At 71.6% G+C, this 55,618-nt stretch carries 53 protein-coding genes and 4 tRNA genes (2 of these 57 cut by a window edge); 29 read left to right on the top strand and 28 right to left on the bottom strand.

Annotated elements, in window-relative coordinates:
- The 5 genes from clpX to ABCS02_RS23705 form a co-directional block, all read right to left on the bottom strand.
- Positions 1-264 carry the 5' portion of an ATP-dependent Clp protease ATP-binding subunit ClpX gene (clpX, locus tag ABCS02_RS23725; RefSeq protein WP_345838167.1) on the bottom strand. Its footprint begins 1,005 nt before the window's first position, so 264 of the gene's 1,269 nt are visible here — the first part of the coding sequence; the start codon lies at positions 262-264; its stop codon lies beyond the left edge, outside the window.
- A gap of 151 nt (positions 265-415) precedes the next feature.
- Complete coding sequence (locus tag ABCS02_RS23720; protein WP_345838166.1) at positions 416-1,081, bottom strand: ATP-dependent Clp protease proteolytic subunit; 666 nt, start codon at positions 1,079-1,081, stop codon at positions 416-418.
- A complete protein-coding gene (locus tag ABCS02_RS23715) occupies positions 1,081-1,686 on the bottom strand; it encodes an ATP-dependent Clp protease proteolytic subunit (protein WP_345838165.1) in 606 nt (201 codons plus the stop codon). The genes ABCS02_RS23720 and ABCS02_RS23715 overlap by 1 nt, the downstream gene beginning before the upstream one ends.
- 150 nt (positions 1,687-1,836) lie before the next feature.
- Positions 1,837-3,264 carry a trigger factor gene (gene tig, locus ABCS02_RS23710; RefSeq protein ID WP_345838164.1) on the bottom strand — a complete coding sequence of 476 codons (1,428 nt, stop codon included), beginning with the start codon at positions 3,262-3,264 and terminating at the stop codon, positions 1,837-1,839.
- Between the two features lie 67 nt (positions 3,265-3,331).
- Positions 3,332-3,405 (bottom strand) — tRNA-Pro (locus ABCS02_RS23705).
- A gap of 125 nt (positions 3,406-3,530) precedes the next feature.
- On the opposite strand from ABCS02_RS23705, the gene ABCS02_RS23700 reads away from it, so the two are divergent.
- Positions 3,531-3,604 (top strand) — tRNA-Gly (locus tag ABCS02_RS23700).
- A 12-nt stretch (positions 3,605-3,616) separates the two neighbouring features.
- Here ABCS02_RS23700 and ABCS02_RS23695 read toward each other — a convergent pair.
- Both ABCS02_RS23695 and ABCS02_RS23690 read right to left on the bottom strand, forming a co-directional pair.
- Positions 3,617-4,285, bottom strand: coding sequence for a hypothetical protein (locus tag ABCS02_RS23695; protein WP_345838163.1), 669 nt, complete (start codon positions 4,283-4,285; stop codon positions 3,617-3,619).
- 236 nt (positions 4,286-4,521) lie between these two features.
- Positions 4,522-6,129, bottom strand: a complete 1,608-nt coding sequence (locus ABCS02_RS23690; protein ID WP_345838162.1) for a polysaccharide deacetylase family protein — start codon at positions 6,127-6,129, stop codon at positions 4,522-4,524.
- 4 nt (positions 6,130-6,133) lie between these two features.
- On the opposite strand from ABCS02_RS23690, the gene ABCS02_RS23685 reads away from it, so the two are divergent.
- On the top strand, positions 6,134-6,448 hold the full coding sequence (locus tag ABCS02_RS23685; protein ID WP_345838161.1) for a hypothetical protein: 315 nt from the start codon (positions 6,134-6,136) through the stop codon (positions 6,446-6,448).
- Between the two features lie 260 nt (positions 6,449-6,708).
- Here the strand turns inward: ABCS02_RS23685 and glmS are convergent, their stop codons facing one another.
- Genes glmS through ABCS02_RS23670 form a run of 3 tightly spaced genes read right to left on the bottom strand, consistent with a single transcriptional unit; the run spans position 6,709 to position 10,840 of the window.
- The gene (gene glmS, locus ABCS02_RS23680; protein WP_345838160.1) at positions 6,709-8,481 is read right to left on the bottom strand and encodes a glutamine--fructose-6-phosphate transaminase (isomerizing); all 1,773 of its coding nucleotides are present in this window, start codon (positions 8,479-8,481) and stop codon (positions 6,709-6,711) included.
- On the bottom strand, positions 8,481-9,491 hold the full coding sequence (locus ABCS02_RS23675) for a GDP-mannose 4,6-dehydratase (RefSeq protein WP_345838159.1): 1,011 nt from the start codon (positions 9,489-9,491) through the stop codon (positions 8,481-8,483). The genes glmS and ABCS02_RS23675 overlap by 1 nt, the downstream gene beginning before the upstream one ends.
- Before the next feature lie 11 nt (positions 9,492-9,502).
- Entirely contained in the window at positions 9,503-10,840 is a 1,338-nt protein-coding gene (locus ABCS02_RS23670; RefSeq protein WP_345838158.1) for a nucleotide sugar dehydrogenase, read from the bottom strand.
- A gap of 242 nt (positions 10,841-11,082) precedes the next feature.
- Between ABCS02_RS23670 and ABCS02_RS23665 the strand changes: the two genes are divergently transcribed.
- On the top strand, positions 11,083-12,474 hold the full coding sequence (locus ABCS02_RS23665; protein WP_345838157.1) for a glycosyltransferase: 1,392 nt from the start codon (positions 11,083-11,085) through the stop codon (positions 12,472-12,474).
- Here ABCS02_RS23665 and ABCS02_RS23660 read toward each other — a convergent pair.
- Together ABCS02_RS23660 and ABCS02_RS23655 are read right to left on the bottom strand one after the other, a co-directional pair.
- A complete protein-coding gene (locus ABCS02_RS23660; RefSeq protein WP_345838156.1) occupies positions 12,385-15,000 on the bottom strand; it encodes a LuxR C-terminal-related transcriptional regulator in 2,616 nt (871 codons plus the stop codon). The two genes, ABCS02_RS23665 and ABCS02_RS23660, sit on opposite strands and share 90 nt — an antisense overlap.
- 229 nt (positions 15,001-15,229) lie before the next feature.
- Positions 15,230-15,769 (bottom strand): gamma carbonic anhydrase family protein, encoded by a 540-nt coding sequence (locus ABCS02_RS23655; RefSeq protein ID WP_345838155.1) that lies wholly within the window; start codon positions 15,767-15,769, stop codon positions 15,230-15,232.
- Positions 15,770-15,875: 106 nt separating this feature from the next.
- On the opposite strand from ABCS02_RS23655, the gene ABCS02_RS23650 reads away from it, so the two are divergent.
- Entirely contained in the window at positions 15,876-16,361 is a 486-nt protein-coding gene (locus tag ABCS02_RS23650; protein WP_345838154.1) for a DNA starvation/stationary phase protection protein, read from the top strand.
- Positions 16,362-16,430: 69 nt separating this feature from the next.
- Here ABCS02_RS23650 and ABCS02_RS23645 read toward each other — a convergent pair whose 3' ends face one another.
- The 3 genes from ABCS02_RS23645 to ABCS02_RS23635 all read right to left on the bottom strand — a co-directional run bounded on the left by ABCS02_RS23645 (position 16,431) and on the right by ABCS02_RS23635 (position 20,452).
- Positions 16,431-17,099, bottom strand: coding sequence for a response regulator transcription factor (locus ABCS02_RS23645; RefSeq protein WP_345838153.1), 669 nt, complete (start codon positions 17,097-17,099; stop codon positions 16,431-16,433).
- Positions 17,096-18,469: a sensor domain-containing protein gene (locus tag ABCS02_RS23640; RefSeq protein WP_345838152.1), complete on the bottom strand. Its 1,374-nt coding sequence runs from the start codon at positions 18,467-18,469 to the stop codon at positions 17,096-17,098. Before ABCS02_RS23640 ends, ABCS02_RS23645 begins: the two co-directional genes overlap by 4 nt.
- Before the next feature lie 492 nt (positions 18,470-18,961).
- Complete coding sequence (locus ABCS02_RS23635) at positions 18,962-20,452, bottom strand: amidohydrolase family protein (RefSeq protein WP_345838151.1); 1,491 nt, start codon at positions 20,450-20,452, stop codon at positions 18,962-18,964.
- Positions 20,453-20,606: 154 nt separating this feature from the next.
- Here ABCS02_RS23635 and ABCS02_RS23630 point away from each other — a divergent pair, with 154 nt between their 5' ends.
- The gene (locus ABCS02_RS23630) at positions 20,607-22,163 is read left to right on the top strand and encodes a DUF2252 domain-containing protein (protein WP_345838150.1); all 1,557 of its coding nucleotides are present in this window, start codon (positions 20,607-20,609) and stop codon (positions 22,161-22,163) included.
- A gap of 7 nt (positions 22,164-22,170) precedes the next feature.
- Here ABCS02_RS23630 and ABCS02_RS23625 read toward each other — a convergent pair whose 3' ends face one another.
- Both ABCS02_RS23625 and ABCS02_RS23620 read right to left on the bottom strand, forming a co-directional pair.
- The gene (locus ABCS02_RS23625; RefSeq protein WP_345838149.1) at positions 22,171-23,172 is read right to left on the bottom strand and encodes a DNA-formamidopyrimidine glycosylase family protein; all 1,002 of its coding nucleotides are present in this window, start codon (positions 23,170-23,172) and stop codon (positions 22,171-22,173) included.
- The gene (locus ABCS02_RS23620) at positions 23,172-23,714 is read right to left on the bottom strand and encodes a ribose-5-phosphate isomerase (RefSeq protein ID WP_345838148.1); all 543 of its coding nucleotides are present in this window, start codon (positions 23,712-23,714) and stop codon (positions 23,172-23,174) included. Before ABCS02_RS23620 ends, ABCS02_RS23625 begins: the two co-directional genes overlap by 1 nt.
- A gap of 56 nt (positions 23,715-23,770) precedes the next feature.
- On the opposite strand from ABCS02_RS23620, the gene ABCS02_RS23615 reads away from it, so the two are divergent.
- The 12 genes from ABCS02_RS23615 to ABCS02_RS23560 all read left to right on the top strand — a co-directional run bounded on the left by ABCS02_RS23615 (position 23,771) and on the right by ABCS02_RS23560 (position 37,705).
- Positions 23,771-24,139, top strand: a complete 369-nt coding sequence (locus ABCS02_RS23615) for a metalloregulator ArsR/SmtB family transcription factor (protein ID WP_345838147.1) — start codon at positions 23,771-23,773, stop codon at positions 24,137-24,139.
- Positions 24,136-25,809 (top strand): SulP family inorganic anion transporter, encoded by a 1,674-nt coding sequence (locus ABCS02_RS23610; protein ID WP_345838146.1) that lies wholly within the window; start codon positions 24,136-24,138, stop codon positions 25,807-25,809. Before ABCS02_RS23615 ends, ABCS02_RS23610 begins: the two co-directional genes overlap by 4 nt.
- 152 nt (positions 25,810-25,961) lie before the next feature.
- Positions 25,962-28,505 (top strand): aminopeptidase N, encoded by a 2,544-nt coding sequence (gene pepN / locus ABCS02_RS23605; protein ID WP_345838145.1) that lies wholly within the window; start codon positions 25,962-25,964, stop codon positions 28,503-28,505.
- Positions 28,506-28,583: 78 nt separating this feature from the next.
- Positions 28,584-29,495, top strand: a complete 912-nt coding sequence (locus ABCS02_RS23600; RefSeq protein ID WP_345838144.1) for an ATP-binding cassette domain-containing protein — start codon at positions 28,584-28,586, stop codon at positions 29,493-29,495.
- Positions 29,492-30,289 carry an ABC transporter permease subunit gene (locus ABCS02_RS23595; RefSeq protein ID WP_345838143.1) on the top strand — a complete coding sequence of 266 codons (798 nt, stop codon included), beginning with the start codon at positions 29,492-29,494 and terminating at the stop codon, positions 30,287-30,289. The genes ABCS02_RS23600 and ABCS02_RS23595 overlap by 4 nt, the downstream gene beginning before the upstream one ends.
- Positions 30,290-30,299: 10 nt before the next feature.
- Entirely contained in the window at positions 30,300-31,559 is a 1,260-nt protein-coding gene (locus ABCS02_RS23590; protein WP_345838142.1) for a histidine kinase, read from the top strand.
- Positions 31,556-32,224: a response regulator transcription factor gene (locus ABCS02_RS23585; RefSeq protein WP_345838141.1), complete on the top strand. Its 669-nt coding sequence runs from the start codon at positions 31,556-31,558 to the stop codon at positions 32,222-32,224. Before ABCS02_RS23590 ends, ABCS02_RS23585 begins: the two co-directional genes overlap by 4 nt.
- A 47-nt stretch (positions 32,225-32,271) precedes the next feature.
- Positions 32,272-33,333, top strand: a complete 1,062-nt coding sequence (locus ABCS02_RS23580; RefSeq protein WP_345838140.1) for a mechanosensitive ion channel domain-containing protein — start codon at positions 32,272-32,274, stop codon at positions 33,331-33,333.
- Positions 33,330-33,740, top strand: coding sequence for a globin (locus tag ABCS02_RS23575; RefSeq protein ID WP_345838139.1), 411 nt, complete (start codon positions 33,330-33,332; stop codon positions 33,738-33,740). Before ABCS02_RS23580 ends, ABCS02_RS23575 begins: the two co-directional genes overlap by 4 nt.
- Positions 33,741-33,856: 116 nt before the next feature.
- Entirely contained in the window at positions 33,857-35,053 is a 1,197-nt protein-coding gene (locus ABCS02_RS23570) for an LLM class flavin-dependent oxidoreductase (RefSeq protein WP_345838138.1), read from the top strand.
- Positions 35,054-35,072: 19 nt separating this feature from the next.
- On the top strand, positions 35,073-35,999 hold the full coding sequence (locus tag ABCS02_RS23565; RefSeq protein WP_345838137.1) for an alpha/beta hydrolase: 927 nt from the start codon (positions 35,073-35,075) through the stop codon (positions 35,997-35,999).
- A 44-nt stretch (positions 36,000-36,043) separates the two neighbouring features.
- Positions 36,044-37,705, top strand: a complete 1,662-nt coding sequence (locus ABCS02_RS23560) for an FAD-binding dehydrogenase (RefSeq protein ID WP_345838136.1) — start codon at positions 36,044-36,046, stop codon at positions 37,703-37,705.
- Between the two features lie 14 nt (positions 37,706-37,719).
- Here ABCS02_RS23560 and ABCS02_RS23555 read toward each other — a convergent pair whose 3' ends face one another.
- On the bottom strand, positions 37,720-38,385 hold the full coding sequence (locus ABCS02_RS23555) for a hypothetical protein (protein WP_345838135.1): 666 nt from the start codon (positions 38,383-38,385) through the stop codon (positions 37,720-37,722).
- Positions 38,386-38,433: 48 nt separating this feature from the next.
- Here ABCS02_RS23555 and ABCS02_RS23550 point away from each other — a divergent pair, with 48 nt between their 5' ends.
- The gene (locus tag ABCS02_RS23550) at positions 38,434-39,330 is read left to right on the top strand and encodes an acyl-CoA thioesterase II (protein ID WP_345838134.1); all 897 of its coding nucleotides are present in this window, start codon (positions 38,434-38,436) and stop codon (positions 39,328-39,330) included.
- A gap of 10 nt (positions 39,331-39,340) precedes the next feature.
- Here the strand turns inward: ABCS02_RS23550 and ABCS02_RS23545 are convergent, their stop codons facing one another.
- Genes ABCS02_RS23545 through ssb form a run of 4 tightly spaced genes read right to left on the bottom strand, consistent with a single transcriptional unit; the run spans position 39,341 to position 42,555 of the window.
- The gene (locus ABCS02_RS23545; protein ID WP_345838133.1) at positions 39,341-39,817 is read right to left on the bottom strand and encodes a thioesterase family protein; all 477 of its coding nucleotides are present in this window, start codon (positions 39,815-39,817) and stop codon (positions 39,341-39,343) included.
- Positions 39,810-41,489, bottom strand: coding sequence for an energy-dependent translational throttle protein EttA (gene ettA, locus ABCS02_RS23540; protein ID WP_345838132.1), 1,680 nt, complete (start codon positions 41,487-41,489; stop codon positions 39,810-39,812). Before ettA ends, ABCS02_RS23545 begins: the two co-directional genes overlap by 8 nt.
- Positions 41,490-41,514: 25 nt before the next feature.
- Positions 41,515-42,015: a hypothetical protein gene (locus ABCS02_RS23535; RefSeq protein ID WP_345838131.1), complete on the bottom strand. Its 501-nt coding sequence runs from the start codon at positions 42,013-42,015 to the stop codon at positions 41,515-41,517.
- A gap of 18 nt (positions 42,016-42,033) precedes the next feature.
- Positions 42,034-42,555, bottom strand: a complete 522-nt coding sequence (gene ssb, locus ABCS02_RS23530; protein ID WP_345838130.1) for a single-stranded DNA-binding protein — start codon at positions 42,553-42,555, stop codon at positions 42,034-42,036.
- Positions 42,556-42,792: 237 nt separating this feature from the next.
- Between ssb and ABCS02_RS23525 the strand changes: the two genes are divergently transcribed.
- The 10 genes from ABCS02_RS23525 (at position 42,793) to ABCS02_RS23480 (ending at position 48,403) form a co-directional block, all read left to right on the top strand.
- On the top strand, positions 42,793-43,761 hold the full coding sequence (locus tag ABCS02_RS23525) for an ABC transporter ATP-binding protein (protein WP_345838129.1): 969 nt from the start codon (positions 42,793-42,795) through the stop codon (positions 43,759-43,761).
- Positions 43,758-44,570: an ABC transporter permease gene (locus ABCS02_RS23520; protein WP_345838128.1), complete on the top strand. Its 813-nt coding sequence runs from the start codon at positions 43,758-43,760 to the stop codon at positions 44,568-44,570. Before ABCS02_RS23525 ends, ABCS02_RS23520 begins: the two co-directional genes overlap by 4 nt.
- Before the next feature lie 29 nt (positions 44,571-44,599).
- Positions 44,600-45,778 carry a sensor histidine kinase gene (locus tag ABCS02_RS23515; RefSeq protein WP_345838127.1) on the top strand — a complete coding sequence of 393 codons (1,179 nt, stop codon included), beginning with the start codon at positions 44,600-44,602 and terminating at the stop codon, positions 45,776-45,778.
- Positions 45,775-46,389, top strand: coding sequence for a response regulator transcription factor (locus ABCS02_RS23510; RefSeq protein ID WP_345838126.1), 615 nt, complete (start codon positions 45,775-45,777; stop codon positions 46,387-46,389). The genes ABCS02_RS23515 and ABCS02_RS23510 overlap by 4 nt, the downstream gene beginning before the upstream one ends.
- 14 nt (positions 46,390-46,403) lie before the next feature.
- Positions 46,404-46,476 (top strand) — tRNA-Arg (locus ABCS02_RS23505).
- Positions 46,477-46,517: 41 nt separating this feature from the next.
- Positions 46,518-47,144: an oligoribonuclease gene (orn, locus tag ABCS02_RS23500; protein ID WP_345838125.1), complete on the top strand. Its 627-nt coding sequence runs from the start codon at positions 46,518-46,520 to the stop codon at positions 47,142-47,144.
- Between the two features lie 37 nt (positions 47,145-47,181).
- A tRNA-His gene (locus ABCS02_RS23495) sits at positions 47,182-47,257 on the top strand.
- 17 nt (positions 47,258-47,274) lie between these two features.
- The gene (locus ABCS02_RS23490; protein ID WP_345838124.1) at positions 47,275-47,622 is read left to right on the top strand and encodes a metallopeptidase family protein; all 348 of its coding nucleotides are present in this window, start codon (positions 47,275-47,277) and stop codon (positions 47,620-47,622) included.
- Positions 47,613-47,918, top strand: a complete 306-nt coding sequence (gene clpS / locus ABCS02_RS23485) for an ATP-dependent Clp protease adapter ClpS (RefSeq protein WP_345838123.1) — start codon at positions 47,613-47,615, stop codon at positions 47,916-47,918. Before ABCS02_RS23490 ends, clpS begins: the two co-directional genes overlap by 10 nt.
- A complete protein-coding gene (locus ABCS02_RS23480; RefSeq protein ID WP_345838122.1) occupies positions 47,915-48,403 on the top strand; it encodes a DUF2017 family protein in 489 nt (162 codons plus the stop codon). The genes clpS and ABCS02_RS23480 overlap by 4 nt, the downstream gene beginning before the upstream one ends.
- Before the next feature lie 6 nt (positions 48,404-48,409).
- Here ABCS02_RS23480 and ABCS02_RS23475 read toward each other — a convergent pair whose 3' ends face one another.
- The 6 genes from ABCS02_RS23475 to gatC form a co-directional block, all read right to left on the bottom strand.
- Positions 48,410-49,015: a hypothetical protein gene (locus ABCS02_RS23475; protein WP_345838121.1), complete on the bottom strand. Its 606-nt coding sequence runs from the start codon at positions 49,013-49,015 to the stop codon at positions 48,410-48,412.
- Positions 48,978-49,298 carry a hypothetical protein gene (locus ABCS02_RS23470; RefSeq protein WP_345838120.1) on the bottom strand — a complete coding sequence of 107 codons (321 nt, stop codon included), beginning with the start codon at positions 49,296-49,298 and terminating at the stop codon, positions 48,978-48,980. The genes ABCS02_RS23475 and ABCS02_RS23470 overlap by 38 nt, the downstream gene beginning before the upstream one ends.
- Positions 49,299-49,360: 62 nt before the next feature.
- Positions 49,361-50,617: a DNA polymerase IV gene (gene dinB, locus ABCS02_RS23465; RefSeq protein WP_345838119.1), complete on the bottom strand. Its 1,257-nt coding sequence runs from the start codon at positions 50,615-50,617 to the stop codon at positions 49,361-49,363.
- A gap of 120 nt (positions 50,618-50,737) precedes the next feature.
- A complete protein-coding gene (gene gatB / locus ABCS02_RS23460) occupies positions 50,738-52,252 on the bottom strand; it encodes an Asp-tRNA(Asn)/Glu-tRNA(Gln) amidotransferase subunit GatB (protein WP_345838118.1) in 1,515 nt (504 codons plus the stop codon).
- Complete coding sequence (gene gatA, locus ABCS02_RS23455) at positions 52,252-53,766, bottom strand: Asp-tRNA(Asn)/Glu-tRNA(Gln) amidotransferase subunit GatA (RefSeq protein WP_345838117.1); 1,515 nt, start codon at positions 53,764-53,766, stop codon at positions 52,252-52,254. Before gatA ends, gatB begins: the two co-directional genes overlap by 1 nt.
- Positions 53,763-54,062, bottom strand: a complete 300-nt coding sequence (gatC, locus tag ABCS02_RS23450; RefSeq protein ID WP_345838116.1) for an Asp-tRNA(Asn)/Glu-tRNA(Gln) amidotransferase subunit GatC — start codon at positions 54,060-54,062, stop codon at positions 53,763-53,765. The genes gatA and gatC overlap by 4 nt, the downstream gene beginning before the upstream one ends.
- 34 nt (positions 54,063-54,096) lie before the next feature.
- On the opposite strand from gatC, the gene ABCS02_RS23445 reads away from it, so the two are divergent.
- Positions 54,097-55,618: the 5' portion of a long-chain-fatty-acid--CoA ligase gene (locus tag ABCS02_RS23445; protein ID WP_345838115.1), read on the top strand. The gene runs 167 nt beyond the window's last position; only the first 1,522 of its 1,689 coding nucleotides appear in the window; it begins with the start codon at positions 54,097-54,099; its stop codon lies beyond the right edge, outside the window.

Raw genomic sequence — 55,618 nt, 5'->3', positions numbered from 1 at the left:
GGACAGGGCGCGCTTCGCGTCCTCCTGGCCGACGACGTACTCCTCGAGGAACGCGAAGATCTCGCGCGGCTTCGGCAGATCGAAGTCGGAGACGACGCCGGAGCCCTGCTCCGCCATCCGCTCCTCGATGATCTCGTTGCAAAGCTCGACGCACTCGTCGCAGATGTAGACGCCCGGACCGGCGATCAGCTGCTGCACCTGCTTCTGGCTCTTCCCGCAGAAGGAGCACTTGAACAGGTCGGCGCTCTCACCGATGCGTGCCATGTCACGTCTCCTCTTCGCGGGCGCTCACCCTGTCGTCTTCGATCTTCCCGAGCCTATCCGCTGCCACCGACATCGGCCGGGATTTCGGTCCAATTACGCACGGATGCCCCGCCGCGCAGGGCGACGGGGCATCCGATGGCGCGGGCCCGGGTTACTTCGCGATCGCCGCGGGCGTCCGCTTGCGGGTCGTGAGCACCTGGTCGACGAGGCCGTACTCGACCGCCTCCTCCGCGGAGAGGATCTTGTCGCGGTCGATGTCCTTGTTGACCTGCTCGACGGAGCGGTTCGAGTGCTTCGCCAGCGTCTCCTCGAGCCAGGTGCGCATCCGGAGGATCTCCTGCGCCTGGATCTCGATGTCGGACGCCTGGCCGTGGCCCGAGCCGCCGATGGCGGGCTGGTGGATGAGGATGCGGGCGTTCGGCAGCGCGAGGCGCTTGCCGGGCGTGCCCGCCGCGAGCAGGACCGACGCGGCCGAGGCCGCCTGGCCGAGCACGACCGTCTGGATCTGCGGCGAGACGTACTGCATCGTGTCGTAGATCGCCGTCATGGCCGTGAACGAGCCGCCGGGCGAGTTGATGTACATGATGATGTCGCGGTCGGGATCCTGGCTCTCCAGCACGAGGAGCTGGGCCATGACGTCGTCGGCCGACGCGTCGTCGACCTGCACGCCCAGGAAGATGACCCGGTCCTCGAAGAGCTTGTTGTAGGGGTCCTGACGCTTGTAGCCGTAGGCCGTGCGCTCCTCGAACTGCGGGAGGATGTAGCGGCTGCCGGGCAGCTGCAGGCCCTGCGGCGCGCCGAAGCTCGGGGTGTTCATCAGTTCTTCTCTCCGTTCTCGTCCGCACCGGTGCCGCCGCCGCCGGAGACATCCGCCGCGTGCTCGCGGATGTGGTCGACGAAGCCGTATTCGAGTGCCTCCTGCGCCGTGAACCAACGGTCGCGGTCACCGTCGGCGTTGACCTGCTCGACGGTCTTGCCGGTCTGGTCGGCGGTGATCTGGGCGAGGCGGTTCTTCATGTCGATGATGAGCTGCGCCTGCGTCTGGATGTCGCTCGACGTGCCGCCGAACCCGCCGTGCGGCTGGTGCAGCAGGACGCGGGCGTTCGGCGTGATGTACCGCTTGCCCTTCGTGCCGCTCGTGAGGAGCAGCTGGCCCATGGACGCCGCCATGCCGATGCCGACGGTGACGATGTCGTTCGGGACGAACTGCATCGTGTCGTAGATCGCCATGCCGGCGGTGATCGAGCCGCCGGGCGAGTTGATGTAGAGGTAGATGTCCCTCTCCGGGTCCTCGGCCGCGAGGAGGAGGATCTTGGCGCAGATCTCGTTGGCGTTGTCGTCGCGCACCTCCGACCCCAGCCAGATGATGCGGTCGCGCAGCAGCCTGTCGAAGACGTTCGGCGCGATAAGCGGTTCAGCCATGTGTGCTCCCGTTTTTCCGTTACGTGCCACCGAATCTACCGGCGCGCCATCGACGCCCCGCCCGTGTTCGCCGTCGGCAGATCGAGGGCCGCGGGCGGGAACGACGAAGGGGTGGATGCCGTGGCATCCACCCCTTCGTCACGGGTCGGGTCAGGACTCGTCGGCAGCCTTCTTCGGCGCGCGCTTGCGGGCCGGCTTCTTCGCGGGGGCGGCCTCCGCGGGCGCCTCTTCGGTCTCGGCCGCGGCATCCGCGATCTCCTGCGCCTCCTCGACGACGTCCTCCTCGGCGGCGACCTCGTCCGCGATGGCGACGAAGCCCGCGAGGTCGACCGGGGAGCCCGCGGAGTCGACGACGTTCACCCGACCGAGCGCGATCGCGAGGGCCTTGTTACGGGCGACCTCGCCGACGATGGCGGGCAGCTGGTTGTTGCTCTGCAGCGCCTCGATGAACTCCTGCGGCGCCATGCCGTACTGCGCGGAGCTCTGGATGAGGTACTGCGTGAGCTCCTCCTGCGAGACCTGGACGTTCGTCGCCTCGGCGAGCTTGTCGAGCAGCATCTGCGTGCGGAACTGGCGGGTCGAGGACTCCGTCACCTCGGCGCGGTGCTCGTCGTCCTCGAGACGACCCTCACCCTCGAGGTGATTGTGCACCTCGTCCTCGATGAGCTTCGGCGGCACGGGGATCTCCACCTGCTCGAGGAGCTGCTCGACGAGCTTGTCGCGCGCCGCCGCACCCTGCGTGAAGGTCGACTGCTGGCCGATGCGCTCCTTGAGGCTCTCGCGGAGCTCGGCGAGCGTGTCGAACTCGCTCGCGATCTGCGCGAAGTCGTCGTCGGCCTCGGGCAGCTCGCGCTCCTTGACCGCGGTGACGGTGACCGAGACCTCGGCCTCCTCACCGGCGTGCTCGCCGCCGATGAGCGACGAGCGGAACGTGGTGTCCTCGCCGGCGGTCAGCGAGTCGATCGCCTCGTCGATGCCCTCGAGCAGCTCGCCCGAGCCGATCTCGTACGAGACGCCCTCGGCGCGGTCGATCTCGGTGCCGTCGATCGCGGCGACGAGGTCGAGCTCGACGAAGTCGCCGGTCGTGGCCGGACGGTCGACCGTGATGAGCGTGCCGAAGCGGCCGCGGAGCCGGTCCAGCTCCTCGTCGACCTTCGCCTCGTCGATCTCGACGGCGTCGACGGTGATCGTGGTGCCCTCGTAAGCGGGCAGCGCGAAGTCGGGGCGGACGTCGACCTCGATCTCGACCTCGAGATCGCCCGAGAAGTCCTTGTTGCTCGGCCACGTAATGACCTCGGCGCTGGGCCGGCCGATCACGCGGATGTCGTTCTCGGTCACGGCATCCCGGTAGAACTGGTCGAGGCCCTCGTTGACGGCGTGCTCGATGACGGCGCCGCGTCCGACGCGCTGGTCGATGATCGGCGCCGGCACCTTGCCCTTGCGGAAGCCGGGCACCTGCACGTCCTGCGCGATGTGCTCGTACGCGTGGGAGATGCTGGGCTTCAGCTCCTCCGGAGTGACCGTGATGTGCAGCTTCACCCGCGTCGGGCTGAGCGTCTCGACGGTGCTCGTGACCATGCCTGTTCGTTCTCCTCTGATTCCCGCGGTCATCGCGGTGGCGGAAGGCTCGGGGCCTTTCATGACGTCGGGGCGACAGGATTTGAACCTGCGGCCTCCCGCTCCCAAAGCGGGCGCTCTACCAAGCTGAGCTACGCCCCGAGCGGGCGCGCACGCACGCGTGCGCGCAGACGGCCCAGAGAAGTCTAGCCGACCCGACCCCGCGCTCCCGACGGAGCCGGGCGAGGCGATGCCCTATGCTCGAACGGTGCCGCAGGGCACCTTCTGGGGCGGTAGCTCAATGGTAGAGCCTTAGTCTTCCAAACTAATTACGCGGGTTCGATTCCCGTCCGCCCCTCCAACAGCCGCGCGGTCAGCGGACGCCGGAGGTCGTCACGAGGCGGAGCCAGGGGCCGGCGGGGACGTCGGATGCCTCGATGAAGCGCCAGTCGACGGTCGCGTTGTCGCCGTTGATGTCGGGGAAGCCGAGGCAGCCGGTCAGGGCCGGCGACACGTCCATGCCGGCGCCGTTGAAGTCACGGTTCGCGGGGCGGGCGTCGTTCGAGCCGAACACGTAGTTGGCGTCGTCGTAGACGCCCGGTCCGGCATCCTCGATCTGGCCGTAGCAGTGCTGGTTCCCGCGGACCAGCTCCACCCAGCGGTTCTTCATGTAGCTGAAGTTCGAGTCGCCGTGGTGCGCCGCGTACGGTTGCTGGTTCGCCCACGGGATGACCGAATCGCGGATGGCGAACGCGTGGGAGTTGTTGATGTCGTCGAACGGCAGGTCGAGGTAGAACGGGTTCTGTTGGGGCGTCATGGATGTCGGGAAGTAGCCGTTCGCGGCGCTGCGCGCCTCCGTTTCGCACTTCCCTCCGGAGCTGACGCCGTCGCAGCCGCCGTAGCTCGCGAGCCAGCCGGAGTCGTACGTCGAGTACACCTGGCTGCCGTCCGAGGCGTTCGGGTTGAAGATCTCCCCCACCCAGAACGTCGTGGAGACGATGTTCCGGTGCCACGGATAGGAGCTCGCACCCGATCCGCCCACGGGCGGCGCTCCCCCGGCGGCCGGAGGTGCGGGTGCGGCCGCGGAGGGGGGCGGCGTCGTGGGCGTCGGGGTCGGCGTCACGGAGCGTGTCGGTGAGGGGACGCGCAGCGTGGGCGCCGAACGGGTCGGGGTCATGGGAGTCGGAGCCGGGGACGCGGTGCACGCCGACAGGGCGAGCAGGAGCGCCCCCGCCCAGGCCCCCAGAGCGGGGCCTGAACGGGGGCGCCGATTCCTCGTCACTGTGCAGGGGTGGCGGGGTTCGTGGCCGTCGGAGTCGGCGTCGAATCTTGCTTCGGCGGCGTGGACGGCGGGGTGGCGGCCGGTGCCGGCGGGTCAGCCGGCGGAGTGGCGGGCGGGGTGGGTCCCGCGCTGGGCGGGGTGGGAACCGGCGCCGGGGGTTGGCTCGGCGTGGGGGCTGCCGGCGGCGGCGTGGTCGCCGGTGGCGTGCCGCCGGTACCCGTCGAGCCGGACGATCCGGTCGAGCCCGTCCCGGCCGTCGGCGTCGGAGTCGGCGTGGGAGTCGGCGTCGGGGTGGGCGTCGGCGTCGGCGTCGGCGTGGCCGCCAGCGGTGCGGCGGCCGCGGGCGGGGCGGGCGGCGGCGTCACGTCGATCGCCCCGGGGGCGAGCGGCGGTGCGCCGGTGACGTCGTACATCCCATAATCATCCGTCGTCAGGACCCCGTTGCTGAAGATGTTCAACCCGAAGCTGATCCCTGTGTAGCCGGCCGGGACCGCAGGTGTCGTCCAAGCCGCCTGCGTCCAGGTGGACGTCGCCGGGAACCAGGGGCTCGAGGTCCAGTAGACCCATCCGCCCTGTGTCGTACGGAGATAGACGGCGAACTGCGTCACGGTCGTCGAGGTGTACCAGGCTCTGAGCGAGTAGACCCCTCCCGTGGCCACGCTCGGCGCGCAGGCCCCGAGATCGAACGTCTGCAGGATCTTCGCGTCCCCGCTGACGTAGCCGGTCATCGTGATCTGGCTCGCGTACAGGCCGCTGTGTCCGGGCGAGACGAGGGCGAACGCCGGGGTGTTCGTCCCGTACGAGGCCGGGCTCCAGCACGCGGGCAAGGTATTGCCTACCTGCTGCTCCAGACCCGGGTTGTTCACGCCGTTGCTGCCACCCGGTGCCGGCGGCGGCACCGCGGGCCCCGCGACTGCGGGCTTCACGGGCCCGCCGATCACGTCACCTACCGTCTTGACGGTCGTGTTGTGGCTCGCAGCCCACGAGTTCATCCAATCCATGAACTGACTCAGCATCGACTGACTGATCGAGAGCGACCCACACGATGTCGTGCAAATGTCGTGGAAGGTGAACTGTAGCCAGCCGCCTACACTCTCCGCGGCGATCACCCGGTTCTCGAGATCCTGCAGCGTCCAGGTGCTGTCGAACTCGTCGAGCGCCTTCGTGTAGTACGGATCCGCCGGCGGGATGGACTCGGAGAGCCCGCAGCCGGCGCATCCGACCTGGGACGCGATGTCACCGAGGCCGCGTGCGCTGTCGTAGCCGCACGCCTGGGCCGTCTGCTCGGCCATGGCGTTCACCGCCGCGAACGGATACGCGAAGCTACGAACCGGGAAGCCCCACGCGAGGAGCTGCGAGCGGTCGTCGCAGATCTGCCGCGATACCTCGTCCTGCGGAAGGAGCGTCAGGTCCGGGTGAGTGACGGTGTGTCCGGCGATCTCGTGGCCCTCACCCGCGAGCGTGTGCAGGTCGGCAAGCGTGAGGAAGCCGGCGAGACCGATGTGACCCGAATTGACGAAGAACGTCCCCTGGTAGCCGTGGGCCGCGAGGATCGAGCCGGCCGCGGTCTGCATGTCGGTGCCGTCATCGAACGTAAAGCTCACGATCGTGGCGGGTCCCGTCGGGGTGGGCGTCGGGGTGGGAGTCGGCGTCGGAGTCGGCGTCGGCGTCGGCGTCGGCGTGGGAGTCGGCGTCGGAGTCGGCGTGGGAGTCGGCGTCGGCGTGGGAGTCGGCGTTGGCGTCGGCGTGGGAGTCGGCGTCGGAGTCGGCGTCGGCGTGGGAGTCGGCGTCGGCGTCGGCGTGGGAGTCGGCGTCGGCGTCGGTTTCGGCGTCGGCGTCGGCGTCGGCGTCGGCGTGGGAGTCGGAGTCGGCGTCGGAGTCGGCGTCGGTGTGGGTGTCGGCGTCGGAGTCGGGTGCCCGTGATTGCCACGGCCCGGGAAGCGGAACGGATTCTGCGACCCGGGCGCCACACGGCTGTTCGGGTTCGTGACGGTGGGCGGCGCCGTCGGGCTCGCGGAGGAGCTCGGCTGCGACGTCGACACCGGCGCGGAGACAGGATCCGTCGATGTCGGCACGTTGGCCGACACGACCGGGATCGCAATGGCGATCGCGGCTGCGAGGGCAGTCAGCGCGGCGACCAGGCCACCGCGCTTGTACGGGTTCATTCTTCAGTCCTCCGGGTCTTATTCGACGGTGACGGCCTTCGCAAGATTGCGAGGCTTCTCGACGTCGCGACCGAGCGCCAAGGCGAGGTCACGGGCAAACATCTGCAGCGGGACGACCGCGGCGAGCGGCCCCCACTCCTGCGCGGTGCCGGCCAGCGCGGGGATGTCGCTCCCCGCGCCTCCGACGCGGATCACGTCACCGCCACGGGCGGCGACCTCGGCGAGGTTCCCGGCGAGCCGCGGCGCGCCGTCGTCGATCGCGATGATCGGGACCCCCGGTTCGACGAGCGCGAGGGGGCCATGCTTCAGCTCCCCCGCCGGATAGGCCTCGGCCCACCGGTACGTCAGCTCCTTGAGCTTCAGCGCACCCTCGTCCGCGTAGGGGACCGCGGGGCCCCGACCGAGGAAGAGGAACCCCCCCGCGGCGCGCGTGCGGGCGACGAGCCCCGCCATGAGCGGTGCCGACACGCGCGCGGCGTGTTCGAGCTCGTCCGGGATGGCCGACAGTGCGTCGATCAGCTCGCCCGCGCGGGCGTCGGTCAGCCGACCGGTCGCGACGAGGGCCGAGACGGCGACGCAGAGGCCGGTGACGACCTGCGCCGTGAACGTCTTCGTCGCGGCAACGCCGACCTCGGGGCCCGCCTGGCACGGCACGATCGATCGCGACAGCCAGGCCAGGCTCGAGTGCGGGTTGTTCGTGATCGCGACGACGGATGCCGCGTCCCCGATCGCCTCGATCGCACGGAGCACGTCCGCGGTCTCGCCCGACTGGCTGAACGCGAGCACGAGCGTCCGCGGGCCGAGGACGGCTCCGGTCGCCTCGCTCGCGACGAGCGACTCGGTCGGAATCCGTCCGATCCGCGAGAACGCCTGGGCCACGATCCGTCCCGCATTGAGGGACGTGCCGCATCCGACGATCGCGATGCGATCGACGTCGCCGGTTCCGAGCTGGCGCCACAGACGGCCGTCCGCGGCGCCCGGGAGGAGCTCGCGCAGGATGCCCCGCGCGACGGCGGGCTGCTCCGCGATCTCCTTCGCCATGAAGTCGGCGAATCCGTGCGCCTCGACGTCGCGCCGCGCCTCCGCGATGCGGACCGGCACGTGCTCGGCATCCGGCGCGCCGTGCCAGGCGAGCTGGTCCCCGAGGACGACGATCTCGCCCTCGCGGAGCGGGTGCGCCTCCTCGACCCAGTCGGCGATCGCGGTCGCGTCGCTCGCGGCGAAGCTGCCGAGCCGCGAATGCGCGACCAGCAGCGGCGAGCCGTGCGCGGTGGCGGCCATCGCGCCGGTCTCGGCGTCGAGGACGACGAGCGCCCAGCTCCCCTCCAGGCGGGCGACGGCCACCTCGACAGCGCTGGCGAGGTCGCCGCCGTCCACGAGCTGCTCCTCGATGAGGTGGCAGACCACCTCGGAGTCGACGTCGGACGCGAACCGATGGCCGCGGGCGACGAGCTCGGTCCGCAGCAGATCGGCGTTCTCGATGATCCCGTTGTGCGCGAGCGCGATCCGTCCAGTGCAGTCGCGGTGCGGGTGGGCGTTGCCCTCGGTGACACCGCCGTGCGTCGCCCAGCGGGTGTGGCCGATACCGACGTGCGCGCCGGAGGGCCCGGCGGCGAGCCGGTCGGCGAGATCCTCGATGCGGTGGACACTCCGGGTGGTGACGAGGATTCCCTCGTGCGTGCGGAGCGTGATACCGACGGAGTCGTAGCCGCGGTACTCGAGGAGACGGAGGGCCTGAAGCAGGAACGGGCCTGCGGCACGGTGCGTGCGACAGGCGACGATGCCGCACATCAGCGACCCCCCGCCATCGCGCGGGCGGGACCCGTGTCCGCCCGCGCGAGGCCCGGATCGCCGAGACCCGCGACGTCACGGATCATCTCGTCGATCCCGGTCCGGGGCGAATAGCCGATCAGCTCCCCGGCGAGGGTGTTGTCGGGGACACGGCGTCGCATGTCCTCGTACCCTTCGCCGTAGGCGTCCTCGTACGGGACGAGCACGATAGGGCTGTCGCTTCCGGTGACCTCGAGCACGCGCTCGGCGAGCGCCATGATCGAGATCTCCTGCGCACCGCCGAGATTGACGGCGCGGCCTATCGCCTGTGGCGACTCCGCAATGCGGGCGATCGCCGGGGCGATGTCGTGAACGGAGGAGAAGCAGCGTGTCTGCTGCCCGTCTCCGAACACGGTGAGCGGCTCCCCCCGCAGAGCCTGTCCGACGAGATTGGGCAGAACCATCCCGTACCGGCCGGTCTGTCGGGCACCGACCGTGTTGAAGGGGCGAACGATCCGCACGGGCAGGCCGTACTCCTTCAGGTAGGCGACCGCGAACGCTTCGTCGATCGCCTTGGCCATCGCATAGGACCACCGCGAGATGAGCGGCGAGCCGATGATGTGGTCCGCGTCCTCCGACAGGGCGTCGGAGGTGTTCTTGCCGTAGACCTCGGAGGTCGAGACGACGAGAGTGTCGACGTCTCCCTCCGCGGCCGCCTCGAGCACGTTCTCCGTGCCGCGGAGGTTCGTGCGCAGGCTCTCCAGCGGCTGCTCCACGATCCGCCGCACGCCCACGGCGGCGGCGAGGTGGAAGATGCGGTCGCTGCCGCGGACGACGGACCGCACGAGCATCTCGTCGAGGACGGAGCCCTTCACGATGTGTAGGGCGTGCGAGCGCCGCAGGTGGGCGAGGTTGGCCATGCTGCCGGTCGAGAAGTCGTCGAGGATGACGACCTCGTCGCCGGCGGCGAGCAGGTGTTCGGTGAGGTGGCTGCCGATGAAGCCGGCGCCCCCGGTGATGACGGTGAGCATCACGCACCCCCTCAGAGGACGGCGAGACGGGACACGCCCGTCGCGCGGTAGGTCGCGTCGAGCACGAGCTGGTCGTCGCCGAGCCAGCTCAGGTCGAGATCGCGGTGGGGAGTATGGAGGATCACGAGGCCCGCGCCGTACGCTTCGGCGGACCGCTCGGCGTGCAGCATCCGTCCGCTCGGCAGACGCACGGCGTCGACGAACGGGTCGACGAAGCCGACCGTCGCGCCGGCGTCGGCGAGCGAGTCGAGGATCTCGAGCGCGGGCGATTCCCGGAGGTCGGCGACGTCCGGCTTGTACGTGACGCCGACGACGAGCACCCGGGTGCCGCCGAGGCCGCGGCCGAGGTCGGAGAGGATGTCCCGGGCGCGGTCGACGACGCGACGCGGCCGGTGCGCGATCTCCTCCATCGCCTGCGTGATCATCGGCGCCGGCACGCGACGTGCCTTCAGCTGCCAGAGCAGGTAGTGCGGGTCGCACGGGATGCAGTGCCCGCCGACACCCGGTCCCGGGAGGAACCGCATGAAGCCGTAGGGCTTCGTGGCTGCGGCGTCGATGACATCCGTGACCGGGATGTCGAGCGCGCGGCAGATGTCGGCGAACTCGTTGGCGAGCGCGATGTTGACGGCTCGGAAGGTGTTCTCCAGCAACTTCGTCATCTCCGCGGCACCGAGGCCGTGGACGCGGTGGACGGATGCCGCGTACTGGAGCAGCAGCTCTTCGGCCCGCTCCTCGCACGCGTCCGTCGCGCCGCCGACGACGCGCGGGACGTCGTCGTGCGCGACGGCGTCGTTGCCGGGATCGATCCGCTCGGCACTGAACGCGACGTGGATGTTCTCGCCAGGCACGAACCCGCGCTCGATGAGCGGGTCGACCAGGAGGTCCTTCGTGCATCCGACGTACGTCGTGGAGGTGAGCATGAGGAGCTGGCCGGGGACCGCGTGCTCGACGACCGTGCGACAGGCGCCCGCGATGAGGTGGAGGTCGGGGACGAGGTGCGCGTCCACGGGGGTGGGGACGCAGACGACGACGGCGGCCGCGGAGCTCAACCGGGACACGTCGCCGGTGAGGGCGAAGCCCGGGTCGCGGAGCGCGGCGCGGAGCCGCTCGCGGTCGTTGGGGAGCAGGTCCGCGTTCTGCGAGCGGATCGTCCGCAGCCGCGCGGCCGAGACGTCGAGGGCCAGCACCCGGGTGCCCGCCGCGTGGTACGCGAGCGCCGTCGGGAGCCCGACGTAGCCGAGGCCGACGATGGCGACGTCGTAGTCGAAGAGGCCGAGGGAGTCCTCGGGGAGCGCGGCCTCGGGCAAGAGGAGCGACGGCGCAGGGGGTCGCGGATCGAGAGTGGTCATGGCGGGTCTCCGGGTCAGATCGGGTCATGCGTGGCTGCCGGGTGGTCGGCGTCACGGCCTCGTGGGGCTGCAGGAGCGAGGCTCCGAGGGGCCGTGGGGCTCACTTTTGCCCCCGCTGGAAAGCCCGGTCAACGGAACCGAAGCAATGCTGTGGAGGCCCGCAAACGGCGTTGCGGGCCTCTGCGGATGACCGCCTGCGGGTCTGCGGTCACACACGGCCCGAGGGGCTCTACGGTCGAAGGATGGATGGTGTCGCGACCTTCTTCCTGGTCGCTTTGCTCGTCGTGGGCGTGACCACTCCCGTGTGGGTGGTGGCCGCGCTCATCCGCGTGAGCACGGCGCGGTACGGCGCGCGCCCGCGCTGGCGCCGGCATCCCGAGCCCGCCGACGTCGCCGTCCTGATCGCGGCACACAACGAGGAGCTCGTCATCCGCGACACGGTCCGCTCGGCCGGCCGGCTCCTCCCGATGAGGAACGTCTTCGTCGTCTCGGACGGGTCGACAGATCGCACGGCGGAGATCGCGCGAGAAGAGGGAGCGTCCGCGTGGGACCTCACGCCCAACCGCGGCAAGGCCGGCGCGATCGAGGCGGCGATCGCCCACTTCGAGATCGCCGACCGCTTCGAGGTGCTCCTCCTCCTCGACGCCGACACGCAGCTCGACGACGACTACCTCACGACAGGCCTCCCGCCCTTCGCCGACCCCGAGGTCGTCGCAGTGGCCGGCTCGGCGGCCACCCTCTTCGACCCGCCGGCCGCGACGCGGATCGGGCGGATCCTCGTCGCCTATCGGCAGCGGGTCTACCTCGCGATGCAGTACCTGCACAAGTTCGGCCAGGCGGCCCGGTGGGCCAACGCCGTGACGATCGTGCCCGGCTTCGCGAGCATGTATCGCACGCGCATCCTCGCGGACGTCGACATCTCCGCTCCGGGCCTCGCGATCGAGGACTACAACATGACGTTCGAGGTGCACGCGAAGCACCTCGGACGCGTCGCGTTCCATCCGTCCGCCGCGGTCGCCCGGACGCAGGATCCGGCGACCCTGCACGACTACGCCAAGCAGGTGCGGCGCTGGAACCTCGGCTTCTGGCAGACCGTGGGCCGCCACGGCGCGCACCGCGGCCTCTTCTGGACGGCGCTCGGCGCGTTCCTCGTAGAGCTCGTGCTCTCGAGCGTGCTGCTCGTGCTCGTCCTGCCGCTCCTCCTCTTCAGCGCCGTCGTCGCGGTGGCCGCCGCCCTCACGCCCGACCCTGCGCTCGACCAGATCGCCGGGGCGATCCCGGTCTGGGCAATCGCCCTCGCCGTCGTCGTGCCGGACTACCTCCTCACGATCGCGGCAGCAGTCGCCACCGGCCGACCGTCGTACCTGTGGCGCGGACTCGTGTTCCCACTGCTGCGCATCCTGGACGCGCTGCTGTGCCTCCAGGCTCTTCGCATCGCGCTGCGGGGGAAGACGGACGGGCGCTGGCTCAGCCCCGTGCGCCGCGCGGCGTCGATCGCAAGCGTGGTCCCTCCGGCGCCGCCCGCACGGTCGGCGCCGAATGCGTCAGGCGACCAGCGAGACGAGGTGGGACCGGGACCGCGCGCCGGTCTTCCGATAGATGTGGGTGAGCCGCAGCTCCACCGTGCGAAGTGAGATGAACAGCCGCGCCGCGATCTCCTTGTTCTGCATGCCCTGCAGCACGAGCTCGACAACGGACCGTTCCTCGATCGTCAGCTCGTCCAGGAGCGTCGGCGAAACCGGCGCCGGCGCGACCGTCACGGAGTGCTCGAACAGCCGCGCCCATCCCCGTGCCCCGACGCGCTCGAGGCTCGTTCGCGCCTGCAGCGCCGCGAACTCGAGGTCGACGGCGCCCAGCGCGCGCAGCCGGCGCGCGCGACGCACGAGGAGCATCGCGCTCTCGTATCCGGGGTCGGCGGATGCGGCGGCGTGGGCGGCCGCGTCGAACAGGCGCCGCGACTCCTCGCCCCGCGCCACGAGTGCGCGCCCGACGAGGACCGCCCGCTGCGTCCACGGGTGGGGCATCGATCGGCCGGCCGACTCGAGCGTCTCGAGGGCGCTCCGCGCGCCGACCTCGTCACCGATCGCCGTGAGCGCCTCGATGAGGGCCGGATGATGCCGCAGCATGGCGGGGCTCGCGAGCGGGGCCCCGAGGCCATCGGCGTACTGCAGTTCGCGCAGCGCGGTGTGCAGGTCGCCGCGCATGAGCGCGTGCTCCCCGAGCACGACGTGTCCGGCGGCCAGCGCGACCGGCGAACATCCGCGGATGTTCGTCCACTCGCGGAGCCTGTCGACCGCGCCGTCCAGGTCGTCGACGACGAGGTCGACGCGCAGGCCCACGAGCTGGGCGAGCGGACGGAGAAGCTGCGGCAGCGCTCCGCGACGCAACTGCTGGACAGCGGAGGATGCGGCGCCCAGGTCGCCCGCCCGGAGGGCGTTGTCGGCGGACAGCACGATCGCGAGCGTGCGCCACAGCGGCTCGACCGGTACCGGCAGGTCGATCACGAGGGAGAAGATGCGCGCCGCCCCCTCCGTGTCGCCGCTCACGGACCGGGCGCGCCCACGCGCGATGAGCTCCTCGGTGGAGTGCCGCGCGAGCTCACGCAGCGTTTGCGGCTCGATCGGGCTGCAGTGGCCGCCCGTCGTCGCGCCGATCAGTTCCCGCACGCCGAGGTGCAGGCCACGCGCGGTCGGTCCGACGCGGTCGAGGTAGACGCCGCCCCCGTCGAGCGCGACCTCGGCGGTGCGGAGGTCGTCGACGAGAGCGTGCAGGAGCGCGCTGACGGACCAGAGGCTGACCGCGCCGTCCGGATCGACCTCCGCGTGGACGGCAGCGGCGGCATCCACCTCGGACAGGGACACCCGGCCGTTGCGGGCGACGTCCGAGACCAGGCGCGCAAGCGCGAACGGCAGCTGCTCGGACGGGGGCAGCGACTCGCGGTCGATACGGGCGATGTAGCGCCCCGCGGCCATGAGGTGCCCGGCATCCACGAGCGTGCCGGCGAACTCCAGCGCACGCACGGCGAGGGAGCCGTTGCCGGGTCCGGACATCCCGCGCTCGGCGAACTCGATCGCCGCGCCGCGAAGGTCGGCCCGCATGAGCCGGGCCGCGGCCGACAGGAGCGCGGGACCCCAGACGGCTTGGGGATCCGCCCACGAGCCGTGCCAGACGGCGAGGGCCTCGTCGACGTCGTAGACCCGCAGGCGCAGGAGCGCGTGGAGCTCGCGCCGCTCCCGGGCCGACAACGAGCCGTAGACCGACGCCCGGACGAGCGGGTTCCGTACGCGGACGTAGGAGTCGACCTCCTCGACGAGGCGGAGCTGGAAGAGGTCGGCGAGCGAGTCCGCCTCCGCGGCGCTCTCGGCGAGCACGGACCGCGGTGTCAGCGGGGCCGCCGCCAGGGCGCGCAGCAGCTCGCGGGCGTCATCGCGGAGCCCCTCGGTCGCGGCCGCCGCGATCTCGTCGGCGGGACCCAGCGGCGGCAGGGGCAGCGGCAAGCTCGCCTGCCCGAACCGCTCCTCCGGGGTGAGGCTCTCGAGCGACGTGGTCAGAGCGCCAGGGTTCCCGCCGCTCTGCCAGAACAGGATGGACGCGGTGACGGCATCCGCCGACACCGGCGCGTTCCGCACGAGATCGGCGGCCTCCTCCGCGTCGAGCGGGGGAATGTCGCAGATCGGGAAGCCGCTGAGCGGATCGTCCTCCCCCACATGCTCCACGGTGCCGAGGACATGGAGCCCGGAGCCGCCGAGCCGCGTCGAGAGGTAACCGAGCACCGCGCGGCTCTGCGGGTCGAACCGGTCGACGTCGTCGATCAGGACCGTGGTCGCGCCGACGTCGCGCCCGCGCAGGAACTCCAGCATGTGGGTGGCGATGTCGTGGATCGCCTCGGCCGCGAGCGAGAGCGGCTCGCGGGCGGTCACGGCATACGGTTCGCCGGCGACCGCGGTCGCGATCGATCCGATGCCCGACAGGGGCCACGACTCCTCCGTCGGACGCGCCGCCACGAGCACGGTCCGCATGGCCGTGCGCCGCCCCGCCTCGCGCAGGAGGTACGACTTCCCGGAGCCCGACGGGCCCTGCAGCAGAAGGGCAGGTTCGCGCGTCCCATCCACCGCCTCCATCGCTCGACGGAGGGTGCCGGCACGCCCCAGCTCGCGCATCGCCGCTACCCCAGCGGCCGCTCCGCACGGTCACGCCGCCACGGCATCCCCCAGGGATCGCACGACTTCAGGCCGTCCGCACGGGCGGACGGACGCCACTCCTCACGAGTGCCCACGAGATCTCCTTCGTTCGGGTCCGAGGATTTCGGGGCTTCCTGGCTGATCGTAACCCAGAAAGCGCCGATCGTCTCCCGTGAGATTTCGATCTACCGCAGGCTCGTTCGGACGGCTATTCTCCGCGCGCGGCGGCCGAGTGGTGGCCGAGGTGGATGCGGTACAGCTGCGCGTTGCGCTCGAGGCCGGCACGCTCCTCGTCCGTGAGCGGCCGTCGTACGCGACCGGGAACACCTGCCACGAGGGATCCCGGCGGAACCTCGGTTCCCTCCAGCACGACGGCGCCCGCGGCGACGAGGCTCCCCTCGCCGATGACGGCGCCGCTGAGCACGACCGCGCCCATGCCGATGAGGGACCGATCGCCGATGGTGCATGCGTGCACGACCGCGTTGTGCCCGATCGAGACGTCGTCACCGATGACCACCGGAAGGCCGGCGTCGACGTGCACGGAGACGTTGTCCTGCACGTTGCTCCCCGCTCCGACGAAGATCGCCGCGCTGTCGCCGCGCAGGACAGCGTTGTACCAGACGCTGGCGCCCTCGGCGAGAGTCACGTCCCCGATGATGCGCGCTCCGGAGGCGACGAAGGAGGTGGAGTCGAGTCGCGGGGCCCGCCCGGCGACGGTGAGCACGGAGGCGTCCTCGGCGATCGTCATGCCCCGACTCTATGCGTGCGAGGCAAGCCTCAGCATCCTTGCAGTCACTCTCCGCCTGAGTAGCGTGGAATCCATCGTCCCCGTCCCATCCCTACCGGAGGCCACCATGACGGACACCGACATCACTCCCGCCACCACCGCCGACCCCACCGTCGCCGCCGCCGCCGCGCAGTTCCTCACGCCGGTCACGCACGGGCTGCAGGCCCTCGCGGTCAACGGCAAGCAGGCCCACTGGAACGTCCGCGGCGCGAACTTCATCGCGATCCACGAGCTCCTCGACGAGGTCGTGGACCACGCGCAGCACGGAGCCGATCTCGCCGCGGAGCGCATCGTCGCCCTCGGCCTTCCGATCGACGCCCGTCTCGCCACCGTCGCCGCCAAGGCGAAGGCCACCGCGGTCGCCGCCGGCTTCGCCCCGTGGGACGCCACGGTCCGCTCCATCGTCGCCGACATCGACGCCGTGATCGTCGACGTGAAGGCCGCGATCGACGGCCTCGACGAGGTGGACCTCACGAGCCAGGACGTCGCGATCGAGATCGCGCGCGGGCTCGAGAAGGACCGCTGGTTCCTCGTCGCGCACATCAGCGCCTGAGCAGCCGCAACACACAAGGCCCCCGGAGAGATCCGGGGGCCTCGTCCGTTCCCGGCCTCGTTCTTGCTCTCAGGGGCGCTGGAGGAAGGCGAGGACCGCGAGCACGCGCCGGTGCTCGGTCGACGACTCCTCCAGCCCGAGCTTCGTGAAGATCGCGCGGATGTTCTTCTCGACCGCGCCGATGCCGATCGTGAGGCGCTGCGCGATCGCGGAGTTGCTGCGGCCCTCCGCCATGAGCGCGAGGACCTCGCCCTCACGCGGGGTGAGCGCGGCGAGCGGATCCGAATGCGCGGCGAGCAGTCCCTTGACCACGAGCGGGTCGAGCACCGTACCGCCCGCGTGGACGCGCTCGACGGCCTCCGCGAACTCGTCGAGCGAGGTCACCCGGTCCTTCAGCAGGTAGCCCACGCCGCCCTCGCCGTCGGCGAGGAGCTCCCGCGCGTACGCACCCTCGACGTACTGGCTCAGTACGAGGATGCCGAGCGTGGGCATCGCCGCGCGGAGCGCGATCGCGGCCTGGATGCCCTCGTCGCGGTAACCCGGCGGGAGACGGACGTCCAGCACCGCCACGTCGGCGTCGACGGTCCGCACCCGCGCGACGACGTCCGTGGCATCGGGCCAGGCGCCGGCCGTGACGTAGCCCGCCTCCTGGAAGAGCCGGACGAGCCCTTCGCGCAGCAGGAGCGAGTCCTCCACGAGGGCCACGCGCAGCCCGGACCCGGGACCGGCCGGGCTCATGCGCCCGACTCCGCGGACGGCAGCGGGATGCGCACCTGGACGGTCGTCGGGCCGCCGACGGGCGAGTGCGCCTCGAGCGTGCCGCGGAGTCCGCGCACCCGCTCGGTCAGGCCCTCCAGCCCGTGACCGGACACCAGCCGGGCGCCGCCGTGGCCGTCGTCCGCAACGACCACCTCCAGCACCGGCGCCTCCCCCGGGGCGGGCTGCACGACCCCCGCGCGCAGGGTCACACCGCGCGCCCCGGCGTGCTTGGTCACGTTCGTCAGGAGCTCCGCGACCGTGAAGTACACGGTGCGCGCGACCTCCGACCCGACACCGGCGTCGAGGCCGGGCGCCAGCTCGCAACGGACCGGCACGGCGCTCGCGAGCGCCAGCGCCTCCAGCGCCGCGGTCAGGCCGCGGTCCTGCAGGAGCGGCGGGGCCACCCCCGCGGACAGCGCGCGCAGCTCGTCGAGCGCCGCCGCCGCGTGGACACGAGCCTCGGCCGCGAGCTCCGCCGCGGCATCCGCGTCGCCCGCCGCGGCGCGCCGCTCGAGCGCCGCAAGGTCGAGTTGCAGCCGCACGAGCCGCTGCTGCGGGCCGTCGTGGATGTCGCGCTCGAGCCGCCGTAGCTCCCGCTCCTCGGCGCGAACCGCGGCCGTCCGCGCGGCCGCCTCGGCGCGGACCTCGACCGCGAGATCGTCCGACTCCCAGCGCCCGAGCATCCCGCGGGCGATCGCATGCTGCCCGGCGGCGAGCCCGCCGAGCACCCACGGCAGCGTAAAGCCGAACAGCACACCCGCGATGAGGTACAGCACGACCTCGACGTTCCACGACGACCAGCCGCCGAACACCCACGGCACGGCATCCGCGACGTAACGCCCCCACGCGCCGCCGTTGCCGCGCGGGATGAAGCCGCCCCAGAACCAGTACGTCCAACCGCCGAGGCTGATGCTGAGCCAGGTGACGGCGATCGCGAACGAGACCGTGCTGACCACCGGAGCGACGAGCATGCCGTGCACGAGCGCGGTCCAGGAGTGGGCGGTGCGCAACGGCCGGGTGAGCACGGCCCAGAAGCCCGTGCGGCCCGGGGTGTCGTGGTTCCACTCCGGCTCCGGGATGGCGGGGAGCCCCGTGAGGCGCAGGAGGAACCGATCGGCGATCGCGAAGCCGCGCGCCACGAGCATCGCGCCGACCACGAGCGGCAGGCCGATCACGAGGACCAGGAGGCCGATACCGGTGAAGAAGAGGCTCGCGAGCACGCTGAGCGAGAGCATCGCCAGCACGAACGCAGCGATCGGATACACGGCGTTCCCGGGCACGCGTCTCCACAGCTGGGCGTACTCGCGCCAGAAGGTCGCGCGGGGCAACGGTGCGGCAATGGTCGTCATCTCTCTCCTCCAGAGTCTCCCACCAGCCTCCCGAGGCCGCCGCTCCCCCACCATCCGCTCGCCTCCCCAATCCCTCCGGGGGCTGTCCCCCCTCCTCCCTTCCTCCCTCCCTTCCTCCCTCCCTCCCTTCCTCCCGCCCGCACAACTCCTGCATCCCGCTCCCGCCGCCACGTCCTGGCTGCCTCCCCGTCCGGCACAACTCCTGCATCCCCGCTCCCGCCTCCTCCCGGCGCGCGCATAACTCCTGCATTGTGGTGGCCATCCACGCTCACCAGGCCCTTCCGGCTGCCATTTCGGGCCCGATGCAGGAGTTGTGCACGGACAGCGGAACGCGGTGCCGGAGTTGTGCGGGGACCCGGCGGAGCGGCCGGGCGAGGCCGGGACGGGAATGCAGGAGTTGTGCGGGGCTCGTCCGCCCGGCCGGTCCGGGCGGCGAGGCCGAGCCCGGTCGGGCCGACAGGGCGGGACCGGGCCGGCCGGGCCGGGCGAGAGTCAGGCGAGGTGGGTCAGGCGGCCGGCGAGGAGGGTCGCGTGCACGGGCATCTCGCGCAGCGCCGGCTCGTCGGCGGCCACTGGGTCCGACCCGCACAGGACGAGGTCCGCGAGGGCACGGGGCGCGATCCGCGCGGGTGCGGCCGTGCCCCCGGCGGTGGAGGCCGCGAGGGCGGTGGCGGCATCCAGCCTCTCCTCCGGATGCCAGGGCTCGCGCTCGCCCCGCGTCCGGAACACGGCGGCCGCCAGGGTGGCCCACGGATCCATCGCGGCGACCGGGGCGTCGGAGCCGAACAGGAGCTTCGCGCCCCGATCCACGAGCGACCGCAGGGGATACGCCAACGCCGTCTGCGCGCTCCACAGGGCGGTGGCCAGGTCTCGGTCGTCGAGCGCGTGCGCGGGCTGCACGCTCGCGCCGACGCCGAGCCGCGCGAAGCGCGGGAGGTCGGCGTGCGTCACGAGCTGCGCGTGCTCGATCGTGCCGGCGGCTCCGGTGCGGGCGAACGCGTCGAGGGCATGCGCCACCGCCACATCGCCGATCGCATGCACCGCGCAGGCGAAGCCGGCGGCGGTCGCGTCGGCCAGGAAGGCGGCGAGCTCCTCCGGAGATACGCTCAGGACGCCGTGGCTCCCGTCCGGATAGGGGCGCGAGCACGCGGCCGTCCGCGTGCCGAGCGAGCCGTCCGTGATGATCTTGAGCGGTCCGACGCGCACGAGGCCCCCGGATCCGATCATGTCGCCTGAGCGCAGTCCGGTCGCGATCGCCCGGTCGAGCTGATCCGGGTAGACGGCCGCGTCAACTCGGAGCACGTCGAACCCGGCCGCGAGCCGCCGCGCCCACGCACCGGCGTTCCACGCCATGTCGAGATCGACGATCCCGACGACGCCGCGCGCCGCCGCCTCCCGCGCCGCGCGCGCGACGCTGGCGTCCCCGCCCGCGTCCGAGGCCGCGTTGAGCCGACGGGAGATCTCGAACGCGTCCGTCTCGCGCAGCATCCCGGTGGCATCGGCGTCGAAGCCCTCCCGCGCGAAGGCCGCGGAGTTCAGCCACACGCTGTGCACGTCGGCACTGATGAGGTACGTCGGGATGCCGCCGGTCGCGGCGTCGAGGAGCTCCAGGCTCGGCGCGTCCGGCCAGAGTGCGTCGCGGAATCCGGCTCCGACCCGGCGGTCGCCCGCGAGCACGGGCGCGTTCCGCATGAGCGCCGCCGCGTGTGCCGCGGACCCGGCCGCGCCGAGGGGCTCCCGCTCCGCTCCGAGCGCCCATTGCACGGTGTGGACGTGGTGGTCCCACAGGCCCGGGACGAGCCAGGCACCCGCCGCGTCGAGCACTTCACCGGACGCGCGCAGGGCTCCGGAGGGCGCGATGTCGGCGATGGCATCCCCGTCGAGGAACACGTCGTAGGCATCGTCACCCGAGAGCAGCTCGCGTCCGGGTCCCGCGATTCGGACATCCCGGATCGTGCCGATCCGGTCGCCGACGGCTGTCATGCCCGTCCTCGCGCACAGAGGTGATGCCGCATGCTCCCGAGCCTAGGCTCGCCATCCCCCGACAAGGATGATTGCCCCGCGGGAGCGCGTCCGGTAGACCGGAGAGATCACGCGGACGCCCGTGGCGGACGCGCCGGCGAGGAAGGACGATCCCGTGCCCGTTGACGAAGCCACCGAACCCGAAGCCATCGAACCCGGGCCCGAAGCCGCGGCGTCCGAGCCCACGTCCCTCGCTCCCGACGAGACCGAGGCGGAAGAGGCCGACGACGCTGAGCCGGACCCTGAGGAGTCGGCCGCCGCGGACGAGGAGACGCAGCCGGTCCCGATCGCGGTGCTCGACCGCGTCGTCACACAGGAGCTCGGACGACGCCGCCGCCAGACGGTCAGCCGCCGCGCGCTCGCCACCGCGGCGAGCGGCGATCGCGATCCGGTCGCGCACCTGCGGGAACAGAACGAGACACGCCTCCCCCAGCTCGTGCCGTTGCGGCTGCAGCGAATGCTCGCGAACCCATTCACCTTCTACCGCGGGACCGCGGGCCTCATGGCCCTCGATCTCGGTCGAGCGCCGCACTCCGGAATCCTCGTCCCGTCCTGCGGGGACGCGCACATCAGCAACTTCGGCTTCTTCGCCTCCCCCGAGCGACGGATCGTGTTCGACCTCAATGACTTCGACGAAGCCGCCGCAGCGCCGTGGGAATGGGACGTGAAGCGGATGCTGGCGAGCGCCGTCATCGGCGGCCGCCATGCTGGCTACGCTCCGGAGTTCATCGAGGAGGCCTGTCTGCAAGGGTTCCAGGCCTATGCCCGGGCACTGCGGGAGCTCGTCGCCGACAGCGCCGTGGACCGGTACTTCATGCACCTGAGCTCCGAGCTGGCCGGACGCCCGCTCAGCAAAGCCGGCACGAAGGTGCAGGCGGCCGCCATCGCCGCCGCGGAGCGCCGCACGGGCGAGCGCGCGGTGCGACGCGCGACGGTCGTCGGCGAGGACGGTCGACTCCGCTTCGTGAACGAGCCGCCGACGATGGTGCGCCTCGCGGAGGCCGAGCTCACCGGGAACAACGCGAGCAGCCAGCAGATCATCGCGGAGGCCCCCAACCTCTATCGCGCCTACCGGGCGAGCGTCGGTCTCGACATCGACCTCGTGCTCTCCCAGTACGTCGTCCGCGACGTCGCGCTGCGCGTCGTCGGGGTCGGGAGCGTCGGCACGCGCTGCTTCGTGCTGCTCCTCGAGGGTGCGGACGGCGACGCGCTCATCCTCCAGGTGAAGCAGGCCGGCCCGTCGGTGATCTCGCAGTACGGCGGCATCCCGCAGCCGCGCCGGCTCCGACGCGGCTTGGACGAGAGCGGCGACGGTTTCCGCGTCGTCGGTCTCCAGCGGGTGCTGCAAGCCGTGTCCGACCCGTTCCTCGGATACTTCCAGGCCAACGGCCGCGACTTCTATGTCCGCCAGTTCCACGACATGAAGGGGGCGATCGTGCTCGAGGGCCTCGCGCCCACGGCCTTCGCCGACTACATCCTGGCCTGCGGGATCGTGCTGGCCCGGGCGCATGCGCAGAGCCCGACCGCGAGCGAGATCGTCGGGTACATCGGGCGATCGGGGGTGCTCGGTCAGGCCGTCCTCGACTGGTCGATGGACTACGCCGAGCGCTCGAAGGCGGACTTCGAGGCGGCCCGCGCCGGGTTCGCGGGCGAGTACGAGCCCGCGCCCTGACGCCTCCTTAGGCCTGGCAGGACGGGCACCAGTAGAGCTTCCGTCCGCCGAGCTCCTCCATCACGATCGCGGTGCCGCACACACGACACGGCAGACCGGTGCGGTGGTAGACCCAGTGCCGGTCGTCGCGGTGCGCCATCGCCTTCCGGTACGCGTCGTCGTCGAGGTCGTCCATCGTCATCATCTGGCCCGTCTCGACGCCGACGGCCAGCAGCCGCACCCAGTCGCGCCAGATCGCCCGGACGACCTCCTCCGGTACGTCGCGACCGGGCGTGTGCGGGTTCAGGCGCGCGCGGAACAAGAGCTCCGCCCGATAGACGTTGCCGATGCCGCTCACGACCGTCTGGTCCATGAGCAAGAGCGCGATCGACGTGGGCTTGCGTCGCACGACCGCGGTGAAGCGCTCCTCCCCCTCGGCGACGTCGCCAACGAGCGGATCCGGACCCATCTTCGCGACCGTCGCTATCACCTCGTCGGGCGTCTGCAGCTCGCAGGCCGTCGGTCCGCGCAGGTCCGCGCACGTCACGTCCGTCAGGAGGCGGAGGCGCACCTGGCCGACCACCGGCGGCGGCCATCCGGCGAGCTCCTCGTCGGGCAGGCCGGTGGTCTGCTCGGACATCCGCACGTGCACGCGGGTGCGCCGCGGGGCGCCGATCGAGGTCAGCGAGTTCTCCCCCGATGCGTCCAGGATCGGCGGATCCAGCACCGTGCCGCGCTGGTTCGTCTGACCCATGCGGCCGTTCGCCGACGCGATCGTCGGATCGACGAGGATCTCCCCGGCGAAGTCCCACGCACCGTACATGCCGAGGTGCACACGGAGCCACAGCTCCTCGTCGAACTCGAGGAACATCTGCTTGCCGACCGCGCGGACCCCGGTCGCCTCCCGGCCGGAGAGCGCTGCGGCTCCCTCGACGAAGCGCCCCTGGGGGCTGGAGGCCACCACCGAGCGGCCCACGAAATTACGAGCGAACTGGCGCGCGATCCGATGGACCGAGTGCCCTTCCGGCATCAGCCCGCCTCGGGGTCGAACGTGTCGGAGGCGTCGAGCACGTCGGGTCTCGGCTGCTCCTCTCGGGGGTCGGGCACGAGCGATCCGTCGATCTCGTAGGCCGCGATCTGCCCGATGCGCCGCACGTGGCGCTCCTCGTTCGAGAACGGCGTGGCGACGAACGTGTCGATGAAGCCCGCCGCCTCCTCGAACGTATGCTGGCGCGCCCCGATCGCAATGACGTTCGCGTCGTTGTGCTGGCGCGCGAGCTCTGCCGTCGGCGTGCTCCACACGAGAGCAGCCCGGATCCCGCGCACCTTGTTCGCGGCGATCTGTTCGCCGTTACCCGAACCTCCGAAGACGACGCCGAGCGCCTCGACACCGGCTGCCTGGTCGTCGATGACCCCCTGAGCGGCGCGGATGCAGAACGCGGGGTAGTCGTCGAGGGGCTCGTATTCGAGGGGGCCGTGGTCGACGATCTCGTGCCCCTGGGCCGCGAGGTGCTGCTGGATCCGCGTGGAGAACTCGAGGCCCGCGTGGTCCGTGCCGATGTGGATGCGCATGGACTCCAGTGTAGGGATCCGAGGGCTCGGACCCCGGCCGGTATGATGGTTTCATCATGCCACTCAGTCAGGCCCAACGCCCGCTCTACGAGGTCAAGGCGAACCTCTTCAAGGGACTCGCGCATCCCTTCCGCATCCGGATCCTGGAGCTCCTCTCCGCCGCGCCCGAGGTGACGGTCGCCGAGCTCCAGACCGAGACCGGGCTGGAGGCGTCCCACCTCTCGCAGCACCTCGCCGTGCTGCGCCGCCACCGTCTCGTCGTGTCCGAGCGCCGCGCGAGCCACGTGCACTACCGCCTCGCCGATCCGCGCATCGCCGAGCTCCTCGCCGTCGCGCGGGCCCTTCTCTTGGGCATGCTCGAGGACGACCGGGTGCGCCTGGCGCAGGCCCAGTCCCTGCCCGCACTGGCGACGACGCGCGCATGAGCCGCGTCATCCGGATCCGCTCGTCCGTCGCGCGATACGCCCGTGCGCTGCTGCCGGGCGCCGGCGACTACCGGATGCTGCGGCGCACGTGGCGCGCCGACCTCGTCGCCGGCCTCACGGTCGGCATCGTCGCGTTGCCACTCGCGCTCGGCTTCGGCGTGAGCTCGGGGCTCAGCGCGGAGGCCGGGCTCGTGACCGCGATCGTGGCCGGCGTGCTCGCGGCCGTGTTCGGCGGCTCGAACGTGCAGGTGTCCGGGCCCACGGGCGCGATGGTCGTGGTGCTCGTGCCGATCGTCGCGGCGCACGGCGCCGGCGCCGTCGTCGTGGTCACGCTGATGGCGGGGGTGGTGGTGCTCGCGGCGGGCGCGCTCCGGCTCGGCCGCGCCGTCTCATTCATCCCGTGGCCCGTCATCGAGGGGTTCACGCTCGGGATCGCCGTCATCATCTTCCTGCAGCAGGTGCCGCTCCTGACGAGCCCGCATACCGCCGCCGCGGGCGAGCGCTCCTCGAACGCCGTGATCGCGGCCGTGCAGTCGATCGCCCAGGCGGACTGGACGTACGTGCCGTGGGCGGTCGGGGCGGCCGCGATCGTCGCGGCGATCATGCTCGTCGCCCCCCGCATCCATCGCACCCTCCCGGGCTCGCTGATCGGGATCGTCATCGTGGCCGTGCTCGCGACCGTCGTTGTGACGCCGCTCGCCACGATCGGCACGCTCCCCTCCCTGCCCGTTCCCACCCTCCCGGCGCTCGACCCGGCGACCCTCGGCCAGCTCGTCGTGCCGGCGCTGACCGTGGCCGCGCTCGCCGCGATCGAGTCGCTGCTGTCCGCGCGCGTCGCGGCATCCCTCGCCGACACCGGCACGTTCGATCCCGATCGCGAGCTCGTGGGCCAGGGGCTCGCGTCGATCGGATCCGCCCTGTTCGGCGGGATGCCCGCCACCGGCGCGATCGCGCGCACGGCGGTCAACGTCCGCACGGGCGGCCGCAGCCGGCTCGCGGCGGTCTTCCACTCCGTCGTGCTGCTGCTCGTCGTGCTCGTCGCCGCCGGACCCGTCGGCTCGATCCCGCTCGCCGCGCTCGCGGGGGTGCTCATGCTCACCGCGCTGCGGATGGTCCACGCCGCGACCGTCCGGTCGATCCTGCGCTCCACACCGGGCGACGCGGTCGCCTTCGTCCTGACGGCCCTCATCACCGTCTCGTTCGACCTCATCGTCGCCGTCATCATCGGCGTGGTGTTCGCCGCGGTCCTCTCGCTGCGGAGCCTCTCCCGCGCCGCCGGCGCGCACCGCGAGGAGATCGCGGGCGAGCCGGTCGAAGGCGACGAGCGCATCGCGGTGCTACGGCTCGACGGGCCCCTCTTCTTCGCCTCGGCCGACCGGCTGTTCGAAACCGTGACGGCGCTCGACGGGGTGTCGGTCGTGATCCTGCGCGCGTCACGCCTCGAGCTCGTGGACGCCACCGGCGCCCGGATCCTCGGCGACATCGTGCAGGCCCTCGAACGGCGCGGGATCACGGTGCTGATCAAGGGCGTGCAGCCCCGGCACGCGAGCCTCTTCCGCACGGTCGGCGCCCTGGACGCGCTCCGCCACGAGAACCACCTGTTCGCGACCCTGCCCGAGGCGGTCGCGCACGCCCGCTCCCACATCGCCCGCGAGCCCGCCACCCCCTAGCCGCGAGCCCGCCACCCCCTCGCTGAGAACGCGCTTGTGTCACTTTCTTACGGCGTGTCGGTGACATACGCGCGTTCTCGCGGAGGGGTGGACAGGCCTCGGGGACGCCGGGGCCGGGCGGGGAGACGGGGGGCGCCGCGTAGGCTGGCGGGGTGACAGGAGAGAACCTCACTCGCATCGAAGCTCAGGACCGCCGCGCCGTCGTCGAGACCCATTCGTACGACGTCGTACTCGACCTCACGACCGGTCCGGAGGTGTTCCGGTCGACCTCCACGATCCGCTTCGCGGCGCAGCCCGGCGCCGAGACGTTCGTCGACCTCATCGCCCGCGACGTGCACGCGATCACGCTCAACGGGCGTGCGCTCCCGGCATCCACGTACGCCGACTCCCGCATCGCGCTCACCGATCTCGCGGACGAGAACGTCCTCACGGTCGAGGCCGACTGCCTCTACACGAACACCGGCGAAGGCCTCCACCGCTTCGTCGACCCGGTCGACGGCGAGGTCTACCTCTACAGCCAGTTCGAGGTGCCCGACTCGCGCCGCGTGTACGCCGTGTTCGAGCAGCCCGACCTCAAGGCCGAATTCCGCTTCACCGTGACAGCACCGGCGGGGTGGCAGGTCGTCTCCAACTCGCCGACGCCCGCTCCGGAGCTGGGCGAAGGGGATGCCGCGACCTGGCGCTTCGCCCCGACCCCGCGGATCTCGTCCTACATCACCGCGCTCATCGCGGGCCCGTACGAGTCCACATTCTCCGAGCTGACGAGCGCCTCCGGCCGCGTCATCCCGCTCGGGATCTTCGCCCGCAAGTCGCTGTGGAGCCACCTCGACCCCGAGTACGTGTTCGAGAAGACGCGGCAGGGCTTCGCGTACTACGAGGAGAAGTTCGGCGTCCCCTACCCGTTCGAGAAGTACGACCAGCTCTTCGTCCCGGAGTTCAACGCGGGCGCGATGGAGAACGCGGGCGCCGTCACCTTCACCGAGACCTACGTCTTCCGCAGCAAGGTGACGGATGCCGTGCGGGAACGCCGGGTCGTCACGATCCTCCACGAGCTCGCGCACATGTGGTTCGGCGACCTCGTCACGATGAAGTGGTGGAACGACCTCTGGCTCAACGAGTCGTTCGCGGAGTGGGCGTCGACGATCGCGACCGCGGAGGCCACCGAGTGGACCGCGGCGTGGACGACGTTCAACGCCATGGAGAAGAGCTGGGCGTACCGGCAGGACCAGCTCCCCTCCACGCATCCGGTCGTCGCCGAGATCCGCGACCTCGAGGACGTGCAGGTCAACTTCGACGGCATCACGTACGCGAAGGGCGGCTCGGTCCTGAAGCAGCTCGCCGCGTGGGTCGGCGTGGAAGCGTTCTTCGCCGGCGTGTCCGCCTACTTCCGGAAGCACGCGTGGGGCAACACGGAGCTCGCCGACCTCCTCGCCGAGCTCGAGGTCACGAGCGGCCGCGAGCTCACGACCTGGTCGCAGAAGTGGCTCGAGACGGCGGGCGTCAACACCCTCTCCCCCGTGATCGACACGGATGCCACCGGCCGCATCACCCGCTTCGGGATCGTGCAGACGGCCCCGGCGGACTACCCGACGATCCGCCCCCACCGCCTCGGTGTCGGCTTCTACTCCCTGCAGGGCGACTCGCTCGTCCGGGTGCACCACGTCGAGCTCGACGTGGACGGCGACCGCGTCGACGTGCCCGAGCTCGCCGGCCTCACGCAGCCGGACCTCGTCCTGCTGAACGACGACGACCTCGCGTACGCGAAGATCCGTCTCGACGAGCGCTCCCTCACGACGGCCGTCGCACACCTCGCGAAGATCGCGGATCCGCTGGCGCGTTCGCTCGTCTGGGGCGCCGCATGGGATCAGACCCGCGACGCCGAGAGCGCCGCGAGCGACTACATCGACCTCGTGCTCGGCAACATCGGAAGCGAGACCGAGTCGACCACGGTCCGCACGACGCTCGGGCAGCTGCTGCTCACCGCGAACGCGTACGTCGCGCCCGAGCGCCGGGCGGAGACGCGCGAGCGCGTCGCCGCCGCGCTCTGGAGCCTCGCCCAGGCGGCGGCGCCCGGCAGCGACAGCCAGCTGCAGTTCACGACCTCGTTTGCCAGCGCCGCGGCGACGCCCGCGCAGTGGGAGACGGTCCGCGGCCTCCGCGACGGCACGATCTCCCTCGCGGGTCTCGAGATCGACACCGACCTGTCGTGGCAGCTCCTCGTGTCGCTGGCCGCCGGCGGCGCGGTGACGGCGACCGACGTCGACACGGCGCTCACCGCGGACAACACCGCGAAGGGTGCGGAGTTCGCCGCCCAGGCAAAGGCCGCGCTCCCCGACCTCGACTCGAAGCGCGAGGCGTGGGCGGGGCTCATCGAGCGCGGGGATCTGCCGAACACGATCGTGCGCTCGGCGGCGGTCGGCTTCGTGCACCCGGCCGGCGCTGCGCTCCTCGAGGAGTTCGTCGGCCCGTACTTCGACATGCTCCTGCCGGTCTGGGAGGACCGCAGCTACCAGATCGCGAACTACCTGATCGTGGGTCTGTTCCCGGCCGCGCTGGCGAACACCGCGCTCCGCGACGCGACCCGTGCGTGGCTCGACGCGAACCCGGATGCCGCCCCGGCGCTCCGCCGCCTCGTGGGCGAGAACCTCGCCGGCGTCGAGCGCGCACTGACGGTCCAGGCCCGCGACGCCGGCTGACCCGCGGCACCGAGGTACCACCCGGATGGGGACCTAGGGCGGGCGCGCGGGGACGGGCTGCTCTCTAGCGTGGAGAGCATGATCGTTGCAGAGCAGCTCACCAAGAAGTACGGAGACAAGACCGCCGTCGACGACCTCTCGTTCACGGTCCCTGCGGGGAAGGTCACCGGATTCCTCGGGCCGAACGGCGCGGGCAAGTCCACCACCATGCGGCTGATCGTCGGCCTCGACCGCCCCACCTCCGGGCACGTCACGGTGGCCGGCACGGCCTACCGCCGGATGCGCGCGCCGCTGACCGAGGTCGGCATCCTCCTCGACGCGAAGGCCGTCCACACCGGGCGCTCGGCCCGCAACCACCTGCGCGCGATGGCCGCCACGCACGGGATCGGCCGCGCCCGCGTCGACGAGGTGATCGAGCTGACGGGCATCGGATCGGTCGCGGGCAAGCGGGCCGGCAAGTTCTCGCTCGGCATGGGTCAGCGCCTCGGCATCGCCGCAGCGCTCCTCGGCGACCCGCACACGCTCATCCTCGACGAGCCGGTCAACGGCCTCGACCCGGAGGGCGTGCGCTGGGTTCGGCAGTTCGTCCGGCATGCGGCATCCGAGGGGCGCACGGTGCTCCTCTCCAGCCACCTCATGAGCGAGATGTCGCAGACCGCCGACCGCATCATCGTGCTCGGGCGCGGCAAGGTGCTGGCCGACGCGGATCTCCCCGACATCGTCCGCTCGTGGACGACCACGACCCTCGCGGTCCGCTCCCCCCGCCTCGCGGAGCTCGTCGCGGCGCTCGCCGGCCCCGACGTGACGGCGACCGCGACCGAGCCCGGTGCGGCCCTCATCGCGGGCACCACCGCCGCGGTGGTCGGCGACCTCGCCGCGTCGCTCGGAATCCCGCTGCACGAGCTCACGCCCCGCTCGGGCTCCCTCGAAGAGGCCTACCTGGCTCTCACGGACGACGCCGTCGAGTACAAGACCAAGGAGATCGCATGACCGCCCTCGCTACCGCACCGGCCGACACCCGTACCGCGGTCCATCCTCACCTCAACTTCGCGCGGGTCCTCCGCAGCGAGTGGATCAAGGTCACCACCGTCCGTTCCACGTGGTGGTCGCTCCTCATCACCGCCGTCCTCTCGATCGGCCTCTCGCTCCTCATCGCCGGCGTGTCGAACAGCGTGCCGGGAGGAGTCCCTCCGGTCCGGGCGATCGTGTCGCCGATGCAGTTCACGATGCTCGTCGCCGGCATCCTCGGCGCGATCGTCGTCACCGGCGAGTACTCGACCGGCATGATCCGCTCGACGCTCACCGCGGAGCCGCGACGGGACGTCGTGATCCTCGCGAAGGCCGTCGTCGTCGCCGTCCTCCTCGCCCTCACGACGATCGTGATCTACGCGGTCGCGATCGTCGTGACCGCGCCGATCCTGCACACGCAGATCGACTGGTCCACCCCGCGGGAGTCGATCGTCCCACTCGTCTTCGGCGTCGTGTCGATGGTGGCCTTCGCGCTCATCGGACTCGGCTTCGGCTTCCTCATCCGAAACGGCGCCGGCGCGATCGCCACGACGGTCGGCGTGCTGTTCGTGCTTCCGCTCGTGTTCAGCCTGTTCTCCCTCGCGGGCGACGGATGGCACTGGCTCGTCGACCTCGCGCAGTACCTGCCCAGCAACGCCGCGCAGAACCTGACGTCCACGACGGCCGATCTCTGGCCGGCGTGGCTCGCGCTCCTCGTCTGGGTGCTCGTTCCGCTCGTCGGCGGCTGGGTGACGCTGCGCACACGCGACGCGTAGAGTCGAGCGGATGTCGCGACGCACCGAGGTCGTCGTCGGAAACCCCACGGTCTCCGACGACGACCTCCTGCTTCCGCACCCGCCCGGCGTCCTGCGCCGGTTCTGGTCCCAACATCCCGGGCTCGTGGACGCGCTGGTGGCTGCGGCGGCGGCGCTCATCTCCGTGGCCGGCGTGCTCGCCGCATCGCGCACGCCCGTCCCCCCGAGCGTGGCGCAGATGTGGTTCGCCATCGCCCTGGCGCTCATCGCCTCCGCCGCCCTCCTGTTCCGCCGGCGTCGGCCGATCCTCGCTTTCGCGGTTGCGCTTCTGCCGGCTCTCGTGCTCCCACCGGAGCTCGCCCCGATCGCCGACGTGTTCCTCGCCTGCGCGGCTTTCGCCCTCGCCGTCTACGGCTCGACCCGCGCCAGCTGGATGGCCGTCGGCGTCGCGACCGCGAGTATCGGCGTGTACGCGCTGATCGCGTGGCTGAAGGATCCTCTCGCCGAGCTCTACGCCACCAAGAGCGCAATCGGGATGGTCGTCGTCCTGGTCATCGGCGCCCTGATCGGCGTCAACGTCGGCGCGCGCCGGCGCTACCTCGAGGCGCTCATCGACCGCTCCCGCCAGCTCGCGGTAGAGCGGGACGGTCAGGCGCAGCTCGCCGCGGCGGCGGAGCGGACCCGGATCGCGCGCGAGATGCACGACATCGTCTCGCACTCGCTCACCGTCGTTGTCGCCCTCTCGGAGGGCGCCGCGGCCGCCAGCTCCGCGGAGCGCGCCCGCCAGGCGAGCCTCGAGGCGGCGGAGACGGCACGGAGCGCGCTGGCGGAGATGCGGGCGATGCTCGGGGTGCTCCGCGACGCGTCCGACGAAACCTCGTCCCTGGAGCCGCTGGAGCCCGTCGACCCCGCCTTCGTCGTGGAGTCCGCGCAGCGCGCGGGCTACCCGGTGACCCTGGCGACCACCGGCACCACCGCCGCCGCGCCGCGGGCGGTGCGCTTCGCGCTCGGCCGGGTCGTGCAGGAGGGCGTCACCAACGCTATGCGGCACGCACCCCACGCGACCGCGATCGCGGTCGCGATCCGCACGACCGAGGACGCCGTGAGCGTGTCGATCCGCAACGACGGCGCCCGGGTGCAGGTCTCCGAGGGCGGGTTCGGCCTGCGCGGACTCCGCGAGCGGGTGGAGCACGTCGGCGGCACGCTGACGGCCGGGTTCGGCGGCGCGGGCTCGTGGCAGCTCTCCGCGATCCTGCCGCTGCCCACCGAGATCCCGGAGGAGGGCTCGTGAGCACACCCATCCGCATCCTCCTCGTCGACGACCAGCACCTGATCCGGCTCGGGTTCCGGCTCGTGCTGGAGGCGGAGCCGGACCTCGAGGTGGTCGGTGAGGCATCCGACGGGGTCGAGGCGGTGCGCGAGGCCGCCCGTCTCACCCCCGACATCGTGCTGATGGACGTGCGGATGCCGCACCTCGACGGCATCGCGGCGACGGAACGGATCGTGGCCGCGCACCCTTCTGCACGCATCCTCATTCTCACGACGTTCGACCTCGACGAGTACGCGTTCGCCGCGCTCCGCGCCGGCGCGAGCGGGTTCCTGCTCAAGGACGCCCAGGGGTCCGAGCTCGTCGCCGCCGTCCGCGCCGTGCACCGCGGCGACGCGGCGCTCGCGCCGCGCGTCACGCGGAGGCTCGTGGAGCTCGTCTCCGGGCTCCCGACGGAGCCCGCCGCGCCCGACGCGCTCGCGACGCTCACCGACCGGGAACACGAGGTGTTCCTCGCCATCGCCCGCGGCCAGACCAACGCCGAGATCGCCGAGTCGCTCTTCCTGAGCGAGTCGACCGTGAAGACCCACGTCGGGCGCGTGCTGCAGAAGCTCGCCGCGCGAGACCGCGTGCACGCGGTCATCCTCGCCCATCGCTGGCGTCTCGCGGGGCCGGACGCCGCGTCCTGAGCGGGTCCAGGAGACGCGGAGCCGACGCTCGTTAGCATGAGAGGACGATGCCCTCGTTCCTCATCGCATCCGCCGACGACACGTCCCCGCTGTCCCCTACGTTCTGGGAGCGGACGCTCGGCGTGCTCACCGCGATCGGGTGGAACGCGCTCACGGTCGTCGCCATCGTCCTCGGCGCGCTGCTCGTCGCGTGGATCCTGCGGTTCGTCATCCGCCGTGTCGTGCGCCGGATCGTGGCCGGTGCGAAGTCGAAGGCCGCCGTGGACGACACGGTCGCGCTCGACCGCTCGCCGCTGGCATCCGTCCGCCTCGTGCAGCGCACGCGCACGCTCGGCTCGATCCTGCAGAACATCACCGCCGTCACGATCGGGATCATCGCGATCCTGCTGATCATCGGGGTCGTGGCGCCGAACGCGCTCGGCTCGCTGACACTGCTCTCCGCCGCCATCGGCGCGGGTCTCGGCTTCGGCGCGCAGAACATCGTCAAGGACGTGCTCAACGGCATCTTCATCGTCGCGGAGGACCAGGTCGGGATCGGCGACGTCGTCGACCTCGGGCTCGCGACCGGGGTCGTGGAGTACGTCGCGGTGCGCATCACGCACGTCCGCGACGTGAACGGCACGCTGTGGTTCGTCCGCAACGGCGAGATCACCCGCATCGGGAACATGTCGCAGGGCTGGTCGCGCGTCATCATCGACCTCGCCGTGCCCGTGGACGCCGACGTCCCTACGGTCGAGGCGCAGCTCCTCGACGCGGCGAACGCGCTCACCGAGGACCCCAAGTGGCAGTCGCGGATCATCGAGCGGCCGGAGATCTGGGGGCTGGAGTCGGTCTCGGGCGACGCCCTCGTCATCCGCCTCGTCATGAAGACGCGCGCGAGCGCGAAGGACGACGTTGCGCGCGAGCTGCGGATGCGGCTGAAGGATGCCGTCGACGCGATGGGCCTTCGGCTGCCGCAACTCAACTCGATCGTGCTCAGCGGGCTTGAGGGTGCGCAGCGCGTCCGCGGCGCGCGGCCGCCCCGCACACGCCCGACCCCCGTGGCCGTGAAGACGGTGCCCGAGCGCCCCGTCTGGAAGCCCAAGAACTCCGAGGAGGATGGCGCATGACGCCGGTGCCCGAGCAGCCGAACTTCTACGAGCAGATGGGCGGCCACGACACGTTCGTGCGGCTCGTCGACGCCTTCTACGAGGGCGTCGCGTCGGACGAGGTCCTCCGCCCCATGTACCCCGAGGACGACCTCGGCCCCGCCAAGGAGCGGCTGACGCAGTTCCTCGAGCAGTACTGGGGCGGACCCACGACCTACAGCGAGCAGCGCGGGCACCCGCGGCTGCGGATGCGGCACGCCCCCTTCCACGTCGACCCCAGCGCGCGCGATCGCTGGCTCACCCACATGCGCGCCGCCGTGGTCTCTCTAGGGCTCCCACCGCTGCAGGAGGAGACGCTCTGGAGCTACCTCTCGCGCGCCGCGTTCGCGATGGTGAACACGTTCGAGCCGCCCGCTCCGCACGCGTAGGAGAATTCACTTCCTGAATCGGTCCGCTCAGCGGACCAAGGCCCTGAGCGGGGGTTCGCTCCCCTAGGTTCGCGAACAGCGGTTTCGCTGCAACGACGCAGGCGAGGGGAACGGGCGTGACGAACGAGATCCGATTCGGGTACTTCCAGACGATGAGTCAGAGCCCCGGCGAGAGCATCCACACCGCCATCCAACGGGGACTCGCGGAGTCGATCTACGCGGAAGAGCTCGGCATGGACGACCTCTGGGTCACCGACCTGTCGGGGCAGCTGTCCGCGGGACGGATCGGGGGCGGCGGCACGCGCCGCGGGATCGACGACAACGGCGATCCCGTCGCGATCCAGACCGGCGTGCCCGGGTTCCAGGTGCTCGCCTGGCTCGCGGCGCGCACGCGGCGGATCCGCCTGGGCACCGCGATCGTGCCGACGCCGCTGCGTCATCCGATCTCCGCGGCGGCGGAGGCCGTCAGCCTCGACCACATCTCCGAGGGCCGGTTCGACCTCGGCTTCGGCCGCGGCATCTCCGGGTTCTTCGGACCCGACGCACTCGAGAAGATGGCGGTCGGCAAGGTGCCGATCCCCACGCGCGACGACCTCGCCGCCTACAAGGCCCAGTACTACGAGGCGATCGACTGCGCCACCGGCATCATCAACGACACGAACTTCAGCTACCGCGGCACGTACTACGACTTCCACGACTACACGCTGCTCCCCCGGCCGTTCCAGGAGCCGTCGATCCCGATGTGGTCGGTGGCCCAGTCGGCCGACACCTACCCGGAGATCGGGAAGCGCGGACTGCACCTCATGATCCCGCTCCCCGGCTGGCACGGCGGGCCGACGTGGGAGATCACCTCGGCGGCCCTCGCCGACTACCGCGCCGAATGGACGAAGGCGGGACACACCGGCACGCCCCAGGTCGCGGTGCGGACCCCGACCTTCATCCACGAGAACCGCGACCACGCGCGGGAGATCGCCACGCGGGCGTGGGCGGAGACGCGTCGCAAGCTCATCCGCACGAGCCAGCTGCTCGCGGCGCAGTACGACACCGAGACGGCCCCGAACGACGGCGCGCTGCTCGGCACCGCCGGCTTCGACAACATCTACAACCCCGACGTGCCGATCGATGTGATCGTCGACACGATGTGCGTGTGGGGCACCCCGGACATGGCGAAGGACCAGTTCGAGCGCGTGCGCGAGGAGCTCGGCGCCACCTCGATGATGATCGAGTGCCAGCTGCTGAGCAGCACCGACCGGGAGGACCACGTCCGCACGCTCCGGCTCATCGCCGAGCAGATCATGCCCGTCTTCCGCTGACATCGAGGAGAACCGCGACATGCCGCTTCATCCCGAGGTAGAGGCCCTGCTGGCGCACGCCGCGCCGCCCGACGCGGGCGCCCCGCTGGACCTGCAGAGCTTCCGCGCCATGGCGAAGGCCATGACGCAGGCGTTGGGCTCCGGCCCGGAGATGGCGGAGGTGACAGAGATCACCCTGCCGGGACCGGGCGGCGAGATCCCGGTGCGCCTGTACCGGCCGGTCGCCGGCGCGACCCTGCCGGTGACGATGTACTTCCACAGCGGCGGGTGGATGTCGGGGGATGCCTCGACGGCGGACGTCCTGTGCCGGATGCTCGCCCAGGGCAGCGGCTCGCTCGTCGCGTCGGTCGAGTACCGGCTCGCGCCGGAGCACCCGTTCCCGGCGGCCCTCGAGGACGCTGACGCGGCCACCCGCTGGTTCGCGCAGAACGCCGCCTTGCTCCAGGCCGATGGCACCCGTCTGGCGGTTGCCGGCGACAGCTCGGGGGCGAACCTCGCGACCGCGGTCGCCCTCCGCGCCCGCGACCGCGGCGGCCCCGCCATCCGGTTCCAGCTCCTCGGCTGCCCGGTCACCGACTCCGCGCACGAGGAGCATCCGTCCTACCAGGACTTCGCCACGGGCTATCTCGCCGACGCCGCGATCCTCGACTGGGGCTGGGACAGCTACGTGCCCGATCACGCGCAACGGGCGAATCCGGAGGTCTCGGTCCTGCGCGCGGCATCGCTCGCGGGGCTGCCGCCCGCACTCGTCGTGACGGCCGAGTTCGATCCGCTCCGCGACGAGGGCGAGGCCTACGCGCGAGCCCTGGGGCAGGCCGGCGTCGACGTCGAGCTGATCCGATATGCCGGGATGGTGCACGGATTCACTATGCTGGCCGGGCTGCTGACCGTCGGTCGCGAAGCCGTCGATCACGCGGCCCAGCGGTTGGGCGCCGCGCTCGCCTAGAACGAGACGGACTGCCGGACCGGGAGACCGACGAAGGAGTCCGGATGAGCGCCGCACATCGCACCGACGTCCTCGTCGTCGGATGGGGGCTCGCGGGCCTCACGGCGGCGCACGAAGCCTTGGCCTCCGGCCGGCGCGTCACGATCGTGGACCAGGAGCCCCGCGCGAATCTCGGCGGGCAGGCGTGGTGGTCGTTCGGTGGCCTCTTCCTCGTCGACTCCCCCGAGCAGCGGCGGATGGGCGTGCGCGACTCCCCCGCCCTCGCCGAGCAGGACTGGTTCGGCACGGCCGGATTCGACCGGGACGAGGATGCCTGGCCGCGGCGCTGGGCGGAGGCGTACCTGCACTTCGCGGCGGGCGAGAAGCGGGCCTGGCTGCGCTCGCTCGGGGTCGGCTTCTTCCCCGTCGTCGGGTGGGCCGAGCGCGGCGGCTACACGGCGGACGGGCCGGGGAACTCCGTGCCTCGCTTCCACATCGCGTGGGGCACCGGCCCCGCCCTGGTCACCGCGTTGCAGGGTCCGCTGGAGGAGGCCGAGGCCGCGGGGCGGCTCGAGGTGCTCCCCCGCCACCGGGTGACCGACCTCGTCGTGACGGACGGCGCGGTGACCGGCGCCCGCGGCGAGATCCTGGCGCCCTCGGGCGCGGCCCGCGCGGCGGAGAGCTCCCGCGAGGTCATCGGCGAGTTCGAGATCGAGGCCGGCGCGGTGATCGTGGCGTCCGGCGGCATCGGCGGCAACCACGAGCTCGTACGGCACCTCTGGCCGGAGCGGCTGGGCACCGCGCCGGCGTCGATGGTGACGGGCGTCCCGGCGTACGTTGACGGGTCGATGCTCGCCCCCACCGAAGCCGCGGGCGCCCGACTCATCAACCGGGATCGGATGTGGCACTACGTCGAGGGCATCCGGAACTGGGATCCGATCTGGCCCGGCCACGGCATCCGTATCCTCCCCGGTCCGTCGTCGATCTGGCTCGACGCGACCGGCCGGCGCCTGCCCGTTCCGCTCTTCCCCGGCTTCGACACGCTCGGCACGCTCGCGCACCTGCGCGCGACGGGGTTCGACCACTCGTGGTTCGTGCTGTCGCACCGGATCGTGGAGAAGGAGTTCACGCTGTCCGGCAGCGAGCAGAACCCCGACCTGACGGGGAAGAACGTGCCCCTGCTGCTCCGGTCGCGTCTGGGCAAGGGGGCCGCAGGGCCCGTGCAGGCGTTCCTCGACCACGGCGAGGACTTCGTCGTCCGCGACGACCTGGACGCGCTCATCGCCGGGATGCGGGACCTCCCGGGCGGCGAGGTCCTGGACGCCGCCCGCGTCCGCCGCGAGGTCGAGGCGCGCGACCGCGAGATCGGCAACGCGTTCACGAAGGACGCGCAGGTCGCGATGCTCCGCTCCGCGCGCGCGTATCGCGGCGACCGGCTCGTGCGCACCGCGAAACCGCACCGCATCCTCGATCCCGCGGCGGGTCCGCTCATCGCCGTGAAGCTCCACGTCCTCACCCGCAAGACCCTGGGCGGCATCGAGACCGACCTGCAGTCCCGGGCGCTCGGCGCGGACGGCGCGCCGATCCCGGGCCTGTTCGCGGCCGGCGAGGCCGCCGGCTTCGGCGGCGGCGGGATGCACGGCTACCGCGCGCTCGAGGGCACGTTCCTCGGCGGATGCCTGTTCTCCGGGCGCGCCGCCGGCCGAACCGCCGCCCTCGCGGTCTAGGCGGGTCGAACGGGTCAGCCCGTCGTGCGGACGGGGGTCAGGCCCGTGCGGGCGGGGAGCCGGACGAGCACGTGCCCGCGGGCGAACGTCAGGCGCGACCAGCGCTCGGCCGCGTAGAGCCGGGCCGCTTCCTCGCCGGACACGAAACCGAGCGTGAACGCGGCGAAGGCGGCACCGAGGGGCAGGCCGTGCAGCGCCGGCTCGGGCGCACCCCACACGCGCGCGCGCACGGTCCGCAGGGCCTCTTCGCTCATCGTGGCCGACGTCTCGCCGGCCACTTCGGCCATGCCGCGCTGCGCCGCTGCGGCGACAACGGATGCCGCCACCTCGCCCGCGGTGGACCACCCGGCCCGGGGCGGGGCGACGCCGGCCCAGCCGACTGACAGGCCGCTCTCGGGGAGCGCCAGCGAGGCAGCATCCACCCCTGGCGCGAGCAGGGCGGGATCGACGACGACATCGCACACGAGCTCGGGATCGACTCGCGCCGTGCGGGACGCGAGCACGGTGGGCGACGGGTCGAGGAGCCCGCGGGGGGCGAGCACCGCGGTCGTCAGGAGCAGCACGCCGTCGCGGGCCTGCAGGCGGAGCGAGGCATCCTCCCCGAGACGTGCGGCGCGCCGCGCGAAGGTGAGGGCGTCGGCCGCCGTCGCGGCATCCACGAAGACGAGCGGAGGAACCATCCGCCCTAAACTATCAACCGCGCGAGAGCCGTATGCCGAGGAGGATCCGTGACGAACGACGCGAACGGGAACGCGGAGGCTGCGGTCGCGCAGCTGCGCGACATCCTCGACCTGCACTCGACGGGTGCGCGCACGACGGAGGACATCTTCACCGGTGACTCGCAGCCGATGCGATCCGGGCGGATCTTCGGCGGCCAAGTGCTGGCGCAGGCGATCGTCGCCGCCGCGCGGACACTGCCCGAGGAGCGGATCGCGCACTCGATGCACGGCTACTTCCTCCGGCCCGGTGACGCCTCGGAGCCGGTCACTTTCGCGGTCGACCGCATCCACGACGGCCGCTCGTTCTCGACGCGACGCGCGCAGGCCTTCCAGCGCGGGGTGCCGATCTTCTCCATGATCGCGTCGTTCCAGGACGAGAGCCCCGGCGTCGAGCACGAGGTGCCGGCCCCCGCAGGGATCCCCTCGCCGGAGGAGGTCGCGGCGACCTCGGACGCCGACCTCGACGTGCATCCGCTGACCGGCCGCGCGGTCTTCGACGCGCCGGTCGAGCTCCGGCACGTCTCCGGGCCGATCTACCTCACGGCACAGGCGGAGACCCGCCCCCAGCACGCGGTGTGGATGCGGGTGCGCAGGCCGCTTCCGGACGACCCCGCGATCCACCGCGCGATCCTCGCGTACCTCAGCGACCTCTCCATCCAGGAGACGATCCTCCGTGCGCACGGGCTCTCCTGGTCGACGCCCGGTCTGAACGTCGCGAGCCTCGACCACGCCATGTGGTGGCACCGTCCGGCGCGCACGGACGAGTGGCTCCTCTACGTGCTGGAGTCGCCGAGCGCCCAGGGCGGCCGCGGGCTCTCCACCGGCCGGTTCTACACGCGGGACGGCGCCCTCGTGGCCTCGACGGCTCAGGAGATCATGGTTCGGGTCCCCGCCCCCGGGGCGTGATCCCGCCGGGTCAGCGCCCGCGCGTGTACACGATCGGCTCGCCGACGAGCGGGGCCCAGGCCGCGCGCAGCTCCGCGGGCAGGCGGACGGGCGTGCCCGCCTCCGCGTCGACGACGACCACGACCGCGGTGGAGCGCGCGTAGAGCACCTGCTCCGCGTCGCCCAACGGGCTGAAGACCTCGTAGCAGACCTCGAGGCTGGAGCCGCCGAGGCGGCCGATCCACAGCTGCACGTCCAGCGGATCGCGGTGGTACGGGACCGAGCGCAGGTACTCGATCTCCTGACGCGCGATGACCGAGGCCAGCGACCGGCTCGCCTCGAGACCGAGGACGGCCGTCGCGGGCGCGGTCTCGCCCTTCTCCGGACGCCAGAACGCGCGGATCCGCGCCTCCTCGAGCAGGCGCAGCATCGAGGTGTTGTTGACGTGGTTGTTCGCGTCGAGGTCGCCCCACCGCAGCGGGATCGGGACGTGAAGGCGTTCAGTCACGCGTGAGCTTGCGGTACGTCGAGCGGTGCGGGGCCGCGGCATCCGCGCCGAGGCGCTCGATCTTGTTCTGCTCGTAGGCCTCGAAGTTGCCCTCGAACCAGTACCAGCGGTCGGGCTCTTCCTCGGTGCCCTCGTACGCGAGGATGTGCGTCGCGATCCGGTCGAGGAACCACCGGTCGTGCGTGATGACCACGGCGCAGCCCGGGAACTCCAGCAGCGCGTTCTCGAGCGAGCCCAGCGTCTCGACGTCGAGGTCGTTCGTCGGCTCGTCGAGGAGCAGCAGGTTGCCGCCCTCCTTGAGCGTCAACGCGAGGTTGAGACGGTTGCGCTCACCGCCGGAGAGGATGCCGGCCTTCTTCTGCTGGTCCGGCCCCTTGAAGCCGAACTTCGAGACATATGCCCGTGACGGAATCTCCGTCTTGCCGACCGTGATGATGTCGAGCCCGTCGGACACGACCTCCCACAGGGTCTTCTCCGGGTCGATGTTCGAGCGGGTCTGGTCGACGTAGCTGATCTTGACGGTCTCGCCGATCTTGAGGTCGCCGCCATCGAGCGGCTCCAGCCCCACGATCGTCTTGAAGAGCGTCGTCTTGCCCACGCCGTTCGGGCCGATGACGCCGACGATCCCGTTCGGCGGGAGGCTGAAGGACAGGCCGTCGATGAGGGAGCGGCCGTCGAAGCCCTTCTCGAGCTTCTTCGCCTCGATCACGAGGCTGCCGAGGCGCGGCCCCGGCGGGATCTGGATCTCCTCGAAGTCGAGCTTGCGCGTGCGCTCGGCCTCCGCAGCCATCTCCTCGTAGCGCGCGAGGCGCGCCTTCGACTTGGCCTGACGGCCCTTCGCGTTCGAGCGCACCCAGTCCAACTCGTCGGCGAGGCGCTTGGCGAGCTTCGCGTCCTTCCGGCCCTGGACCTCGAGGCGCTCGCGCTTCTTCTCCAGATACGTCGAGTAGTTGCCCTCGTAGCCGATGAGGCGGCCGCGGTCGACCTCGGCGATCCACTCCGCGACGTTGTCGAGGAAGTACCGGTCGTGCGTGATCGCGATCACGGCGCCGGGGTACTTCTGCAGGTGCTGCTCGAGCCACTGCACGCTCTCGGCGTCGAGGTGGTTGGTGGGCTCGTCGAGGAGCAGGAGGTCTGGCTTCTGCAGCAGGAGCTTCGTGAGCGCGACGCGGCGCTTCTCACCGCCGGAGAGGTTCCCGATGGAGGCGTCGCCGGGCGGGGTGCGCAGCGCGTCCATCGCCTGTTCGAGCTGGGAGTCGAGATCCCACGCGTCGGCCGCGTCGATCTCCTCCTGCAGCGTGCCCATCTCCGCCAGCAGCGCGTCGAAGTCCGCGTCCGGATCGCTCATGAGCCCGGAGATCTCGTTGAAGCGGTCGACCTTGGCCTTGATCGCGATGCCGTCCTGGATGTTCTCCAGCACCGTCTTCGACTCGTCGAGCTCGGGCTCCTGCATCAGGATGCCGACGCTGAAGCCCGGAGTGAGGGTCGCGTCGCCGTTCGACGGCTGGTCGAGCCCCGCCATGATCTTGAGGATCGTCGACTTGCCGGCGCCGTTCGGACCGACCATGCCGATCTTGGCACCCGGCAGGAACGCCATCGTCACGTCGTCGAGGATCAGCTTGTCGCCCACCGTCTTGCGGGCGCGGACCATCTGGTAGATGTACTCAGCCATAGCCTGTCCAGTCTAGAGGGGGGTGTTACCAGTCGATCGGACGCGTGTTCCCGAGGAGGCAGCCTCCCGTGCCGAGCACGGGGAGGACCGTCGCCACCGGGTTTCCGGTCGCCGGACCCACCTGGCCCACGAGGCACGCGCCCTGGACGACGACCGAGAACTGGATGCTCTCCGCGGGGTTCCCGACCGTGGACTCGTCCTCGGTGACCTGCATCGCCCGCTTGTCGAAGCCGCCCGCCACGAGCGCATCGATGTAGGCCCGGCCGTGCACCTGGTCGGGCCCCGCCCAGACCTGCCGCACGATCTGCGCGAACCACGGCAGGTTCTGCTCGGCGGTCCCGTTCGGCACGAACACGATCGGCGTCGCAGTCGGGGTCGGCGTGGCCGTCGGGGTCGAGGTGACGGTCGCCGTCGGGGTCGTCGGGGCGGCCTGCGGAGCGCCCGTGCAAGCGGCGAGCGCGCCCGCCGAGAGGAGCACCCCCGCGACGATGGCGACCACGCGCCCGAGAGGGGGGATGTCCGGCACCCGTCGAGTCTAAGCGGCTCAGAAGGGGATCTCGTCCGCGTCGATCGCCGGCGCACCGGAGGGGACGAGCGGCGCCGACCAGCGGTCGGACAGGTCCGCCGTCTCCGGCCGTACCGTCGCCACCGGCTCGACGACGGGCGCGGGCGTCTGCTCGGCGGAGGCCGCCGGACGCGGCGCGCGAGCGCTCTCGTCCCTCTGGAACGTGGTCGTGCCCCACAGCAGATCGTGACCGAGGGAGTCGGCGTCGATCTCCGCCGACCAGCCCTTCTTCGTCGCCGTCTCCCACTCGCGCAAACGCAGCCGCCCGACCACGACGACGCGGTCTCCGCGGCGCAGCGACGCGTACGCGTGTTCGCCGAGCGCCCGGAACGCCGACACGGAATACCAGTTCGTATCGCCGTCGACCCAGGCGTTCGCGGATCTGTCGAACCTCCGCTGCCGGCTCGCCAGCCGGAAGCTGGCGATGACGATGCCCGAAGCGGTCACCCTTCGCTCCGGGTCGGACGCGATGTTTCCCGTGACGGTGATCGTGTCGCCCATGTCAATCCCTCCCGGCCAGGGACCCTCCCCGGCCGCTCCGGCGCCCGGGTGCCCGCCGAGCGCCGGAGCTGACCCCAGCATCCGCACCGGCGCGCCCCACCACGTGCTCGGTCGCCGGACTGGGGACAACGCGTCGCTCGCGACCGCCTGGGGAGGGTGGATCCGATGACGAATGTCACGGGCATTCCATGACGCGCGTGCGCGGCATCCGCGGGCTCGTCGGGGAATGCTGGAGGCATGGAATCCTCCGCACCGCGCCCGGCCCCCACCGGCAGCGCCACCGCCTCGGCCACGACGGCCGCTCCCCTGGCCGTCTCGGCCCGGGGCCTCGTCAAGTCGTTCGGCCAGGTCCACGCCGTGGACGGGGTCGACCTCACCGTCCGACAGGGCGAGATCGTCGCCTTCCTCGGCCCGAACGGCGCCGGGAAGACGACGACGATCGACATGCTCCTCGGGCTCACGCATCCCGACCGCGGCACGGTCGAGGTCTTCGGCGAGTCGGCGCGCGGCGCCATCACCCACGGCCTCGTCTCCGCGGTCCTCCAGACCGGCGGTCTCCTGAAGGACATCACGGTCCGCGAGACGCTCCAGCTCACCGCCAGTCTCTTCGTCGACACGCGTCCCATCGACGAGGTGCTCCAGCGCGCCGGCATCACCTCGATCGCCGACCGCCGCGTCGGCGTCTGCTCGGGCGGGCAGCAGCAGCGACTGCGGTTCGCGATGGCCCTGCTGAGCGACCCCGGCCTCCTCATCCTCGACGAGCCCACGACGGGCATGGATGTCGAGGGACGCCGCGCGTTCTGGGGCGCGATCCGCGCGGATGCGGCGCGTGGGCGCACCGTCCTGTTCGCCACCCACTACCTCGACGAAGCCGACGAGTACGCCGACCGGATCGTGCTCATGAGCCGCGGCCGCATCGTCGCGGACGGCACGACCGCCGAGATCAAGAACCTCGTCTCCGGCCGCATCGTGCAGGCGACCCTGCCGGGCGCCGATCCCGTCGCGCTCGCCGCGATGCCGAACGTCGAGAACGTCGAGACGAAGGGCGACCGTATCTCCCTCCACACGCGCGACTCCGACGCCGTCGCACGGTACCTCCTCACCGAGACCGCCGCGCACGACGTGGAGATCACGGCCCAGAACCTCGAGAGCGTCTTCCTCGCCCTCACCGCGAACGACAACAGCACCGAAGGAGCACGGCGATGACCAGTGCGACGACCGACCGGGTCACCCTCGACCGGCGCGTGCCGCCGCTCGGCGGCTTCACGCTCACCTACCTCGCGATCGAGCTGAAGCGGAAGCTCCGCAACCGCCGGACGCTGCTGTTCACGGTCGCATTCCCCATCCTGATGTACGTCATCATCGGCGCACGGCTCGTGAACCAACCGCTCACCGCGACCCCGATCTCGGCGGGCGGACCGTCGGTGGCGTCGTACATCATGGTGTCGATGGCGATGTACGGCGCCATGATGTCGGCCACCCAGACCGGCGCGGCCGTCGCGGTGGAGCGTGCACAGGGCTGGAGCCGGCAGCTGCGCCTGACGCCGTTGAACCCGGTCGTGAACGTCGTCATGAAGATGATCGCCGGGATGCTGCTGGGCCTCCTCGCCGTCGTCGCGACGTATGTCGCGGGCGCGATCAGCGGCGTGCAGCTCAGCCCCGCGCAATGGATCGTGACCGGTCTGACCGCGTGGATCCTCGCCTCGGCCGTCTTCACGACGCTCGGTCTCATGGTCGGCTACATGGTGCCCGGCGAGAACGCGGCGCAGATCACCAGCCTCGTGATCGTGCTGCTGTCGTTCCTCGGCGGCCTGTTCTATCCGCTGAGCAGCATGCCCGACTTCCTGCAGACGATCGCGAAGTTCACGCCCGTGTACGGCATCAGCGAGATCGCACGGGCACCCCTCACGGGCGACGCGTTCGACATCTGGGCGCTCGTGAACGCGATCGTCTGGCTCGCGATCTTCGTCGCCGGCACCGCGTTCTTCTTCCGGCGCGACACCAAACGGGTGTGACGATGTCGGCCGGCTCTAGGGTGAGCAGCGTGGACGAGGAACGTGCCGCGCCGCCCGCCCCGGAGTTCGCCGGCCCCGGCTGGCCGGTGCTGTGGGCGGGCGCCGCTCCCCCGCGCTACCCGAGCCGCCTCGCCGTCCTGGGCGCTCGCGGGTCGCGCAGCTGGTACGTCGGCGGCGGGATCTCGCTGGTCTGGCTGGTCTCGGTCGCGCAGGCGATGGTCGCGGTCTCCCCGACCGCCCTGCAGGCGGGGATCGGCATCGCGCTCGTCGTCGTGTTCGGGGCCGCGTTCCTTCTCGCCGGACCGACCGCGTGGATGCTGGCCGGGACGCGGCGGCTGATCGTCCCGGCGCTTCTCTTCGCGCTGAGCTTCGCGCTGTTCCCCTGGCTCGGCTGGCACCTCTCCACGATCTGGACCTACGTCGGCGTCATCGTCGGGATGTGCGTGCTGGCCTGGGGCGTCACGGCCGCAATCATCCTCGGCCTCGGTCTCCTCGCGACCCTGACGGCCGGCATCACGGAGGGCTGGAGCGAGGGCATCCTCTGGATCCCGCTCATCATCGTCTCGATCTCGCTCATGATGGCGGGCTTCGGGCGCACCCTCGCGGCCATGAACGAACTGCGCGCGACGCAGCGGCAGCTGGAGCTGATGGCGGTGGAGCGGGAGCGCGGGCGCGTGGCGCGCGACATCCACGACATCCTCGGCCACTCGCTGACCGTGATCACCGTCAAGGCCGAGCTCGCCGGCCGGCTCGCGGAGGTCGACCCTGCGCGGGCGCAGCGCGAGATCGCCGAGGTCGAGTCGCTCGCGCGCGCCGCCCTCGCCGACGTGCGCGCGACCGTCGCGGCCGTGCGCGGCGTCACGGTGAGCGGGGAGCTCGCCGCGGCCCGCGTCGCGCTGGAGGCCGCCGGCATCGCGAGCGAGCTGCCCGGCTCGACCGAGGCCGTCTCGTCCGAGCGGCGGGAGCTCGCCGGCTGGGTGTTGCGCGAGGGCGTCACGAACGTCGTGCGCCACTCCGGCGCCTCGGTCTGCCGCATCCGCCTCACCGCACACGAGGTGGAGGTGGCCGACGACGGGGTCGGGCCGCGGGAGACCCCGCACGGATCCTCCGGCCTGCTGGGCCTGCGCGAGCGCGTCGAGGCCGTCGGGGGACGCCTCACGATCGGCCGCAGCGACCTCGGCGGCTTCAGCCTGCGGGCGTCGATGTGACGGACACGATCCGGCTGCTGATCGCCGACGACCAGGCGCTCGTCCGCGGGGCGCTGTCCGCGCTGCTCGGCCTGGAGCCGGACATCGACGTGGTCGCGGAGGTCGGCCGGGGCGACGAGGTGCTCCCCGCGGCGCGGGACGCCCATCCCGACGTGGCCCTCCTCGACATCGAGATGCCCGGGATCGACGGGATCGCCGCCGCCTCGCTGCTGCGGGCGGAGCTGCCGGGCTGCCGCGTGCTCATGGTGACGACGTTCGGCCGGCCGGGCTACCTCAAGCGGGCGCTGCAGGCGGGAGCATCCGGGTTCGTCGTGAAGGACACGCCCGCCCCGCAGCTGGCGGACGCAGTGCGCCGCGCGGCGCAGGGGCTCCGCGTCGTGGACCCGCAGCTCGCGGCCGAGTCGCTGGCCGCCGGCGACTCCCCGCTGACCGAGCGCGAGTCCGACGTGCTGTCGGCCGCACGGACCGGCGGGTCGGTCGCGGACCTCGCGCGCATCCTCCACCTCTCCGAGGGGACCGTGCGCAACCACCTGTCCAGCGCGATCGGCAAGACCGGCGCCCGCAACCGCGCCGACGCCGCCCGAATCGCCGAGGAGAACGGCTGGCTGTAGCCTGAGTGGACCTTCCCTCCGTAGCTCAGGGGACAGAGCGAGCGGTTTCTACCCGCAAGGTCGGGGGTTCGAATCCTCCCGGAGGGGCGTTCCGGATCGGGGTCCCCGGTCGTCACTAGACTCGTCCCATGGTGGGATCTCCCGAGAACGACCGGCTCGTCTGGATCGACTGCGAGATGACCGGTCTCGATCTCGCGGTCGACCAACTGGTCGAGATCGCCGTCATCGTCACCGACTTCGAGTTGCGCGCGCTCGATCCGGGCTTCTCCGTCGTCATCAAGCCCGACGACTCCGCGATGGAGGGCATGAGCGAGTTCGTGCGCGGGATGCACGCGAAGAACGGGCTGCTCGAGGAGATCCCCGGCGGGGTGAGCGTCGCCGAGGCGGAGCTGCAGGCGCTCGAGTACGTGCGCCGGTTCGCTCCGGTCGAGGGCAAGGCCCCTCTCGCGGGCAACACGATCGGCACCGACCGCATGTTCCTCGCGGCGCAGATGCCCCAGCTCGACCGCTGGCTGCACTACCGCAACGTCGACGTCTCCTCCATCAAGGAGCTCTCGCGCCGCTGGTTCCCGCGCGCGTACTTCCACGCGCCCGCGAAGGACGGCGGCCACCGCGCGCTCGCCGACATCCGCGAGTCGATCCGCGAGCTCGCCTACTACCGGCAGGCCGTGTTCGTGCCGGAACCGGGCCCCACGACCGACGACGCACGCGCCGTCGCCGCCTCCGTCGTGTCGGCCTTCGCACCGGGGGTGTGAGAGAATCTTCTGGTTGTCCCGTGAACACGGGCGCATGGTGGGTATAGCTCAGTTGGTAGAGCACCTGGTTGTGGTCCAGGGGGTCGCGGGTTCAAGTCCCGTTACTCACCCCAATCTCTGATTGGTCGCGATGGAGCTGAATCCCGACGCGTTCGAGAAGCTCGTGATCGACGAGCTCGACCGGCTGCCCGCCGACATGGTGGACGGTCTCGAGAACGTCGTGTTCGTCGTCGAAGACCGCCCGGAGGACGGCAGTCTCGACCTCTTCGGGCTCTACGAGGGCTGGGCTCTCACGGAGCGCGACCGCTACGGGACCGGCGAGCTGCCGGACCGCATCGTCGTCTACCGTGAGCCGCACCTCGCCGCCTGCGACGACGAGGCCGAGCTGCGCGACGAGGTGCACACGACCCTCGTGCACGAGATCGCGCACTTCTACGGGATCGACGACGCGCGCCTCCATGAGCTGGGATGGGCCTGATGAGCCTCGCGCTCCCCGACCTCGACATCGATCTCGACCAGACGACCCGCATCGAGCGGAGCGGGCCGTGGCAGACCGTCGTCTGGGACGACCCGGTCAACCTCATGAGCTACGTCGTGCACGTGTTCCGCGAGTACTTCGGCTTCACCGAGGAGCGCGCGACGACCCTCATGCTCGCCGTCCACAACGACGGCCACGCGGTGGTCGCAGAGGGCGCGCGCGAGCAGATGGAACTGCACGCGCAGGCGATGCACGACTACGGCCTGTGGGCCACGATCCGGAAGGCGGCGCGGTGAGCGTTCAGGTCGTGCTCGAGCTGGCGACGGCGGAGGTCCTGCACCTGGCGGCGCTCCTCCGTCAGTTCCTCGAGCTGCTCGACGACACCGCCCCGGGCACGGGCGACGATCCCGGTATCGCGCGTCTCGTGCCGGACGCGTATCCGGATGACGCGGAGGCCTCGCGCGACTTCCGCTCCGTCACGCGCGGCGAGCTCCTCGGCCGCCGGCGCGACGACGCGCAGGGGATCCTCGCGCAGCTCGCGACGCTCACGGAGCTCGACGCGGATCCCACGACGCTCGACGACGGTGGCCCGGAGATCGCGGTCGTGCTCGAGCCCGACGGGGTCGGAGCGTGGCTGCGGACGCTCACGGCGCTGCGGCTCGTGATCGCGACCCGGCTCGGCATCACGACCGAGGACGGGCACGACCCGAGCGACCCTCGCTACGGCATCTACGACTGGCTCGGCGTCCGCCTCGACGGCCTCGTCCGCGCCGTGTCCTGAGGAGCGCTACGGAAGCGCGAACGTCTGCGTCGCGCGCGTGATCGGGAGATCCCGGGCGAGGTGGGCCGCCTCCTGCGTAGCCCAGCGCTCCCAGTGCGGGCGGTACGTGTCCCCGTCGCGCGCGAGGGCCCGGTCGCGGCGCGCGCCGTCCGGGGCATCCACCCACACCCGCAGGTCGCCGAGCGGCTCCGTGTCGGCCGTGAGCAGGCCGGATCCCTCGACCACGAGCGCGAGCGCGGGATCCACCGCGTGGGCCTCCGCCCGCTCGCCCGCCTCCCAGTCCCAGCGCTGCCACGTCCCGATGCGGCCGCGCGCGTGCGGGACGAGGATCTGCTCGCGCGTGTACGCCACGCCCTCCGCGAGGCCGTCCCACCCGGGGTAGAGCATGTCGAGGGAGACGAGCTGCACCGGGCCGCGCAGAGGCCACCGCGCCACCAGCCGGCCGGCGAGCGACGTCTTCCCCGCCCCGCTGCGCCCGTCGATCAGGATGACGGGATTCGCCGCGGCGAGCTGCGGGATCGCCGCGACGAGGACCTCGACGGCGGCGTCGACCGCGCGCGTGAGTTCTTCGGCCCTACTTCTTGAAGGCGCGGATGACACGGCTGAGGGCATGACCCGCGACCCACACGAACGGGATCGCGACGGCGAGGAAGGAGACGACGTTCGGCTCGAAACGAAGGTCGTCGCCGCGACGGATGTACGCGCCGAGCGGCACCGCGTAGCCGCCGCCCCCGCCACCGCCGTTGCCTTCGTCGTCCGCGCCGCCGCCGAAGCCCGTCCACGTGAGGGCCACCGGGACCATCCGCACCCCGTCGAGCTCGAGCTGCTCGCCGTAGGCGGCCTTCACGCCGAGAGTGGATGCCTGCTTGCCGAGATCGAGAGCGAGATGCGACATGCGTTCCACGGTAGCGCGCCGATCCGTGCCTGCACAGGGCGGCGGCGGGCCGCGCGGAGCCCTCAGTCGGTGGGTGCTCGCGGGTGCGAGGGCAGCGATCCGCCGGCGCGGCGAGGACCGAGGAGCGCGGCACGCGTGACCGCGCCCGACCCGAACCGCGCGGAAGCGTCGTCGAGCGCGCCCTCCACGCGCCGCCACTCGGCGTCGTCGTCCCACAGCGCAGCTCCGGCGGCACCGGCGGGCAGGAGCCGCTCCGCCCGGACGCCGACGAGGCGCACGGGGGCGCGCAGGTCGACCGCCGCGAGGAGCGCCTGCGCCGCGTCGCCGATCCGCTGCCCCACCGCGGTCGGCTCCGGGAGGGTCTGCGACCGGCTGATGGTCGCGAAGTCGGAGAAGCGGACCTTGATCGAGACCGTCGCCGCCTCCCAGTCGTGGGCCCGCAGCCGCGCGCCGACTCGGTCGGCGAGGCGGCGCAGCTCGGCCCGAAGGATCGCGGGCGAGGAGATGTCCTCCTCGAAGGTCTCCTCGTGGCCGACGCTCTTCTCGATCCGCGAGGTGTCGACCTCCCGGGCGTCGATCCCGCGCGCGAGATGCCAGATGCGGTCGCTCATCGCCGCGCCGAGCGCATGGTCGAGCACCGGCCGCGGCGTGTCGAGCACGTCGGCGACGGTGCGGATGCCGCGGGACTCGAGCGCCTCCGCCGACTTCGGCCCGATCCCCCACAGAGCGCGCACGGGCCGCGCCGCCAGGAACGCCGCCGTGTCGGGCTCCGCCACGATCAGCAGCCCGTCGGGTTTGCTGATCGTCGACGCCATCTTCGCGACGTGCTTCGTCGCGGCAACACCGATGCTCGCGGTGAGCCCGGTCTCCTCCAGGATGCGCTGACGCAGCATCCGCGCGATCCGCCCCGGGCTCCCCCACAGGCGCCGCGCTCCGCTCACGTCGAGGAAGGCCTCGTCGATCGACAGCGGCTCGACGAGCGGCGTCACGTCACGGAACAGGCGCATGACGTGCGCGGAGGTCACCAGGTACCGGTCGAAGTGCGGGGGCACGACGATCGCGACCGGGCACAGCCGCAGCGCCTGCGACACCGGCATGGCCGAGCGGACACCGAACCGCCGCGCCTCGTACGTCGCGCTCGAGACGACCCCGCGGCCTTCAGCCGCGCCGACGATGACGGGCTTTCCGCGCAGCTCGGGGTGGTCGAGGACCTCGACCGACGCGTAGAACGCGTCCATGTCGACGTGCAGGATCCGCGTGCCCGTGTCGTCGGCGCCCTCGCCCGAGACGATGCGCCCCGTCCCGTCGCCGCGTCCCATAGGTTCTATTCTGCGCGCGCCCGCCGACATCCGCCCTTCGCGCGCCTCTTCGTCGCACGCGCTACGCGAGTTCGAGTGGCGCGAGCGAGAAACAGGCGCGCCACGCGGTGCGGCGTCGGGTCAGGAGACGGCGCGCTCCAGGATCAGCTCGCGCACGCGCGCGGCATCGGCCTGGCCCTTCATCGCCTTCATGACCGCGCCGATGATCGCGCCGGCAGCTTGGACCTTGCCGTCGCGGATCTTCTCCAGCACGTCCGGCTGCGCCGCGAGGGCCTCGTCGATCGCCGCGATCAGCGCGCCGTCGTCGGAGACGACCGCGAGCCCGCGGGCGTCCACGACCTCCTGCGGCGTCCCCTCGCCGGCGATGACGCCGTCCAGCACCTGGCGGGCGAGCTTGTCCGTCAGCGTGCCGGCATCCACGAGCGCCTGCAGCGCCGCGACATCCGCCGGCGACACGAGCTCGGGCGCCTCGCGCTCCTGCGCGTTGGCGATCCGCGCGATCTCCCCGGTCCACCACTTCCGGGCCGACGCCGGCGATGCCCCGGCGGCGATCGTGGCCTCCACCTCGGACAGGATGCCGTTGTTGACGACGTCCTGGAACTCCTGGTTCGTGAAGCCCCACTCCGCCTTCAGACGGCGGCGGCGCGCCACCGGCTGCTCGGGGAGTTCCGCCCGCAGCGCCTCGATGAGCTCCCGTGCGGGCGCCACCGGCAGCAGGTCGGGCTCCGGGAAGTAGCGGTAGTCGTCGGCATCCGACTTCGGGCGCCCCGCGGAGGTCGTCCCGGTGTCCTCGTGCCAGTGCCGCGTCTCCTGCGTGATCGTGCCACCGGCCTCGAGGATCGCGGCCTGCCGCTGGATCTCGTACCGCACCGCGCGCTCGACGGAGCGGGTGGAGTTGACGTTCTTCGTCTCCGTGCGCGTGCCGAGCTTCTCCTCGCCGCGCCTGCGGAGGGAGACGTTCGCGTCGCAGCGCAGGTTGCCGCGCTCCATGCGGCCCTCGGAGATGCCGAGGGCGAGCACGAGATCCCGGATCGCCTGCACGTACGCGCGCGCGATCTCGGGCGACCGGTCCTCGCCGCCGAAGATCGGCTTCGTGACGATCTCGACGAGCGGCACGCCCGCACGGTTGTAGTCGACGAGCGAGTACTCCGCACCCTGGATGCGGCCGGTCGCGCCACCGACGTGCGTGAGCTTGCCGGCATCCTCCTCCATGTGCGCGCGCTCGATCGGCACCTCGATGATGGTGCCGTCCTCGAGCTCCAGCTCGACGCGGCCCTCGAACGCGATCGGCTCGTCGTACTGCGAGATCTGGTAGTTCTTGCCGAGGTCGGGGTAGAAGTAGTTCTTCCGCGCGAAGCGGCTCACCGGCGCGATCGAGCAGCCGAGCGCGAGGCCGAGGCTGATCGACTTGCGGATCGCTTCCGCGTTCACGACCGGGAGGGCTCCCGGGAGGCCGAGGTCGACCGGCGCGATGAGCGTGTTGGGCTCCGCGTCGTGGTTCTCGCTGTGCGCCGGGTTGGGCGCGGAGGAGAACATCTTCGTCGCCGTGTTGAGCTCGACGTGCACCTCGAACCCCATGACCGGCTCGAACAGCTCGAGCGCCCGGTCGAAGTCCATCAGCTTGTCCTTCGGCATCAGCGCACGCCTCCCAGCGCCGGGAGGCGGTCCAGCAACGGGCCGCCCCATTCGTCCACGAGCAGCGCCTCCAGCGCCGCGCCCACCCGGTACAGCCGCGCATCCTGCCGCGCCGGAGCGAGGAACTGGATGCCGACGGGCAGGCCGTCGTCGGCGGCGAGGCCCGACGGGACCGAGATCCCGGGCACGCCCGCGAGGTTCGCCGGGATCGTCGTCACGTCGTTGAGGTACATCTGCAGCGGGTCGTCGAGCTTCTCGCCGAGCCGGAACGCGGTCGTCGGCGCGGACGGCGTCGCGATCACGTCCACTTCGGCGAAGGCCTCGTCGAAGTCGCGCTGGATCAACGTCCGCACCTTCTGCGCGCTCCCGTAGTACGCGTCGTAGTAGCCCGCCGAGAGAGCGTAGGTGCCGAGGATGATGCGCCGCTTGACCTCGTCGCCGAAGCCGGCGTCGCGGGTGGCGGCCATGACCTCTTCGACCGTGGCGCTCGCGTGGGGCGTGACCCGCATCCCGAACCGCACCGAGTCGAACTTCGCGAGGTTGCTCGACGCCTCCGCCGGAAGGATCAGGTAGTAGGCGGCGACGCCGTACTCGAAGTGCGGCGCGCTGACCTCGACGATCTCCGCGCCTTGCGCCTCCAGCGCCGCGAGCGCGGCCCGGAAGGATGCCGAGACGCCGGCCTGGAAGCCGCTGTCGGGGAGCTCGCGGATGACTCCGACCTTGAGGCCCTTCAGCACGTCGCCACGGGCGCCCTCGCGAGCGGCCGCGGCGAACGACGGCCAGGCCTCCTCCAGCGAGGTCGAGTCGTGGGCGTCGTGACCGCCGATCACGTCGTGCAGGAGACCCGCGTCGAGGACCGTGCGGGTGACGGGACCCACCTGATCGAGGCTCGACGCGAGGGCGATCGCCCCGTAGCGGCTGACACCGCCGTAGGTCGGCTTCACCCCGACGGTGCCGGTCACGTGCGCGGGCTGGCGGATCGAGCCGCCCGTGTCGGAGCCGAGCGCGAGCGGGGCTTCGAACGCTGCGACCGCGGCTGCGGACCCACCGCCGGAGCCGCCGGGGATGCGGTCGAGCGCCCACGGGTTGCGGGTCGGGCCGTAGGCGGAGTGCTCCGTCGAGGAGCCCATCGCGAACTCGTCCATGTTGGTCTTCCCGAGCGGCACGAGCCCGGCGGCGCGGGCGCGCGCCACGACCGTGGCGTCGTAGGGCGACAGGTAGCCCTCGAGAATCTTGGATCCGCTGGTCGAGGGCATGTCGGTCGTGACGAGCACGTCCTTGATCGCGAGCGGCACACCGGCGAGCGGATGCAGCACCTCACCCGAGGCGCGGCGCCGGTCGATCTCCCGCGCGGCGGCGATCGCGTGCTCGTTCACGTGCAGGTACGCGTGGACGTCGGGCTCCACCGCGGCGATGCGGTCGAGGTGGGCCTGCGTGGCCTCGACGCTCGACACGCGACCCGCTGCGAGCTCTGCGGCGAGCTCTGCCGCCGGCATCCGGATCAGATCGCTCACTGCTCCTCCCCCAGGATCGCGGTGACGCGGAAGCGTCCGTCCACGGCATCCGGTGCGTTCTGCAGCGACTGCGCGCGCGTGAGGATCTGCCCCACCTCGTCGGGACGGAAGACGTTCTCCAGCGGGATCGGATGGCTCGTGGCCGGCACCTCGGGGGTCGCGACCTCCGAGACCTTCGCGATGTTGTCGACGATCACCGCGAGCTGACCCGTGAGGCGCTCCACCTCTTCGTCGCTCAGCTGGATCCGGGCGAGCACGCCGAGATGGCGCACGAGATCGGGGGTGATTTCAGACACCGAGCCAGTTTATGCGGGCCCTAGGCTGGGGCGCGTGACGACGTACGATCCGCCTCGCCCCTGGATCTCGAGCTACGCACCGGGCGTGCCTGCCGACCTCGCACCCGTCGAGGGCTCCCTGTCGGACATCGTCGAGACCTCGACGCGGACGCATCCCGACGCTCCCGCCCTCGAGTTCTTCGGCCGCGTGACGACCTACCGTCAGCTGGCGGAGGCGATCGACCGGGCCGCGGAGGGCCTCCGCGCGCTCGGGGTGAACGCCGGCGACCCGGTCGCGATCGTGCTGCCGAACTGCCCGCAACACATCGTCGCGTTCTACGCGATCCTCCGGCTCGGCGCCGTCGTCGTCGAGCACAACCCGCTGTACACCGAGCGAGAGCTGCAGGTGCAGTTCTCCGACCACCGGGCGCGCACGGTGATCGCGTGGAGCAAGACCGTCCACACGCTCCAGCAGTTCCCCGACGAGGTGCGTCCGGCGCGGATCATCGCGGTCGACCTCATCGAGGCGATGCCGTTCGTCACACGGATGGCGCTGCGCCTGCCCCTGAAGAAGGCGCGCGAGGCCCGAACCGCGCTGCACGAGCCGGTCACCGGCGCGATCGGCTGGTCGGAGCTCGTCGCGCACCCGCCGCTCGCGGCATCCCACCCGCGCCCGACCACGGATGACCTCGCGATCATCCAGTACACGAGCGGCACGACGGGCACCCCGAAGGGCGCGGCGCTCACGCACCGGAACCTGCTCGCGAACGCGGCACAATCGCGCTCCTGGGTGCCGACGATCACGCCGGGCGAGGGATGCGTCGTGTACGCGGTACTGCCGATGTTCCACGCCTACGGCCTGACGCTCTGCCTCACGTTCGCGATGTCGATGAGCGCGCGGCTCGTGCTGTTCCCCCGCTTCGACCCGGACATGGTGCTCGCGGTCACGAAGAAGCGCCCGGCGACGTTCCTGCCGCTCGTGCCGCCGATCGCCGACCGGCTGCTGAAGCGAGCGCAAGAGACCGGAATCTCCCTGCGGGGGACCGAGATCGCGATCTCCGGGGCGATGGCGCTGCCGCACGAGCTCGTCGTGCCGTTCGAGAAGGCCTCGGGCGGCTACCTGGTCGAGGGATACGGCCTGAGCGAGTGCTCCCCCGTGCTCATGGCGAATCCCGTCGCCGCGAACCGCGTGCCCGGCACGGTCGGGCTCCCGCTGCCCGCCACCGAGTGCCGCGTCGTGGATCCCGACGAGCCGACGCGCGACGTCGCACCGGGCGAACCCGGCGAACTGCTCGTGCGCGGTCCGCAGGTGTTCTCGGGCTACCACGGCAAGCCCGAGGAGACGGCCGCCGTCTTCGTCGGCGACTGGTTCCGCACGGGCGACATCGTCACGATCGACGAGGCCGGCTTCGTGCGAATCGTCGACCGCATCAAGGAGCTCATCATCACGGGCGGCTTCAACGTGTCGCCGACCGAGGTCGAGGCCGTGCTGACGCAGCATCCGGATATCGCGGAGGCGGCGGTCGTGGGGCTTCCGAACCCGCACTCGGGCGAGGACGTGGTGGCGGCCGTGGTCC

It is taken from the genome of Microbacterium sp. X-17 (genome assembly GCF_039615055.1).
This window is presented reverse-complemented; position numbering and strand designations above follow the sequence as displayed.

What these genes read in the sequence shown, in the direction of transcription:
- clpS (WP_345838123.1), top strand. Translation starts at nt 47,613, where the DNA reads ATGGGCCTGATGAGCCTCGCGCTCCCCGACCTCGACATCGATCTCGAC.
- ABCS02_RS23600 (WP_345838144.1), top strand. Translation starts at nt 28,584, where the DNA reads ATGATCGTTGCAGAGCAGCTCACCAAGAAGTACGGAGACAAGACCGCC.
- ABCS02_RS23660 (WP_345838156.1), bottom strand. Translation starts at nt 15,000, where the DNA reads ATGCGCGAGCTGGGGCGTGCCGGCACCCTCCGTCGAGCGATGGAGGCG.
- ABCS02_RS23640 (WP_345838152.1), bottom strand. Translation starts at nt 18,469, where the DNA reads ATGACGACCATTGCCGCACCGTTGCCCCGCGCGACCTTCTGGCGCGAG.
- ABCS02_RS23675 (WP_345838159.1), bottom strand. Translation starts at nt 9,491, where the DNA reads ATGCTCACCGTCATCACCGGGGGCGCCGGCTTCATCGGCAGCCACCTC.
- ABCS02_RS23620 (WP_345838148.1), bottom strand. Translation starts at nt 23,714, where the DNA reads ATGCGCATCCACATCGGCACGGACCACGCGGGCCTCGAGTTCTCCACG.
- ABCS02_RS23575 (WP_345838139.1), top strand. Translation starts at nt 33,330, where the DNA reads ATGACGCCGGTGCCCGAGCAGCCGAACTTCTACGAGCAGATGGGCGGC.
- ABCS02_RS23625 (WP_345838149.1), bottom strand. Translation starts at nt 23,172, where the DNA reads ATGCCGGAAGGGCACTCGGTCCATCGGATCGCGCGCCAGTTCGCTCGT.
- ABCS02_RS23645 (WP_345838153.1), bottom strand. Translation starts at nt 17,099, where the DNA reads ATGAGCCCGGCCGGTCCCGGGTCCGGGCTGCGCGTGGCCCTCGTGGAG.
- ABCS02_RS23520 (WP_345838128.1), top strand. Translation starts at nt 43,758, where the DNA reads ATGACCAGTGCGACGACCGACCGGGTCACCCTCGACCGGCGCGTGCCG.
- ABCS02_RS23490 (WP_345838124.1), top strand. Translation starts at nt 47,275, where the DNA reads ATGGAGCTGAATCCCGACGCGTTCGAGAAGCTCGTGATCGACGAGCTC.
- ABCS02_RS23595 (WP_345838143.1), top strand. Translation starts at nt 29,492, where the DNA reads ATGACCGCCCTCGCTACCGCACCGGCCGACACCCGTACCGCGGTCCAT.
- orn (WP_345838125.1), top strand. Translation starts at nt 46,518, where the DNA reads ATGGTGGGATCTCCCGAGAACGACCGGCTCGTCTGGATCGACTGCGAG.
- ABCS02_RS23720 (WP_345838166.1), bottom strand. Translation starts at nt 1,081, where the DNA reads ATGAACACCCCGAGCTTCGGCGCGCCGCAGGGCCTGCAGCTGCCCGGC.
- ssb (WP_345838130.1), bottom strand. Translation starts at nt 42,555, where the DNA reads ATGGGCGACACGATCACCGTCACGGGAAACATCGCGTCCGACCCGGAG.
- ABCS02_RS23470 (WP_345838120.1), bottom strand. Translation starts at nt 49,298, where the DNA reads ATGTCGCATCTCGCTCTCGATCTCGGCAAGCAGGCATCCACTCTCGGC.
- ABCS02_RS23655 (WP_345838155.1), bottom strand. Translation starts at nt 15,769, where the DNA reads ATGACGATCGCCGAGGACGCCTCCGTGCTCACCGTCGCCGGGCGGGCC.
- ABCS02_RS23715 (WP_345838165.1), bottom strand. Translation starts at nt 1,686, where the DNA reads ATGGCTGAACCGCTTATCGCGCCGAACGTCTTCGACAGGCTGCTGCGC.
- ABCS02_RS23650 (WP_345838154.1), top strand. Translation starts at nt 15,876, where the DNA reads ATGACGGACACCGACATCACTCCCGCCACCACCGCCGACCCCACCGTC.
- ABCS02_RS23565 (WP_345838137.1), top strand. Translation starts at nt 35,073, where the DNA reads ATGCCGCTTCATCCCGAGGTAGAGGCCCTGCTGGCGCACGCCGCGCCG.
- ABCS02_RS23475 (WP_345838121.1), bottom strand. Translation starts at nt 49,015, where the DNA reads ATGCCCTCAGCCGTGTCATCCGCGCCTTCAAGAAGTAGGGCCGAAGAA.
- ABCS02_RS23670 (WP_345838158.1), bottom strand. Translation starts at nt 10,840, where the DNA reads ATGACCACTCTCGATCCGCGACCCCCTGCGCCGTCGCTCCTCTTGCCC.
- ABCS02_RS23615 (WP_345838147.1), top strand. Translation starts at nt 23,771, where the DNA reads ATGCCACTCAGTCAGGCCCAACGCCCGCTCTACGAGGTCAAGGCGAAC.
- ABCS02_RS23560 (WP_345838136.1), top strand. Translation starts at nt 36,044, where the DNA reads ATGAGCGCCGCACATCGCACCGACGTCCTCGTCGTCGGATGGGGGCTC.
- ettA (WP_345838132.1), bottom strand. Translation starts at nt 41,489, where the DNA reads ATGGCTGAGTACATCTACCAGATGGTCCGCGCCCGCAAGACGGTGGGC.
- dinB (WP_345838119.1), bottom strand. Translation starts at nt 50,617, where the DNA reads ATGGGACGCGGCGACGGGACGGGGCGCATCGTCTCGGGCGAGGGCGCC.
- ABCS02_RS23580 (WP_345838140.1), top strand. Translation starts at nt 32,272, where the DNA reads ATGCCCTCGTTCCTCATCGCATCCGCCGACGACACGTCCCCGCTGTCC.
- glmS (WP_345838160.1), bottom strand. Translation starts at nt 8,481, where the DNA reads ATGTGCGGCATCGTCGCCTGTCGCACGCACCGTGCCGCAGGCCCGTTC.
- ABCS02_RS23610 (WP_345838146.1), top strand. Translation starts at nt 24,136, where the DNA reads ATGAGCCGCGTCATCCGGATCCGCTCGTCCGTCGCGCGATACGCCCGT.
- tig (WP_345838164.1), bottom strand. Translation starts at nt 3,264, where the DNA reads ATGGTCACGAGCACCGTCGAGACGCTCAGCCCGACGCGGGTGAAGCTG.
- ABCS02_RS23525 (WP_345838129.1), top strand. Translation starts at nt 42,793, where the DNA reads ATGGAATCCTCCGCACCGCGCCCGGCCCCCACCGGCAGCGCCACCGCC.
- ABCS02_RS23635 (WP_345838151.1), bottom strand. Translation starts at nt 20,452, where the DNA reads ATGACAGCCGTCGGCGACCGGATCGGCACGATCCGGGATGTCCGAATC.
- ABCS02_RS23555 (WP_345838135.1), bottom strand. Translation starts at nt 38,385, where the DNA reads ATGGTTCCTCCGCTCGTCTTCGTGGATGCCGCGACGGCGGCCGACGCC.
- ABCS02_RS23590 (WP_345838142.1), top strand. Translation starts at nt 30,300, where the DNA reads ATGTCGCGACGCACCGAGGTCGTCGTCGGAAACCCCACGGTCTCCGAC.
- gatB (WP_345838118.1), bottom strand. Translation starts at nt 52,252, where the DNA reads ATGCCGAAGGACAAGCTGATGGACTTCGACCGGGCGCTCGAGCTGTTC.
- ABCS02_RS23665 (WP_345838157.1), top strand. Translation starts at nt 11,083, where the DNA reads ATGGATGGTGTCGCGACCTTCTTCCTGGTCGCTTTGCTCGTCGTGGGC.